We start from the raw sequence: 53,668 nt of genomic DNA, 5'->3' as shown, positions 1-53,668 counted from the left end.
GCACAGCAAGATCAAGTCGCACATCGCAGAGATCCTCAAGCAGGAGGGTTTCATCACCGGCTGGAAGGTCGAGGACGCCGAGGTCGGCAAGAACCTCGTCCTCGAGCTGAAGTTCGGGCCGAACCGTGAGCGCTCCATCGCGGGCATCAAGCGGATCTCGAAGCCCGGTCTGCGCGTGTACGCGAAGTCCACCAACCTGCCGAAGGTGCTCGGCGGCCTGGGCGTGGCGATCATCTCCACGTCGCACGGTCTGCTCACCGGCCAGCAGGCAGGCAAGAAGGGCGTAGGTGGGGAAGTCCTCGCCTACGTCTGGTAGTCGGGAACGGAGGAAAAGCAATGTCGCGAATCGGCAAGCTCCCCATCCAGGTTCCCGCCGGTGTGGACGTCACCATCGATGGCAGCACGGTCGCGGTGAAGGGCCCCAAGGGTTCCCTTTCCCACACCGTCAAGGCTCCCATCGCCGTTGTTAAGGGCGAGGACGGCGTTCTGAACGTCACCCGTCCGAACGACGAGCGTCAGAACAAGGCCCTGCACGGCCTGTCCCGCACGCTGGTGGCGAACATGATCACCGGTGTGACCACGGGATACGTCAAGGCTCTCGAGATCAGCGGTGTCGGTTACCGTGTCCTGGCGAAGGGCTCCAACCTGGAGTTCCAGCTGGGTTACAGCCACCCGATCCTGGTGGAGGCGCCCGAGGGCATCTCCTTCAAGGTCGAGTCGCCGACCAAGTTCTCGGTCGAGGGCATCGACAAGCAGAAGGTCGGCGAGGTCGCCGCCAACATCCGCAAGCTGCGGAAGCCCGACCCGTACAAGGCCAAGGGTGTCAAGTACGCCGGCGAAGTCATCCGCCGCAAGGTCGGAAAGGCTGGTAAGTAGCCATGGCATACGGTGTGAAGATCGCCAAGGGCGACGCGTACAAGCGCGCTGCCAAGGCACGCCGCCACATCCGCATCCGCAAGAACGTCTCGGGTACGGCGGAGCGTCCGCGCCTCGTCGTGACGCGTTCCAACCGCAACATCGTTGCTCAGGTCATCGACGACCTCCAGGGTCACACCCTGGCGTCGGCGTCGACCCTGGACGCTTCGATCCGCGGTGTGGACGGCGACAAGAGTGCCCACGCCCAGGCTGTCGGCGCGCTCGTCGCCGAGCGCGCCAAGGCTGCGGGTGTCGAGACCGTCGTGTTCGACCGCGGTGGCAACCGATACGCCGGGCGCATTGCCGCTCTGGCTGACGCCGCCCGCGAAGCCGGGCTGAAGTTCTAAGCCCCGGTTCCGGGACTCACGGACGTAACAGAGAGAGGTAATCCAATGGCTGGACCCCAGCGCCGCGGAAGCGGTGCCGGTGGCGGCGAGCGGCGGGACCGGAAGGGTCGCGACGGTGGCCCTGCCGCCGAGAAGACCGCTTACGTTGAGCGCGTTGTCGCGATCAACCGCGTCGCCAAGGTTGTCAAGGGTGGTCGCCGCTTCAGCTTCACCGCGCTGGTCGTGGTGGGCGACGGTGACGGCACTGTAGGTGTCGGATACGGCAAGGCCAAGGAAGTTCCCGCGGCCATCGCCAAGGGTGTCGAGGAAGCCAAGAAGAGCTTCTTCAAGGTTCCGCGCATCCAGGGCACCATCCCTCACCCGATCACGGGCGAGCGTGCCGCGGGCGTCGTGCTCCTGAAGCCGGCTTCCCCCGGTACCGGTGTTATCGCCGGTGGCCCGGTGCGCGCCGTTCTGGAGTGCGCCGGCGTTCACGACATCCTGTCGAAGTCGCTCGGCTCGTCGAACGCGATCAACATCGTGCACGCGACCGTGGCAGCGCTCAAGGGCCTGCAGCGTCCCGAGGAGATCGCGGCTCGCCGTGGTCTGCCCCTCGAGGACGTCGCCCCCGCGGCTCTGCTTCGTGCACGTGCCGGGGCGGGTGCGTAATGGCTCGCCTCAAGATCACGCAGACGAAGTCGTACATCGGCAGCAAGCAGAACCACCGCGACACTCTGCGTTCGCTCGGGCTCAAGCGCCTGAACGACGTGGTCGTCAAGGAGGACCGCCCCGAGTTCCGCGGAATGGTGCACACCGTCCGCCACCTCGTGACGGTTGAGGAGGTTGACTAACATGGCTGAGAACAGCCCGCTGAAGGCCCACAACCTCCGTCCCGCCCCCGGCGCCAAGACCGCGAAGACCCGTGTCGGTCGTGGTGAGGCGTCGAAGGGTAAGACGGCCGGTCGTGGTACGAAGGGCCAGAAGGCCCGCTACCAGATCCCGCAGCGCTTCGAGGGCGGGCAGATGCCCCTCCACATGCGCCTGCCGAAGCTCAAGGGCTTCAAGAACCCGTTCCGCACCGAGTTCCAGGTTGTCAACCTGGACAAGCTCGGCGCTCTCTACCCCGAGGGTGGAGAAGTCACGGTGGCCGACCTGGTCGCCAAGGGCGCGGTTCGCAAGAACAGCCTCGTCAAGGTCCTGGGCCAGGGCGAGATCTCCGTGGCGCTGCAGGTTTCGGTTGACGCCGTCTCCGCCTCCGCCAAGGAGAAGATTGCCGCTGCCGGCGGCACCGTCACCGAGCTCGTCTAAGACGATTTCAGTGGCTGAATAGCTCGAAACCCGACCGGGGATGCCTCACATATGGGGCATCCCCGGTCGGTCGTTCCACGGAAGGCACACTCGCCGGTAAGGTGGCGTGCACCTTTGCTTTGTCGTATTCGTCGATCCCTCAGACCGTCACCTCTGACGCAGTAGCGCGGGGGTCGCAGGAGGCACCGTGCTCACCGCGTTCGCCCGGGCGTTCAAGACGCCCGACCTGCGCAAGAAGCTGCTCTTCACGCTCGGCATCATCGTGCTGTTCCGGCTGGGGTCCCACGTCCCGGTACCCGGCGTGAGCTACAAGAACGTTCAGATCTGTGTGGAGCAGGCAGGCAGCAGCAATGGGCTGTTCGGCCTGGTCAACATGTTCAGCGGCGGTGCGCTGCTGCAGATCACGATCTTCGCGCTCGGCATCATGCCCTACATCACGGCGAGCATCATTCTGCAGCTGCTGACCGTGGTCATCCCGAAGCTGGAGACCCTCAAAAAAGAGGGACAGTCCGGCACGGCGAAGATCACTCAGTACACGCGCTATCTGACGGTCGCGCTCGCGATCCTGCAGGGCACGGGCCTCGTCGCCACGGCCCGCACCGGTGCCCTGTTCCAGGGCTGCCAGGCCGCCAGCGAGATCGTTCCCGACCGCTCGATCTTCACCACGGTCGTCATGGTCATCACCATGACCGCCGGTACCTGCGTCGTCATGTGGCTCGGTGAGCTCATCACCGACCGCGGCATCGGCAACGGTATGTCGATCCTCATGTTCATCTCGATCGCCGCCGGCTTCATCGGCGCCCTCTGGCAGATCAAGCTCCAGGGCAAGATCGCGGACGGCTGGGTCGAGTTCGGCGTCGTCATCCTGGTCGGCCTCGCGATGGTGTGCCTGGTGGTCTTCGTCGAGCAGGCGCAGCGCCGGATCCCGGTCCAGTACGCGAAGCGCATGATCGGCCGCCGTGCGTACGGCGGTACCTCGACCTACATCCCGCTCAAGGTGAACCAGGCGGGCATCATCCCCGTCATCTTCGCCTCGTCGCTGCTGTACATCCCGGCGCTGGTCGTGCAGTTCAGCGGGTCCCAGGCAGGCTGGGCCACCTGGATCCAGAAGCACTTCGTCAAGGGCGACCACCCGTACTACATCGCGACCTACTTCCTCCTGATCGTTTTCTTCGCGTTCTTCTACGTGGCGATCTCGTTCAACCCCGAGGAAGTTGCAGACAACATGAAGAAGTATGGTGGGTTCATCCCGGGCATCCGCGCCGGTCGGCCCACCGCCGAGTACCTCAGCTACGTACTCAACCGGATCACCTGGCCGGGGTCGCTGTACCTGGGTCTCATCGCTCTTGTGCCGACGATGGCGTTGGCCGGCTTCGGAGCGAACCAGAACTTCCCGTTCGGCGGGACGAGCATCCTGATCATCGTGGGTGTGGGTCTGGAAACCGTGAAGCAGATCGAGAGCCAGCTCCAGCAGCGTAATTACGAAGGGTTCCTCCGCTGATGCGAATCGTCCTCGTTGGACCGCCCGGTGCGGGCAAGGGAACGCAGGCCGCGTTCCTTGCCAAGAACCTGTCGATTCCGCACATCTCCACGGGCGACCTGTTCCGGGCCAACATCAGCCAGGGCACCGAGCTGGGCAAGCAGGCGAAGGCGTACATGGACGCCGGCGACCTGGTTCCCGACGAGGTGACCATCGGCATGGCGAAGGACCGTATGGAGCAGCCGGACGCCGTGAACGGCTTCCTGCTCGACGGATTCCCGCGCAACGTCTCGCAGGCCGAGGCGCTCGACGTGATGCTCCAGGCCGAGGGCATGAAGCTCGACGCCGTCCTCGACCTGGAGGTCGAGGAGGACGAGGTCGTCAAGCGGATCGCCGGCCGGCGGATCTGCCGCAACGACTCCTCGCACGTCTTCCACGTGACGTACGCCGCGGCGAAGACCGAGGGTGTCTGTGACACCTGCGGCGGCGAGCTGTACCAGCGCGGCGACGACTCCGAGGCCACGGTCCGTAACCGGCTGGAGGTCTACCACACGCAGACCGAGCCGATCATCGACTACTACAAGGCCCAGGGCCTGCTGGTGACGATCCCGGCCCTCGGTGAGGTCGCGGACGTCACGAAGCGCGCGATGGACGCCCTCAAGAAGTAGTAACCCTTTGTGCGCAGGTACGGCCGCGGTGTCCCCAGGACATCGCGGCCGTACTGTTGAGAAGACCTGAACAACGCAGATCCGAAGGTGGAAGGCATTTCCCATGGTCCAGATCAAGACCCCCGAGCAGATCGCGAAGATGCGCGAGGCAGGGCTGGTCGTCGCGGCGATCCACGCTGCGACCCGTGAGGCGGCCGTACCGGGCGCCACGACGCGGGATCTGGACATGGTGGCCCGCAAGGTCATCGAGGACGCCGGGGCCAAGTCGAACTTCCTCGGCTACGGCGGCTTCCCCGCGACCATCTGCACCTCGGTGAACGAGGTCGTCGTCCACGGCATCCCGGACGACAAGACCGTCCTCAAGGACGGCGACATCATCTCGATCGACGCGGGCGCGATCGTGGACGGTTGGCACGGCGACGCCGCGTACACCGCCTTCGTGGGCACCGGGCACGCCCCTGAGCTCCTGGAACTGTCCCGGGTGACCGAGGAGTCCATGTGGGCCGGCATCGCCGCCATGAAGCTCGGCAACCGCCTCGTGGACATCTCCAAGGCGATCGAGACCTACATCAAGCGCCAGCCCCGCCCCTCCACCGGTGAGCACAGCCTCGGCAAGTTCGGGATCATCGAGGACTACGGCGGCCACGGCATCGGGTCCGAGATGCACATGGACCCCCACCTGCTGAACTACGTCTCGCGCAAGCGGGGCAAGGGGATCAAGCTGGTTCCGGGCCTCTGCCTGGCGATCGAGCCCATGGTCTCCCTGGGCACCGCCCAGACGGAGGTCCTTTCGGACGACTGGACGGTCATCACGACGGACGGCACCTGGTCCTCGCACTGGGAGCACTCCATCGCGCTGACGGAGGCCGGCCCCATCGTCCTGACCAGCCCGGACTGTGGTAAGGCGAAGCTGGCGGAGTACGGAGTCACCACGGCTCCGGACCCTCTCGGTTAATGATCTAGACTCTGGGGCAAACTTTCCGGATTCGTCTTTCTGGGTGCCCTGACGTAGACTGACTCGTCGGCTCTCGTGCACTTCCATGCCTGCATGGCGCACGGAGCTGATCAAGGTAGCCGATTCGAAAGGCGAAGCGTGGCCAAGAAGCAAGGTGCCATCGAAATCGAGGGCACCGTGATCGAGTCCCTCCCGAACGCGATGTTCAAGGTGGAACTCCAGAACGGTCACAAGGTCCTCGCGCACATCAGCGGCAAGATGCGCATGCACTACATCCGCATCCTCCCCGATGACCGGGTCGTTGTGGAGCTGTCTCCGTACGACCTGACGCGTGGCCGGATCGTCTACCGATACAAGTAGATCTTGCTCTCACTCCTGCCTGGGCATCCGTCCCGGTGCGGGTGGTGGCACTGACCCGGAGAACCTCACCAACATGAAGGTCAAGCCGAGCGTCAAGAAGATCTGCGACAAGTGCAAGGTGATCCGCCGTCACGGCCGGGTCATGGTCATCTGCGACAACCTGCGCCACAAGCAGCGCCAGGGCTGACGCACGCCGACCGACCTGCCTTCCGCAGTTCTTCGCGCGACGTAAGAAAACGTACATACGCAGAACCCGCCCAGCCCTGCACGGGCCGGCGGCACCTCCGGCGGGGGCCGGGGACCCGGGCGTACCATCACTCCACTTCGGAGTGGTCGGCGGTCGGGGTCGGTTCTGCTGAAGACCCCCGAACACACAGGAGCCATTGAATGGCACGCGTTTCCGGTGTTGACATCCCGCGCGAAAAGCGCGTGGAGATCGCACTCACCTACGTCTTCGGTATCGGGCGCACCCGGTCCAAGGAGATCCTCGCCTCCACCGGCGTGAACCCGAACACCCGCGTTCGTGACCTGGCCGAAGAGGACCTCGTCAAGATCCGCGAGTACGTGGACGCCAACCTCCGTACCGAGGGTGACCTCCGCCGCGAGATCCAGGGCGACATCCGCCGCAAGATCGAGATCCAGTGCTACCAGGGTATCCGCCACCGTCGCGGCCTCCCGGTGCACGGTCAGCGCACCAGCACCAACGCGCGTACCCGCAAGGGCCCGCGTCGCGCGATCGCCGGTAAGAAGAAGCCGGGCAAGAAGTAGTCCTGTTCAGCGGTCTTGCGCTGTAGGACCGACCACCTCCCGTAGGAGATTTAGATGCCCCCCAAGGGTCGTCAGGGCGCTGCCAAGAAGGTGCGCCGCAAGGAAAAGAAGAACGTCGCTCACGGGCACGCCCACATCAAGAGCACGTTCAACAACACCATCGTTTCGATCACCGACCCCTCGGGCAACGTGATCTCCTGGGCCTCCGCCGGCCACGTCGGCTTCAAGGGCTCGCGCAAGTCCACCCCCTTCGCCGCGCAGATGGCCGCCGAGTCGGCCGCCCGCCGCGCGCAGGAGCACGGCATGCGCAAGGTTGACGTCTTCGTCAAGGGTCCGGGCTCCGGCCGCGAGACCGCGATCCGCTCCCTCCAGGCCACCGGCCTCGAGGTCGGCTCGATCCAGGACGTCACCCCCACCCCGCACAACGGCTGCCGCCCGCCGAAGCGCCGCCGCGTCTGACGCAGCGGACGCACCTGTGCGTTCTTGAGTGTCCGGGCGGTACGACCCCTTCGGGGGACGTACCGCCCGTACCCTTGCAGTAGCCGTACCCCCGGTACGGCATCCCGTCGGGCGTCAAATAGTGGGCGTCCACGAATGAAGGAACACAGACATGCTTATCGCTCAGCGTCCTTCGCTGACCGAAGAGGTCGTCGACGAGTACCGCTCGCGGTTCGTGATCGAGCCGCTGGAGCCGGGCTTCGGCTACACCCTCGGCAACTCCCTGCGCCGTACCCTCCTGTCCTCCATCCCGGGTGCCGCTGTCACCAGCATCCGCGTGGACGGCGTCCTGCACGAGTTCACCACCGTGCCGGGCGTCAAGGAAGACGTCACCGACATCATCCTCAACATCAAGCAGCTGGTCGTCTCCTCGGAGCACGACGAGCCGGTCGTGATGTACCTGCGCAAGCAGGGTCCCGGCCTGGTCACCGCTGCTGACATCGCGCCCCCGGCCGGTGTCGAGGTGCACAACCCGGACCTGGTCCTCGCCACGCTCAACGGCAAGGGCAAGCTGGAGATGGAGCTGACCGTCGAGCGCGGTCGCGGCTACGTCTCCGCCGTCCAGAACAAGCAGCTGGGCCAGGAGATCGGCCGTATCCCGATCGACTCCATCTACAGCCCGGTCCTCAAGGTCACCTACAAGGTCGAGGCGACCCGAGTCGAGCAGCGCACCGACTTCGACAAGCTGATCGTCGACGTCGAGACCAAGCAGGCCATGCGCCCGCGCGACGCCATGGCGTCCGCCGGTAAGACCCTGGTCGAGCTGTTCGGTCTGGCGCGCGAGCTCAACATCGACGCCGAGGGCATCGACATGGGCCCCTCGCCGACGGACGCGGCCCTGGCCGCCGACCTGGCGCTGCCGATCGAGGAGCTCGAGCTCACGGTCCGCTCGTACAACTGCCTCAAGCGCGAGGGCATCCACTCCGTGGGTGAGCTCGTCGCCCGCTCCGAGGCCGACCTGCTCGACATCCGCAACTTCGGTGCGAAGTCGATCGACGAGGTCAAGGCGAAGCTGGCCGGCATGGGCCTGGCCCTCAAGGACAGCCCGCCCGGATTCGACCCGACCGCCGCCGCCGACGCCTTCGGCGCCGACGACGACGCGGACGCCGGTTTCGTCGAGACCGAGCAGTACTGATTCATCCCGCCGCCGGCGGCTGAGGCCTTTGGCCTGGGTCGTCGGCCGGGCTTGAACCGAAAACTTTCCCGCGGCATCCGCCTCGGGGGAACTGACACCGGTACCTGACACGGCCGGTGCAGATATGAAGGAGTAACACCATGCCGCGTCCCGCAAAGGGTGCCCGTCTGGGCGGTTCCGCCGCGCACGAGAAGCACCTCCTCGCGAACCTCGCGAAGGCGCTCTTCGAGCACGGCCGCATCACCACCACCGAGGCCAAGGCCCGCCGCCTGCGTCCCTACGCCGAGCGTCTGGTCACCAAGGCCAAGAAGGGCGACATCCACAACCGTCGCCTGGTGCTGCAGACGATCACGGACAAGAGCATCGTGCACACGCTGTTCACCGAGATCGCCCCGCGCTACGAGAACCGCCCCGGTGGTTACACGCGCATCACCAAGATCGGCAACCGTCGTGGCGACAACGCCCCGATGGCCGTGATCGAGCTGGTCGAGGCCCTTACGGTCGCCCAGCAGGCCACCGGTGAGGCCGAGGCCGCCACCAAGCGCGCGGTCAAGGAGGCGGAGGCTGTCGAGACCCCCGCCGAGGAGACCAAGGAGGCCTGATCCCCCGGGATCACGCTTGCTTGAACGGCTCTGAACGGGCCCGCCCCCTTCCGGGGCGGGCCCGTTCTGCTTTTGTCTGGCGGTATCGGCTTTCTGAGAGGATCGGTCACGTGAGTGACGAGGTGGAGCCCGGGCATGTCCGGGTGCGGCTGGACCTGAGCTACGACGGCAAGGACTTCTCCGGCTGGGCGAAGCAGCGCGTGCTGCGGACCGTCCAGGGCGAGCTGGAGTCGGCCCTGCAGACCGTGATGCGGCTGTCCGAGCCGGTCGAGCTGACCGTGGCCGGGCGGACCGACGCGGGCGTGCACGCCCGCGGGCAGGTCGCCCAGTTCGACCTCGCCGCGGAGGTGTGGGCCGAGCACCACGACAAGCTGCTGCGCCGCCTCGCGGGCCGGCTGCCGCACGACGTACGGGTGTGGAAGGCCGCCGAGGCCCCCGAGGGCTTCAACGCGCGTTTCTCGGCCATCTGGCGCCGCTACGCCTACCGCGTCGGCGACCACCAGGGCGGCGTCGACCCGCTGCGCCGCGGGCACGTGCTCTGGCACCAGTGGCCGCTCGACGTGGACGCCATGAACGAGGCCGCCGCCCCGCTGCTCGGCGAGCACGACTTCGCCGCGTACTGCAAGAAGCGCGAGGGCGCCACGACCATCCGCACCCTCCAGCAGCTCAGCTGGGAGCGCGCCGAGGACGGGATCATCACCGCGACCGTCCGCGCCGACGCCTTCTGCCACAACATGGTCCGCTCGCTGGTGGGAGCCCTGCTGCACGTCGGCGACGGGCACCGGCCCACCGACTGGCCCGGCAAGGTGCTGGCGGCCGCCGTACGGGACTCCTCGGTGCACGTGGTCAAGCCGCACGGCCTGACCCTGGAGGAGGTCGGCTACCCGGCGGACGAGCTGCTGGCCGCCCGGAGCAAGGAAGCGCGCAACATGCGGACCCTGCCGGGCGCCGGCTGCTGCTGAAGGCCCCCGCGCGCGTCCGGCTAATCCGTTTGGGCGGATCGGCGCCGGACCTGGACAATGCCCGGCATGGGACATCTCGAAGCCAGCCACCTGGAGTACTACCTTCCCGACGGGCGGGTACTGCTCCCTGACGTCTCCTTCCGCGTGGGGGAGGGGTCGGTCGTCGCGCTCGTCGGGGCGAACGGGGCCGGCAAGACCACCCTGCTGAAGATGATCTCCGGCGAGCTCCAGCCGCACGGCGGCGGGATCACCGTCTCCGGCGGCCTCGGCGTGATGTCGCAGTTCGTGGGCTCGGTGCGGGACGAGACGACCGTACGGGACCTGCTGGTCTCGGTGGCCCAGCCGCGCATCCGGGAGGCCGCCAAGGCGGTGGACCGCGCCGAGCAGCTGATCCTGACGGTGGACGACGAGGCCGCCCAGATGGCCTACGCGCAGGCGCTGAGCGACTGGGCGGACGTCCAGGGGTACGAGGCGGAGACGCTGTGGGACGTCTGCACCATGGCCGCGCTGGCGATTCCGTACGACTCCGCGCAGTTCCGCGAGGTGCGCACGCTGTCGGGCGGTGAGCAGAAGCGCCTCGTGCTGGAGGCGCTGCTGCGCGGGCCCGACGAGGTGCTGCTGCTCGACGAGCCGGACAACTATCTGGACGTCCCCGGCAAGCGCTGGCTGGAGGAGCAGCTGAAGGCCACCCGCAAGACCGTGCTCTTCGTCTCCCACGACCGGGAGCTGCTGACGCAGGCCGCCGAGAAGATCATCAGCCTGGAGGCGAGCCCGACGGGCTCCGACGTCTGGGTGCACGGCGCCGGCTTCGCCACGTACCACGACGCCCGTAAGGAGCGCTTCGCGCGCTTCGAGGAGCTCAAGCGGCGCTGGGACGAGGAGCACGCGCGGCTGAAGGCGCTGGTGCTGCGGCTGCGCAACCAGGCCGCGAGCAGCCCCGACATGGCCTCCCGGTACCGGGCGATGCAGACCCGCTTCCAGAAGTTCGAGGAGGCCGGCCCGCCGCCGGAGCCGCCGCGGGAGCAGGACATCCGGATGCGGCTCAAGGGCGGGCGTACGGGCGTGCGCGCCCTGACCGTGGAGAACCTGGAGCTGACCGGCCTGATGAAGCCGTTCTCCCTGGAGGTCTTCTACGGGGAGCGGGTCGCGGTCCTCGGCTCGAACGGCTCGGGCAAGTCGCACTTCCTGCGCCTGATGGCGGGCGAGGACGTCAAGCACACGGGTACGTGGAAGCTGGGCGCGCGGGTGGTTCCCGGCCACTTCGCGCAGACCCACGCCCACCCGGAGCTCTTCGGCCGGACCCTCGTCGACATCCTGTGGACGGAGGCGGCGAAGCCCCTGGGGCAGGCGATGGGCGCCCTGCGCCGGTACGAGCTGGAGCGCCAGGGCGACCAGCCGTTCGAGAAGCTCTCGGGCGGGCAGCAGGCGCGTTTCCAGATCCTGCTGCTGGAGCTGGCGGGCACCACGGCGCTGCTGCTGGACGAGCCGACGGACAACCTGGACCTGGAGTCGGCCGAGGCCCTGCAGGACGGACTGGAGGCGTACGACGGCACTGTGCTGTGCGTCACGCACGACCGGTGGTTCGCGCGCACATTTGACCGTTACCTGGTCTTCGGTTCGGACGGTGTTGTGCGGGAGACTCAGGAACCCGTCTGGGACGAACGTAGAGTCGAACGCAAGCGCTAGGGGGAGACCGTGGCCCCCTCGGTCGAGTGAGGGGCAGGCGTCGTGGGGCTGCGGCCTAGCATCTGGCTGATGAAGTGGGAGAACCAGGGCGTCAGGAACCGGGGTTCCGGGGACGGGGGCTCCGGGGACGGGGGAACGGGGGGCGGGGGAGCCGGGAACAGGCTGATCGGCTGGCTGCTGCAGCCGGCCGCCCGGTCCTGGCAGGTGGTCTCCCTCGCGGTGCTCCTCGGGATCGCCGTCTCCACGAGCCTGCGGGCGAACTGGGGCTCCGACAACGCGTTCGTCGTCAAGGCAGCGGAGACGCTGCTGGCGGGCGGGTCCCCGTACGAGGACAAGCGCTTCCTCTACCTGCCCAGCGCCGTGATCATGGCGGTTCCCGAGGCGCTGCTGCCGCGTGACGTGCTGCGGTGGCTGCTGCCGGTCGGGATGTCGGGGCTGCTGGGCATCGGCTGGCTGGCCGCGCTGCGGATATTCGCGGTGCCGCTGCGCTCGCGCTTCGCGGTCGGCGGCTTCGCGGTGTTCGCCCTCGCCTACAAGCCGTACATCAACCTCGTGCTGATCGGCAACTGGACCGCCATCTCGGCGGCCGCCCTGCCGGTGGCGCTGCTGCTCGCGCAGCGGCGCTCGTGGGGGTCGGCCGGGCTGGTGGTGGGGCTCGCGATCGCGTGCAAGCCGATGCTCGTGCCCCTCGGGCTGCTGTTCCTGGTCGCCCGGCGGTGGCGGGGACTGGCCGCGGCCGTGCTGGTGCCGCTGGGGTTCTCGCTGGCCGGTGCGCTGGTGATGCCGAGCCCGTCGCTGTTCTTCACGAAGACCCTGCCCTTCCTGCTCCAGGGACAGGACTCGTACGCGCTGCCGTGGGACGCCTCGCCGATAGCCGTGCTGCCGCGGCTGGGGGTGCCCGTGCCGCTGGCGGTGCTGGTGGCCTTCGCGGGGGCCGGGGCGGGCCTGTGGGCGGCCTGGGTGCGATGGCGGCGGGAGGACACCGACGGGGGCGAGCTGCGCCTGGTGGAGACGGCCTGCATGGTGATGCTCGCCGCATTTCTGGTGTCGCGGCCGTCCTTCGACCACTACCTGCTGGTGGTCCTGCCGCTGCTGATGGCCTCGGTGGTGCGGCCGGGCGCGGCGGCGCGTTCGCCCTGGTTCTGGGCGGCACTGGGGCCTCAGGCGGCGGGCATTCCGTGGCCGTCCGAGCTGGAGGCCAAGCGGCGCGCCTTCAAGGACTGCGCCACCCTGTGCGGGCTCACGATCGTGATGGCGCGTCGTGCACTGCGCTCCGGGCGGGTTACTCTGGAGCCCGTAACAACTGCGGGGTCCCCACCCAGGACCGAACCGGAGTGCGCCGCGACGTCAGCAGAATCGGCATCGCGGACCGCGTTTTGACCCGTACGGGTCTGCTTGGGTATCCTGCTGGTTTGTTATGCGTATTGGCTTTCTCATTCTCACGTGAAAGGGCCTTGCGCCGGTCCACCGGACCGATGACCAGCAGTTCACACGGGTTGCGTCCCCGTTGTGAATGAGGGCTGTCGTGATCGTCCGTGGTGACCCTGTCAGGACCTTCCCGTGGGGCTTGCGCCCTTGGGATACCACCACTGAAGAAGCGAAGGCATACGCGTGCGTACGTTCAGCCCCAAGCCCGGCGACATCTCGCGCCAGTGGCTCGTCATCGACGCCCAGGACGTTGTCCTCGGCCGTCTGGCGACCCAGGCCGCTGCCCTCCTGCGGGGTAAGCACAAGCCGACCTACGCCCCCCACATGGACATGGGCGACTTCGTCATCATCGTCAACGCCGACAAGGTTCACCTGTCCGGCAACAAGGCGTCGCAGAAGATGGCCTACCGCCACTCCGGCTACCCGGGTGGTCTCCGCGCGGTGCGCTACGACGACCTCCTGGCGAACAACCCGGAGAAGGCCGTCGAGAAGGCCATCAAGGGCATGCTCCCCAAGAACACCCTGGGCCGTCAGATGCTCTCGAAGCTGAAGGTCTACTCGGGCGACCAGCACCCGCACGCTGCGCAGCAGCCGGTGCCGTTCGAGATCACCCAGGTCGCGCAGTAGTTCCGGCCACCCCCTAAGACGTAGAAAATTCTGAGGAGCATCGTGGCCGAGACCACCGCCGAGACGACCCCCGTCGACGAGTTCGAGGGCAACGTCGAGGAGTACACCAGCGAGTCTGAGGTCGTCGTCGAGGGCGACTACACCTCCGAGTCCCTTGCCGGTCGCTTCGGCGACCCCCAGCCGGCCGCCGGCCTGGGCCGTCGCAAGAACGCCATCGCCCGCGTCCGGATCGTTCCGGGCACCGGCAAGTGGAAGATCAACGGTCGCACCCTTGAGGACTACTTCCCCAACAAGGTGCACCAGCAGGAAGTCAACGAGCCCTTCAAGCTCCTCGAGCTTGACGGTCGCTACGACGTCATCGCCCGCATCGCGGGTGGCGGCGTGTCCGGCCAGGCCGGCGCCCTGCGCCTCGGTGTGGCCCGTGCGCTGAACGAGGCGGACGTGGACAACAACCGCCCGGCGCTGAAGAAGGCCGGCTTCCTCTCCCGCGACGACCGTGCGGTCGAGCGCAAGAAGGCCGGTCTCAAGAAGGCCCGTAAGGCTCCGCAGTACAGCAAGCGTTAATCTGCGCCTGCTGTTCTGCAACGAAACCGCCCCGGCAGCACTCTCTGTGCTGCCGGGGCGGTTCGTTTACCGCCACAAGCGGCAAATACCTGTCACAAGCGGTCATATGCGAAGCGGAAACTCGGGAGGACAACAGTGGGACGACTCTTCGGGACGGACGGTGTACGCGGCGTTGCCAACGCGGATCTGACGGCGGAGCTCGCGCTCGGCCTCTCCGTGGCGGCTGCCCACGTACTGGCCGAGGCGGGCACCTTCGCGGGCCACCGGGCGACCGCCGTGGTCGGCCGGGATCCCCGTGCCTCCGGCGAATTCCTCGAGGCGGCGGTCGTGGCCGGCCTCGCGAGCGCGGGCGTGGACGTCCTGCGCGTCGGTGTGCTGCCCACCCCGGCGGTGGCGTATCTCACCGGTGCGCTGGGCGCCGACCTCGGCGTGATGCTCTCCGCCAGCCACAACGCCATGCCGGACAACGGCATCAAGTTCTTCGCGCGCGGCGGCCACAAGCTCGCCGACGAGCTGGAGGACCGCATCGAGTCGACCTACGAGCAGCACCGCACCGGTGCTCCGTGGGACCGGCCCACCGGCTCCGGCGTCGGCCGCGTCTCCGACTACACCGAGGGCTTCGACCGGTACGTCGCCCACCTCATCGGTGTCCTCCCGAACCGCCTCGACGGCCTGAAGGTCGTCCTCGACGAGGCCCACGGCGCGGCCGCGTACGTCTCGCCCGAGGCGTTCACCCGGGCCGGCGCGGAGATCGTCACGATCGGCGCCGAGCCCAACGGCCTCAACATCAACGACGGCTGCGGCTCCACCCACCTCGGCCTGCTCAAGGCGGCCGTGGTCGAGCACGGCGCCGACTTCGGCATCGCGCACGACGGCGACGCCGACCGCTGCCTGGCCGTGGACGGCTCCGGCGAGGAGATCGACGGCGACCAGATCCTCGCCGTGCTGGCCCTGGCCATGCGCGAGGCCGGCCAGCTCCGCGAGAACACCGTGGTCGGCACCGTGATGTCCAACCTGGGCTTCAAGCTGGCCATGGAGGCCGAGGGCATCCAGGTCGTGCAGACCGGGGTCGGCGACCGCTACGTGCTGGAGTCGATGAAGGAGCACGGCTACGCGCTCGGCGGCGAGCAGTCCGGCCACGTGATCATCCTCGACCACGCGACGACCGGCGACGGCACGCTGACCGGCCTGCTGCTGGCGGCGCGCGTCGCGGCCACCGGCAAGTCCCTCGCCGAGCTGGTGGGCGTCATGCAGCGGCTGCCGCAGGTGCTCGTCAACGTTCCCGACGTGGACAAGTCCCGCGTCACCACCTCCGCCGAGCTGGCCGCCGCGGTCACCGACGCCGAGCGTGAGCTGGGCACCACCGGGCGGGTGCTGCTGCGTCCCTCCGGCACGGAGCCGCTCGTACGGGTGATGGTCGAGGCCGCCGACATCGAGCAGGCCCGCTCGGTCGCCGGCCGCCTCGCGGACGTCGTGAAGTCCGCGCTGGGCTAGACGGCCTAACGGGCTCCGCCCGGCCTGTGTGGCGCACCCGGCTTCCGGACCATCCGGCTCTGCTGGGTGCGCCACAGCAGTTTCCAGCAGATGAGGGTGAGCGTGCCCGAGAGGATGATGCCGCCCAGGTTGAGCGCCAGCTGGACGCCCGAGCCCCACATCTGGCCGAGATCGCCGTAGCTGAGTGCCACGGCGGCGTTGGCGCCCGCGGGGACGGTGGTGACCGAGATCGCGACGCCGACCAGCGCACCGGCCTTCGCCGAGGTCAGCGACAGCATGCCGGCCACGCCGGCGAGCAGCGCCACGACGAAGGAGAACGGATCGGGCTGCCAGATGAAGCTGGTGTTCGGCCGCGGGTTGTCGAGCATTCCCTCGTGGAACAGGCCGAGCGCGTTCATCACCAGACTGAAGACCGTCGTCGCCACGATCGCTGCCGTGAAGCCGACCACCAGCGCGAAGAACGAACGCCCGGCGAGCCTCGGACGGCGCTGCACCAGGCCCGTGCAGATGCCGGCGAGCGGGCCGAACTCCGGGCCGACCGCCATGGCGCCCACGATCAGGATCGCGTTGTCCAGGACCACACCACAGGCCGCGATCATCGTCGCCACGATCATGAAGACGCTGTAGGTGATCGTGAGGGTGGATTCCTCGTGCGTCGACTCGGCGAGCTGCTCCCAGACCACCGCGTCGGCCGCCTCGCCCGGCGCCTCCTCCTCCGCGTCGTCGGCGCGCGTGGAGATCGACAGGTCGATGTTCTCGACGGCGATCGAACCGGTCCGGTCGATGCCGAGGGAGCGCATCTCCTGGAGCAGTTCGTCGGCGGCCTCGCGGGCGACGTCGCACAGGACGAGATCGCCCTCGGGGTCGCGGGCGGCGCCGGTCAGCACGACCAGATGGGTGGTGCCGACCGTCCGGTCGATCAGCGCCACCACCCGCTCGGTGAGGTGATGTGGAGTGATCATCCGCAGATGCAGCATTTTCGCACCCTAGCGACTGCGCGCTAGAGCTTGCGGAGGCTCAGCTTCTGCACCTTGTGGTCCGGTCCCTTGCGGACGACGAGGGTGGCCCGGCCGCGGGTGGGCGCCACGTTCTCCAGCAGGTTGGGCCGGTTGATCGTCCGCCACATCGTCTGCGCGTACTCCATGGCCTCCTCCTCGGAGACCTGGGTGTACTTGCGGAAGTAGGAGAAAGGATTCTGGAACGCGGTCGCGCGCAGCTTCCGGAAGCGGTTCAGGTACCAGCGCTCGATGTCCTCGGGGCGCGCGTCCACGTACACACTGAAGTCGAAGTAGTCGGCGAGGGCGACGCGGGTACGGCCGTCCGTGCCGGGGAGGGCCGGCTGGAGCACGTTGAGGCCCTCGACGATGAGGATGTCCGGGCGGCGGACGACGAGTTCCTCGCCGGGGACGATGTCGTAGATCAGGTGCGAGTAGACCGGGGCCCGCACCTCGTCCTTCCCGGCCTTGATGTCGGCGACGAAGCGGGTGAGCGCGCGGCGGTCGTAGGACTCCGGGAACCCCTTGCGGGAGGTCAGCCCACGCCGCTGGAGCTCCTTCATCGGGTACAGGAAGCCGTCGGTGGTGACCAGCTCCACGCGCGGGTGCTCGGGCCAGCGGGCCAGCAGGGCCTGCAGCAGGCGTGCCACGGTGGACTTGCCGACGGCGACCGAACCGGCGACCCCTATGACGAAGGGGGTGCCCTGCTGGGCGCCGTGCCCGTTGCCCGCGTCGCCGAGGAAGGTGTTGAGGGTGCCGCGCAGGTTGCTGGTGGCGCCGACGTAGAGGTTGAGGAGCCGGGACAGCGGCAGGTAGACGTCGCGGACCTCGTCGAGGTCGATGACGTCACCGAGGCCGCGCAGCCGCTCCACCTCGTCGGCGGTCAGCGGCAGCGGGGTCCGCTCCCGCAGCGCGCTCCACTCGGCGCGGGTGAGGTCGACGTAGGGCGAGGCCTCGGGGCCCCGGCGGTGTGCGGGGCGGGTGGGGTGCCCGTCCCGGCCGGTGCGCTCCGTTGCGTTGTCCGGCGTGTTGCTTCGTGGCGGCGAAGTGATCACACCGCCATTGTCGGGTCTCCGGGGCGGTTGTGGGTGGTGTGGTCGGTCACGTGCGGAGCGGGAGGGCCCGCGACCGGACGGGTCCTGGCCGGTACGGCCCGGGTTGTACGCCGGGTGGTTTCGATTGGAAATTCTTGGGGTCTCGTCCGGGTCACGATCGGCCGCGAACGCGGCCCGGGGCGACGAGGTGATCCACCGACCCGTACATTGTTGATCACCGCAGTCATGCCCATGCCCCGCTTCGAGGGGCGCGGTTCGGGCTGCCCTGTCGCTGTCGTACTCCATGGGGGAGATCTTTCGTGCGTACCGCCCTTGTCCGTCGTACCGTCCTGACCGCGTCCGCGGTGTCCCTGGCCCTGCTGGCCACCGCCTGCGGCTCCGACAAGGCCGACAAGGCCGACTCGAAGGCGGACGCCAAGCCCTCCGCCCCCGCGAGCTCGGCCGCGCCCGCCACCAAGGGCAAGACGGACGCCGATCTGGCCAAGCTCATCGTGGCCCAGGCCGACCTCGCGGACCACACCTTCAAGGAGGCCACGCCCGCCGAGGCCACCGCCGGCGCCGCCGCCACCAGCGACAAGCCCGAGTGCAAGGTCCTGGTCCAGGTGCAGGGCTTCACCCCGGCCGGCACCCCCGCCGGGACCGCCCGCACCAAGGCCGTCGCCACCCCGAAGGCCCCCGCCGAGGGCGCCTCGGAGGAGGACAAGCTGAAGGCCATCATGGGTGCCATCGGCTCCACGGCCACCGCCGTGACCCTCGCCTCGTACGACGGCAAGGGCGCCGAGGAGGCGTTCGCCTCCGTGAAGACCGCGGGCGAGAAGTGCACCGGTGGCTACAGCGCCACCGTGGGCGCCGACACCGGCAAGGTCACCAAGGTCTCCCCGGGTACCGCCGTCACGGCGGGCGACCAGGCCCTCGCCCTCACCATCGAGGGTGACGCCGACGGCGAGAAGATGACGACGCAGCTGGTCGTCGTGCGCAAGGGCGACATCGTGGCGACCTTCTCGGCCGTGAGCCTGACCGGTACCGCCGACTCCCCGAAGGCCCTCGTCGACGCCCAGGTGAAGAAGCTCGGCTGACGCCTGCCCGACGACACGTCAACCCGCTCCGGCGCATGCGCCGGGGCGGGTTTTTCGTCTTGTTCGGCTACGGGGCAGACGGCCAACTACGGCGTACGCTGCGGCGTATGTGCGGAATTGTGGGTTACGTGGGAGCGCAGTCGGCGCTCGATGTGGTCATCGCCGGACTCAAGCGGCTGGAGTACCGCGGCTACGACTCGGCCGGGGTCGCCGTGCTCGCGGACGGCAGCCTGGCGGCCGTCAAGAAGGCCGGGAAGCTCGTCAATCTGGAGAAGGAGCTGGTCGGGCACCCGCTGCCGACCGGCTCCACGGGGCTCGGGCACACCCGGTGGGCGACCCACGGCGGGCCCACCGACGCCAACGCCCACCCGCACCTCGACAACTCGGGGCGCGTGGCCGTCGTGCACAACGGCATCATCGAGAACTTCGCCGCTCTCCGGGCCGAGCTGGCCGAGCGCGGACACCGGCTGGAGTCCGAGACGGACACCGAGGTCGTGGCGCACCTGCTGGCGGAGCAGTTCTCGGCCACCGGCGATCTCGCGGAAGCCATGCGGCAGGTGTGCCGGCGCCTGGAAGGCGCGTTCACCCTGGTCGCCGTGCACGCCGACGAGCCGGACGTGGTGGTCGGCGCCCGCCGGAACTCGCCCCTGGTGGTGGGCGTTGGAGAGGGTGAGAACTTCCTCGCCTCGGACGTGGCCGCGTTCATCGCCCACACGCGGTCCGCGATCGAGCTGGGGCAGGACCAGGTCGTCGAGCTCCGCCGCGAGGGCGTCTCGGTGACCAACTTCGACGGTTCGGCCGCGACCGTGCGGGCGTACCACGTGGACTGGGACGCCTCGGCGGCCGAGAAGGGGGGGTACGACTACTTCATGCTCAAGGAGATCGCCGAGCAGCCGAAGGCTGTCGCCGACACCCTCCTGGGCCGGATCGACGCGAGCGGCTCGCTGACCCTGGACGAGGTGCGCATCCCCGTCTCGGTGCTCAGGGAGGTCGACAAGGTCGTGATCGTGGCGTGCGGTACGGCGTACCACGCGGGCATGATCGCGAAGCTGGCCATCGAGCACTGGACCCGCATCCCGTGCGAGACGGAGCTGGCGAGCGAGTTCCGCTACCGCGACCCGATCCTGGACCAGCGGACGCTGGTGGTCGCGATCTCGCAGTCCGGCGAGACCATGGACACCCTGATGGCGCTGCGGCACGCGCGCGAGCAGGGGGCCAAGGTGCTGGCCGTCTGCAATACGAACGGGTCGACGATCCCGCGCGAATCGGATGCGGTCCTCTACACGCACGCCGGTCCCGAGGTGGCCGTCGCCTCGACCAAGGCCTTCCTGACGCAGTTGGTGGCCTGCTACCTGGTCGCGCTCTACCTCGGACAGGTCCGGGGCACGAAGTGGGGCGACGAGATCGAGGCCGTGATCCGGGAGCTGTCGGACATCGCCGCGGCGGTGGACACCGTCCTGGAGACCATGGAGCCGGTACGGGAGCTCGCGCGCTCGCTCGCCGACAAGAACACCGTGCTGTTCCTGGGACGGCACGTCGGGTACCCGGTGGCGCTGGAGGGCGCGCTCAAGCTCAAGGAGCTGGCGTACATGCACGCCGAGGGCTTCGCGGCGGGCGAGCTCAAGCACGGGCCGATCGCGCTGATCGAGAAGGACCTGCCCGTGGTGGTGGTCGTCCCGTCACCGCGCGGCCGGTCGGTGCTCCACGACAAGATCGTGTCGAACATCCAGGAGATCCGGGCGCGCGGGGCGCGGACCATCGTGATCGCGGAGGAGGGTGACGAGGCGGTCGTCCCGTACGCCGACCACCTGATCCGGATCCCCGCGACGCCGACGCTGCTCCAGCCGCTGGTGGCGACGGTCCCGCTGCAGGTGTTCGCGTGCGAGCTGGCGACGGCGCGCGGCAACGAGGTGGACCAGCCGCGTAACCTCGCCAAGTCGGTGACCGTGGAGTAGCAGTCGGCCAGGCCAGTGGAGTTGTCGTTGTGATTATCGGCGTCGGGATCGACGTAGCGGAGATCGAGCGGTTCGGCGCGGCGCTGGAGCGCACCCCGAACCTGGCCGGGCGGCTGTTCGTCGACGCCGAGTTGACGCTGCCGAGCGGCGAGCGGCGCGGGATCGCCTCGCTCGCCGCGCGGTTCGCCGCCAAGGAGGCCCTCGCCAAGGCCCTCGGCGCGCCCGCCGGGCTGCTGTGGACCGACGCCGAGGTGTACGTCGAGGACAGCGGACAGCCCCGGCTGCGCGTGTCCGGGACGGTGGAGGCGCGGGCGCTGGCGCTGGGCGTGAAGTCCTGGCACATCTCGCTCAGCCACGACGCCGGTGTCGCCTCCGCCGTGGTGATCGCAGAAGGGTAGGGGGCAGTCCGTGCGCACTGCTTACAGCGTGGAGACCGTACGGGCCGCGGAGCGGGAGCTGATGGCCCGGCTCCCCGAGGGCGCCCTGATGCAGCGGGCGGCGGCCGGCCTGGCCGCCGCGTGCGCCGGGCTGCTGCGACGCACCCGCGGCGGCGTCTACGGGGCCCGGGTCGTCCTGCTCGTCGGCCCCGGGGACAACGGCGGCGACGCGCTGTACGCGGGCGCCCGGCTGGCCCGGCGCGGGGCCGCGGTGACGGCCGTGCCGATGGACCCCGAGCGGATGCACCCGGGCGGCCTGGCCGCGCTGCGGGCCGCCGGGGGACACCTCGCGCGAGCGGTCCCGCAGCGGGCGGACCTCGTCCTGGACGGGCTGCTCGGGATCGGCGGGCGGGGCGGACTGCGCCCGGCTGCCGCGGACCTGGTGGAGCGGATCCCGCCGGGGGTCCCCGTGGTCGCGGTGGACCTGCCGAGCGGGGTGGACGCGGACACCGGGGAGGTGGCGGGTCCGGCCGTGACGGCCGAGGTGACGGTGACCTTCGGGGCGTACAAGCCCGGCCTGCTGATCGACCCCGGGGCCTCGCGGGCGGGCACGGTGCACCTCGTCGGCATCGGGCTGGAACTGCCGTCGCCCGAGGTGGAGGCCCTGCAGCACGCGGACGTGGCGGGGCTGCTGCCGGAGCCGACGGCCACGAGCGACAAGTACCGGCGGGGCGTGGTCGGGATCGCCGCCGGGTCCGCGCAGTACCCGGGCGCGGCGGTGCTGGCCGTGGCGGGAGCGCTGCGGGGCGGCGCGGGCGCGGTGCGGTACGTGGGGCCGGCGGCGGAGGCGGTGCTCGCCCGCTACCCCGAGACGCTGATCGGGCCCGGCCGGGTGCAGGCGTGGGTGGTCGGCCCGGGGCTGGGCGAGGGGCGCGCCGGGGAGGTCGCGGAACTGCTGGCGGGGGACACGGCGGTGCTGGTCGACGCGGACGGGCTGCGCGGACTGGACGCGCGGGCGCTGCGGGCCAGGACGGCCCCGACCCTGCTGACCCCGCACGCGGGGGAGGCGGCGGCACTGCTGGGGGTGTCGCGGGAGTCGGTGGAGGCGGGCCGGCTGGACGCCGTACGGATGCTGGCGCAGCGGTACGGGGCGGCGGTGCTGCTGAAGGGCTCGACGACGCTGGTCGCCTCGGGCGGCGGAGCCGTTCGGGTGAATCCGACGGGCACCCCGTGGCTGGCCACCGCCGGCAGCGGGGACGTGCTGTCCGGGCTGGCGGGCTCCCTGCTGGCGGGCGGGCTGTCCGGGGCGGACGCGGGAGCGGTGGGCGCGTACCTCCACGGCCTGGCGGCCCGCCGGGTCGGGGGCCCGCTCCTGGCCCACCAGGTGGCCGAGGCCCTCCCGGACGCCTGGCGGGACACCCGCCACCCCTGACGCCGCCCTGCGCCGCCGTTGCGGGGCTCCGCCCCCGAGCCCCCGCGCCTCACAGACCGGGGCTCCGCCCCCGAGCCCCCGCGCCTCACAGACCGGGGCTCCGCCCCGGACCCCGCGCCTCACATGCCGGCGGGGCTGAAATGCCCAGCCCCCGCAGGACCCGGCGGGGATTCTGAGAGACTGGGGGCGATGAACGAGACAGCGACGCGCGTGTACGCCGAGATCGATCTTGACGCCGTACGGGAGAACGTGCGCGCACTGCGCGAGCGGGCGCCCAGGGCCGAGCTGATGGCCGTGGTCAAGGCGAATGCCTACGGGCACGGCGCCCTGGAGTGCGCCAAGGCCGCCCAGGAGGCCGGTGCCACGTGGCTCGGCACGGCCACGCCCGACGAGGCCCTCGCGCTCCGCGCCGCCGGGATCCAGGGGCGCCTCATGTGCTGGCTCTGGACGCCGGGCGGGCCCTGGCGGGAGGCCGTCGAGGCCGATGTCGACGTCTCCGTCAGCGGCATGTGGGCCCTCGACGAGGTGCGCGAGGCCGCCCGCGCGGCGGGCCGCACCGCCCGCATCCAGCTCAAGGCCGACACCGGCCTCGGCCGCAACGGCTGCCAGCCCGCCGACTGGGAGGCCCTGGTCGGAGCGGCCGTCGCCGCCCAGGCCGAGGGGACCGTCCAGGTCACCGGCGTCTGGTCGCACTTCGCCTGCGCCGACGAGCCCGGGCACCCCTCGATCCAGCTCCAGCTGGCCGCCTTCCGCGACATGCTCGCGTACGCCGAGAAGGAGGGCGTCGAGCCCGAGGTCCGGCACATCGCCAATTCGCCGGCCACCCTGACCCTGCCCGAGTCCCACTTCGACCTGGTGCGCTGCGGGCTGGCCGTCTACGGGGTCTCGCCCGCCCCCGAGCTCGGCACCCCGGCCCAGCTGGGCCTGCGGCCCGCGATGACCCTCAAGGCCTCCCTCGCGCTGGTTAAGACGGTCCCCGCCGGGCACGGGGTGAGCTACGGCCACCACTACGTCACCGACGCCGAGACGACCCTCGCGCTGGTCCCGGCCGGTTACGCCGACGGCATCCCCCGGCAGGCCTCGGACCTCGGCCCGGTGCTCGTCGCCGGCAGGGTCCGCCGGGTCGCCGGGCGCGTCGCGATGGACCAGTTCGTGGTCGACTTGGAAGGAGACCACGCCCGCGCGGGTGACGAGGCCGTCATCTTCGGGGACGCGGAGCGCGGTGAACCGACCGCCGAGGACTGGGCACAAGCGGCGCACACGATCGCGTATGAGATCGTCACCCGTATCGGTGCACGTGTGCCCCGGGTGTACCTGGGCGGCTGAGCGGAGTGAGGGCGGCGGCGTGAGCGAGAACTGGCGCAAGGCCGGCTGGGCCGGCGCCGCCATCGGCGTGATAGCCGCGGGTGCGGCGGCCGGTGTCGCGGTCGAACGGATCACTGTCGGGCGCGGCATGCGGATGAAGGCACGCCTCGCACTCGACGCGGCCGGGGACTACGGGTCCCTGCGCGGCGCCGAGGGGATCTGCCGGGCCGAGGACGCCACCGAGCTCTACTACGAGGTCGACGAGCTCCCCGACGACGGCAAGCGGCGACGGCTGCGGCGCAAGGCCGAGCCCCAGGCCACCGTGGTCTTCTGCCACGGCTACTGCCTCGGCCAGGACTCCTGGCACTTCCAGCGCGCCGCCCTGCGCGGTGTGGTCCGCGCGGTCTACTGGGACCAGCGCAGCCACGGCCGCAGCGCCCGCGGCCTCGCCCAGGCGGACGGCGAGCCGGTGAGCATCGACCAGCTCGGCCGGGACCTGAAGGCCGTCATCGACGCGACCGCCCCCGAGGGCCCGCTGATCCTGGTGGGTCACTCGATGGGCGGAATGACCATCATGGGATTTGCCGAGCAGTACCCCGAGACCGTCCGCGACCGCGTCGTCGGCGTGGCCCTGGTCGGTACCTCCAGCGGCCGCCTCGACGAGGTGACGTACGGGCTTCCGGCCGCCGGCATGGGAGCCGTGCGCCGTCTCCTGCCGGGCGTGCTCAAGGCGCTCGGCTCGCAGGTGGAGCTGGTGGAGAAGGGCCGCCGGGCCACCGCGGACCTCTTCGCCGGAATGATCAAGATGTACTCGTTCGGCTCCCGGGACGTGGATCCGGGTGTCGCGCGGTTCGCGGAGCGGCTGATCGAGGCCACGCCCATCGACGTGGTCGCCGAGTTCTACCCGGCCTTCCAGACGCACGACAAGACCTCCGCGCTCCAGCTGTTCGCGGACCTGCCGGTCACGGTCATAGCCGGGGACAAGGACATGATCACCCCGCCCGCGCACAGCGTCGCCATCAAGGAGGCGCTCCCCGGCGCCGACCTCGTGGTCCTGGAGTCCACCGGGCACCTCATGATGCTGGAACGCCCGGAGACCGTGACGCGGCTGCTCACCGAGCTGCTGGCGCGCACCGGGGCGCCGGCCGTCCCCGCAGCGACTAACGTTGGCGGGCATGGAAGAAGTACCGCTGGAAGCACAGCGCAGCCAGGCGCCGGCACCTGAGGCCGCGGCCGTCGCGGAGACCCGGATCACCATCGACTCCCCGGACGCGATGCAGGAATTGGGCCGCAGGATCGCCGCCCTGCTGCGCCCCGGCGACCTCGTCCTGCTGACCGGCGAGCTGGGCGCGGGCAAGACCACGCTCACCCGGGGCCTCGGCGAGGGCCTGGGCGTGCGCGGGGCCGTGACCTCGCCGACCTTCGTGATCGCCCGGGTGCACCCCTCGCTGACCGGCGGACCGGCGCTGGTGCACGTGGACGCGTACCGCCTGGGCGGCGGGCTGGACGAGATGGAGGACCTGGACCTCGACGTCTCGCTGCCCGAGTCCGTGGTCGTCGTGGAGTGGGGCGACGGCAAGGTGGAGGAGCTCTCCGACGACCGGCTGCACGTGGTGATCGCGCGGGCGGTCGGCCACGAGGAGGTCCTGGACGACGTACGGGAGGTCCTCGTGCGCGGGGTCGGGGCGCGCTGGAATGCCGGGGCCGGGCTGGACGCCCTGGCCGGCGCGCTCTCGGAGTAAACGTACCGACAACTCGTCGGCAAGATATTGCGCTGTCGGCGGCCCTCGTGGTGACATGGTACCGAGAGTTTCTTAGGTATGCCTAAGTACGGTGTCCCGGGTCCAGGAGGCAGCCATGTCGGCACCAGCAGGAGCACATCGCGAACCCCGCCCGTCCACCGTCTCCATGTGGACGCTCCTCGCCGCCGGCGTGGCCGCCACCGCCGTCTCGACACCGCCCGCGCGCGAGCCAGCCACCCGCCCGGGCGCGCCGGTCGACAGCGCACACGAAGAGGCCGCTCCGGAATCCGAAGCGGCCTAGGTTCTGTCGTCGAAGCGGCGTCGGCCCGACGGCACTTCGACGACAGGGCCCAGGGGCGGTGCGAGCGGTGCCCCGTCACCCGGTCGGGTGAAGCGCGGGCGATCCGTCAGGGAACGACGACGACCTTCGACGCGATCGTCGCGAAGGCCCACATCGCGTCGCCGTCGGCGCGGCTCATCCGGATGCCGCCGGTCTTCTTGTTCGGGTCGGGCTCCGGCAGCGCGCCGTCCGTGCGGGCGCTGAATCCGACCGCCACACCCTCCGTGCTGGCGAACCGCACGACGTGCTCGATCGGCACGCCGTCCGAGCCGGTGACCGAACCCGAGCGCGACCCGACCGTGTAGGCGCCCGGCTTCGGGTGCACCGTGCTCGGCATCACCGTGAACGACTTCGGCGGCTGCGCGGGGTCGCCGACCAGCCACACCCGCTTCTGGCCCACCGAGTACACGACGCGCACCCCGGTGCCGGAACCCTCGGGCACTGCCGCCGGCTTCGCCGGGTCCTGCTTGGCGGCCGGGCTCGCGGCGGGGGCCGGTTCGGCCGCGACGGCCTTCGGGGGGCGCGCGGGCGCCGTGGCGGAAGCCTGGTAGCCGAGGAAGCCGACGACGGCCACTGCCGCGGCGGTGAGCCCGGCCACGATTCCCGAGCTGCTGCGTGCCACCTTGCTCCACCTCTCCGCGCCGACCGATACCACGTCCGGTACCCCGTCGAAAGGTAGCAGCCGCCCTGCTCCGCGACCGGCCGCAAGGGGTGCGGCCGCCGGAGTCGTAGGCTGTTCGCGTGCTCTTGCTCGCCGTAGATACCGCCACGCCCGCCGTCACCGTCGCCCTGCACGACGGTGAGTCCGTCGTCGCCGAGTCGAACCAGGTCGACGCCCGCCGCCACGGGGAGCTCCTGCTGCCCTCCGTGGACAAGGTCCTCGCCGAGGCCGGGGTCACGCTCGAAGCCGTCACCGGCGTCGTCGTCGGTGTCGGCCCCGGCCCCTACACCGGGCTGCGCGTCGGCCTCGTCACCGCCTCCACCTTCGCCGCCGTGCTGGGTGTGCCCGTGTACGGCCTGTGCACGCTCGACGGCCTCGCGTACGCCGCCGGGATCGCCGGCATCGAGGGCCCCTTCACCGTCGCCACCGACGCGCGGCGCAAGGAGGTCTACTGGGCCCGGTACGAGGACCCGCGCACGCGCGTCGGCGAGCCCGCCGTGGACCGCCCGGCCGACATCGCCGAGCAGGTCGCGGGCCTGCCCGCGGTCGGCCAGGGCGCTCTCCTGTACCCCGAGGTGTTCCAGGACGCCCGAGGCCCCGAGCACCAGTCGGCCGCCGCGCTGGCCTCGCTGGCCGCGGAACGACTGGCCGCGGGCCTTGAGTTCCTGCCTCCGACCCCGCTCTACCTGCGCCGGCCCGACGCCCAGGTGCCCAAGAACTACAAGGTGGTCACGCCGCAGTGACCCCCCACACGCTGCGCGAGATGCGCTGGTGGGACATCGGGCCCGTACTGGAACTGGAGCACGAGCTGTTCCCCGAGGACGCCTGGTCCGCCGGGATGTTCTGGTCCGAACTCGCCCACGCCCGCGGCCCGCAGGCCACGCGCCGCTACGTCGTCGCCGAGGACGCGGCGGGCCGGCTGGTCGGCTACGCCGGACTGGCCGCCGCCGGCGACCTGGCCGACGTACAGACCATCGCGGCCGCGCGCGACCAGTGGGGGACCGGGCTCGGCGCGCGGCTCCTGACCGACCTGCTGCGCGCCGCCACCGCGTTCGAGTGCGCCGAGGTGCTGCTGGAGGTACGGGTGGACAACACCCGCGCCCAGAAGCTCTACGAGCGCTTCGGCTTCGAGCCCATCGGCTTCCGGCGCGGCTACTACCAGCCCGGCAACGTCGACGCGCTCGTGATGCGACTGACCGACCCCGCACAAGCACGAACTGAGAGCAGTGAGAGCAATGGCTGACGAACCGCTCGTCCTCGGCATCGAGACCTCCTGCGACGAGACCGGCGTCGGCGTCGTCCGCGGCACCACCCTGCTCGCGGACGCGATCGCGTCGAGCGTCGACGAGCACGCCCGCTTCGGCGGCGTCGTGCCCGAGGTGGCCTCGCGGGCCCACCTGGAGGCGATGGTGCCCACCATCGAGCGCGCCCTGAAGGAGGCCGGGGTCAGCGCCCGCGACCTCGACGGCATCGCCGTCACCGCGGGACCCGGCCTCGCCGGCGCGCTGCTCGTGGGCGTCTCGGCGGCCAAGGCGTACGCGTACGCGCTCGGCAAGCCGCTGTACGGCGTGAACCACCTGGCCTCCCACATCTGCGTGGACCAGCTGGAGCACGGGCCGCTGCCGGAGCCGACGATGGCGCTGCTGGTGTCCGGCGGGCACTCCTCGCTGCTGCTGGCCCCGGACATCACCTCGGACGTACGGCCGCTCGGCGCGACCATCGACGACGCGGCGGGCGAGGCCTTCGACAAGATCGCGCGCGTGCTCCAGCTGGGCTTCCCCGGGGGCCCGGTCATCGACCGGCTCGCACGCGAGGGCGACCCGAAGGCGATCAACTTCCCGCGCGGGCTGACGGGACCGCGCGACGCCGCGTACGACTTCTCCTTCTCCGGGCTCAAGACGGCCGTCGCCCGCTGGATCGAGGCGAAGCGGAACGCGGGCGAGGACGTACCGGTGCGCGATGTGGCGGCGTCCTTCCAGGAGGCCGTGGTGGACGTGCTGACGCGCAAGGCGATCCGGGCGTGCAAGGACGAGGGCGTCGACCACCTGATGATCGGCGGCGGCGTCGCGGCCAATTCCCGGCTGCGCTCGCTGGCGCAGGAGCGGTGCGACGCCGCGGGGATCGTGCTGCGCGTGCCGCGGCCGAAGCTCTGCACGGACAACGGCGCGATGGTCGCGGCGCTGGGCGCGGAGATGGTCAAGCGGAACCGGCCCGCATCGGACTGGGACCTGTCGGCGGACTCCTCGCTGCCGGTGACGGACCCGCACGTGCCGGGTACCGCGCACACGCACACGCACACGGACACGCATGGGCACTCGCACTCGCACGACCACGTGCACGAACTGAGCAAGGACAACCTGTACTCGTGAGCACCGTCGCGCTGATGTGGGAGGCCCGGGCCGCCGACGGCCGGGGCAACGAGCTGCTGGAGTGGGCCCGCGCCCAGGTCCTCGCCCGGGAGCCGGTGCGCCGCGAGGTGTTCCGCGCCCCGCAGGACCGGGTCCTCGTGATCACCTGGTGGGAGGCTGCCGAAGGCGTGGCGGCCGACCTCCCCGAGCTGCCCGAACCCGCGGCCGACCTGATCACGCGGGCGGTGCACCGCTGGCGGTTCGAGTCGGTGGGGGTCGACGGGGGCTGACCGGGCCGGGCGGGCTCCCCGCCGGAGCCGGAGCCGCCGCAGTTCGACCCGCGCCGCCGGTACCTCACCGCCCGGCGGCCCGCTGCCGGACCCGCGCAGCCCGACCCGCGCAGCCCGACCCGTGCCGCCGGCACCGGCACGTCACCGGCCGGGCGTCGCCGCAGGCGGTACGGCAGGGGCGCCGATGAGCATCGAGGGAGCTCCCGCCACCCGGGTCAGGAAGACGGTCGCGGAGTTCGGACCCTGCGGCTTGACCTTCCTGCGCAGCTCCTCGGGCTCGATCGCCGAGCCGCGCTTCTTCACGGTCAGGATCCCCACCCCGCGCTCGCGCAGCAGCGCCTTCAGCTTCTTCAGGCCGAAGGGCAGCACGTCGGTGATCTCGTACGCCGTCGCGTACGGCGTCGCGCGCAGCTCGTCGGCGGTGATGTAGGCGATGGTCGGGTCGATCAGCCGGCCGTCCAGCTGCCCGGCGACCTCGGCGACGAGGTGGGCGCGGATGACGGCCCCGTCGGGCTCGTAGAGCCAGCGGCCGACGGGCCCGGCCGCCGGATCGGGCAGCGGATCGGCCGTGTGCAGCCGGCGCGGTCCGGGGAGCAGGGTGGCGCGCACGGTTCCCGGCGCGGTCCCGAACCAGAGCACGGCCTCCTTGACGTCCCCCTGGTCGGAGATCCACTCGGCCTCGGCCTCCGCGGGCACGGCCTCGTGCGGGATCCCGGGGGCGATCTTGATGGCGGCGTACTTCGCCGCACGGGCCGTCTCCACCGCCCACGACAGCGGCGGCGAGTACGACTCCGGGTCGAAGATCCGGCCGCGCCCCCCGCGCCGGGCCGGGTCGATGAAGACGGCGTCGTAGCCGGCGGTGTCCACCTCCGTCACATCCGCCTCCCGGACCTCGATCAGGTCCGCCAGCCCCAGCGCCTCGGCGTTGGCCCGCGCGACGGCGACCGTGAGCGGGTCGTGGTCCACCGCGAGCACCCGGATGCCGAGCCTGGCCAGGGCCAGGGCGTCGCCGCCGATGCCGCAGCACAGGTCCGCCAGGCTGCGTACGCCGAGGGCGGCGAGGCGCTCGGCCCGGTACGAGGCCACGGACGCGCGGGTGGCCATCTCACCGCCGCCGGGCGTGAAGTACATCCGGAAGGCGTCCTCGGCGCCGAACTTCGCCACCGCGCGCTGCCGCAGCCGGGCCTGCCCGAGCGCGGCGGAGACCAGGGCGGCGGGGTGCTCGCGGCGCAGCCGGGTGGCGACGGCCAGCTCCTGGGCGGGGTCGTAGTCGCGGAGCGAGTCCAGGAGGGCGCGGCCCTCGGGGGTGAGGAGGGCGGCGAAGTCTTCGGGGGTCACGGGTCCATTGTCGGCGACGGGCCGGACGCGGGGCGGCGCGGGCGGGCGTCCCCGGACCGGGCGGTGTGGGCCAGTCGAAGGAAGGTGGGACCGCGTTCGCGGTGTCTTCCGGGGGGTCCGTGTGTCGGGTGCCAGGATGCGCTGCTATGCAGCTAGTACGACAAAAGGGAAATAAGTCGCAACAAGGTCACCGGTACGCGGCAGGTCCGCGCGGCCGGTTCGGGGTGGCCGTCGCAGCCCTGCTCGTCGCCGCCCTCGGGACGGCGTGCGGCTCCGGGGACTCCGGTCCGGACAAGACCGCGAAGGCGAAGGCCGCGGAGGCGGGCGCCGCGGGCGCGCTCAGCGCCGCCGAGAAGGCCAAGGCGGCCCAGCAGGCACGCGTCGTCGCGGCGAAGAAGTGGGGCCTGCGCAAGACCCCGCTCGCCGCCCCGCCGGCGCCGAAGGAGAAGCCCGAGATCACCACGCGCGAGGGCTTCGAGGTCGAGGACCAGGAGGAGTACCCGAACGTCTTCACCACGGTCCCGACCGAGGACAAGGTCGTCTTCCTGACGATCGACGACGGCTCGGAGAAGGACCCCGAGTTCCTGAAGATGATGCAGGAGCTCAAGATCCCGTACACGGCCTTCCTCAGCGACTACGTCGTACGGGACAACTACCCGTACTTCAAGCAGATGCAGGCCGCGGGCGTCACCCTGAACAACCACACGCTCAACCACCGCTACATGCCGGGCCTGTCGTACGAGCAGCAGCGCGAGGAGATCTGCGGCCAGCAGGACACGATCCAGAAGCAGTTCGGCAAGCGGCCGACCCTCTTCCGCCCGCCGTACGGCAACTACAACCAGGACACGCTGCGCGCGGCGAAGTCCTGCGGCATCAAGGCGGTCCCGCTGTGGAACGCGGAGGCGTTCACCAACCGGATGGACTACCGGGAATGGGACCGCGACCTGCACCCCGGTGACATCATCCTCACTCACTTCCGGGGCAAGGAGGACTGGAAGGGCGCGATGCCTGACATGATCCGTCATGTCATGAAGACCGTCACGGACAAGGGGTACGCCGTGGCTCGCCTGGAGGACTATCTGTGAAGCACGCGCGCCGGTTGGTAGCCGGAACGCTGGCGGCCGGCGCGCTCGCGCTGTCCCTGACGGGGTGCGGGGACAGCGCGGCCCCCACCGAACGACTGGCCGGCAAGACGGCGCAGCCGACACCGGAGGCCGGCAGCGCCACGCCGCCGACGGCGTCCCCGGCACCGGTGCCGGGGGGCGCCTCCGACGAGGCGTACAAGAAGTGGGGCCTGACGGCCCCCCTCCAGTACGCGCCCAAGCCCGCCCAGAAGCCGCAGATCCCGAAGCCGGGCGCGGGCAAGGTCCCGGTGATAGACCGAATACCCGTCCCGGCGGACGACAAGGTCGTCTTCCTGACCTTCGACGACGGCGCGGAGAAGGACCCCGAATTCCTGAAGATGGCGGCCGACCTCAAGCTGCCGATCAGCATGTTCCTCACGGACAGCGTGGCTTCGTCGGACTACGGGCACTTCGAGGAGATCCGCGACAACGGCTCGGCGAGCACGATAAACAACCACACGCTGACGCACCCGAATCTGCGGACCCTCTCCTTCGAGGCGCAGAAGAAGGAGATATGCGGCCAGCAGGAACGCCTGGAGAAGCGCTTCGGCAAGCGCCCGCCGCTCTTCCGCCCGCCCTTCGGCAACTACAACGACGACACCCTCCGGGCGGCCTCGGAGTGCGGAGTCTCGTCCCTGGTGCTGTGGCGGGTCTCGATGCAGATCAACAACTTCCAGTACGCCGAGGGCTCCGCCCTCAAGCCGGGCGACATCGTCCTCGCCCACTTCCGCGGCCCGGGTGAGCTCAAGGGCACGACGGAAACCCAGATGACGACGCGCATGCTCCAGCGCATCCAGGAACAGGGCTACCGCATAGGCCGCCTGGAGGACTACCTGTAGGGCGGGCGGCGGCCGGGACCTGTGGCGGGAGCCGCTCTGGCGGCATCAGGGACGCGTATGGGGGTTTCCCGTCAGTCTCATCGTCTCTCCGGTTCGGGCCGGCCCCTCAAGGGCGCTCCGCTCCCTTCGGTCGCGTCGCGTCGCTTCGCGATGTCGCTGCGCTCCACCCTTGACCGACCGTCCCGCCCCGGACATACGAAGACTGCCGGGAAACCCCCAAAGGAACGGGCCGGTCCATGCTTTCAGGAACGGGGCGGCCAGAGACGCGCTGCCCGGTCGGGCGTGGAGGCACGTTCCCGGGACGGGGCCCATCCGGACTGGTAGCCGGGTCGGGCGGAGCGCGTCCGATCGCTACGCGCTCCTCACGTCTCAGCGTCTGCAGCCCGTCCTGGGCCACCGGCAGGACCTAGGCGGAGGCGACGACCTTGCCGGCCGTGACCTGCGGAGGGTTGGGCAGGAACTGGGCCAGGTTGTCGCGGACGAAGTCCGCAGCCCTCTCGACCGACTCGTCGGCGCCCGCACGGTCACGGAACACGCTGGTGGACACCATCACCCCGCCTCCGGCATCGACCCAGAAGTACGCCACGAATCCGGGGACCTGGCGCATGATCGGCACGAACCCCTCGTCGACGATGCGTCCGGCCTCGGCCGGGTCGGTCACGCCTGCATAGCGCCGGACTGCTGCGTACATGGTCGATCTCCTCAAGGATGCTCGTCGTCGTTGCGAAGAGGCGTACCCGGACCGGCCGCACTCGGCTCGCGCGGCGCCCGGCAATCACCGGAAGAGACCTCGCCCGGCCCTGCGAACGGGCGCCATCCCAGCATCGGATGAGCGCCCGTTAGGGTGCGGCCATGGACGCCGACGTACTCGACCGCAGGACCGGCATGCACGACGAGTGCGTGCCACCGGAACTCGTCGACCGTCTCCTCGTTCTGGGGCACGCCGACGTGGTGCGCGAGCAGGCCCTGGCGGAGGACGGCGACTGGTTCTGCGCCCGCGCCTGGGGGCGTCTGCTGGCCGGCCGGGGCGCGCTGGACGAAGCCCTTGACGTACTGGCCCCCTACGTCGGCACCGGCTGGTGGACGGCGGCCGCGGAGGCCGCGCGGCTGCTGGACGCCGGGGGCCGGGGCGAGGAGGCCATCACCCTCGTCCGCCCCTTCGCCTCGGAGGGGGAGCGGTCGGCTCTGTACGACCTGGCTCTGCTGCTGGCGCGGCACGGACAGGGCGAAGAGGCGTACGAACTGCTCGTGCCGCACGTCACCGACTGGCTCATCGCCGAGGCCCTGGTCGAAGTCGGCGCCGGGCTGGGACACGGCGAGGAGGTCGCTGCGCTGCTGGAGGCCCGCCTGGCCCCCGGGAACTCGTGCCCCCGGTGCGGCAGTCCGGAATGCGGTCAGCCGTACAGGGAGCCCTTCAACGCGGTGAACCTGCTGGCGTCCGTGCGCGAGAAGCAGGGGCGTACGGACGAAGCGATCGCGGTGCTGCACGCGTACGGCCCCACCGTCGTCAACAACCGGGACCCGCTGGCCGAGCTGCTGGTCCGCCACGACCGGATCGACGAGCTGCGCGCCTACGCGGGCACGCCGGAAGCCGTCCGGCAGCTCGCGGAGCTGCTGGAGGAGCGCGGCGACGTGGCCGGTGCGGTCGACGCGTACCGGAAACACGTGGACGAGGACCGCTGGAACACGTCGATCCTGCTCGCGGAACTCCTGGCCCGGCACGGGCGGGGCGCCGAGGCCATCGAGATCGTGCGCGCACTGGACAGTGCCGACGACTGGATCGTGGACCAGCTGTGCAAGCTGTTCGCCGCCGAGGGTCGCGCGGAGGAGGGCCTCGCCCACCTCGATGCGCTCAAGGCCCGGCGGGGCAGGGAGGAGTGGGAGCTGTCCCGGCTGCGCGGGCCCCTCATGGCCGCGTGCGGCCGACTCGGCGAAGTGGTGGCGCAGGCCCTCGCACACCCTGAGGGCCCAAGCCCGTACGCGATGGAGGACCTGGCCCACCTGCTGATCGACGCCGGACGCCCGGAAGAGGCCGTCGCCCTGCTGGACACGGACCGCCTGGACCACCGCCGGACCCTCGGCCCGCTCCTGGTGGCACTGGGCCGTGTCGAGGAGGCGGTGACGCTCCTGAGGACCCCCCGCCCCCAGACCCCGCCACCCGAGCCGATGGAATACAGCGACTGTCCGCCCTTCTAGGCGTCGAAGTCGTACTCCAGCACGTACGAAGCGGAGTCCAGCGTCATCTCGTTGACCTCGACGACCCGCCCACCCTCGGCGAATGCGGTACGCACGATCTGGACGACAGGTGTGCCCATGGAGAGCGACAGCCGCTCGGCCTCACCGGCCGAGGGCATCCGGGAGCGGATCTCCTCCCGGAAATGAACGGGCGCATGCCCCAGCTCGGCCAGCCGCGCGTACGTCCCGCCGGGACCGGTGTCGGCCTGGGTGACGGCAGAGTCCCCGACGATGTCCGACGGCAGGTACGACAACGCAAACAGCACGGGCTTTCCATCGAGCACGAAGCGACGGCTGCGGGCCCACACCTGAGCCCCTGCCGGAACGCCCAGCGCCTCAGAGACGCGGTCGTCCGCCTCTTCTTCACGTACGTCGATCTGGTCGACGACCAGCTCTCGATCCTCGGAATCGGCGGACCAGACGGACCGCCCGGAGCCCCACTGCTCCTGCGCCAGCCGCTGGATACCGCGCCGCCGCAGAGGCTTGAACGCTCGGACGAAGACGCCGGCACTTTCGCTGTCCTGGCTGGTCATGAAACTGATCACCCCTTCCGCGTTCCACCACCCTAGGCCGTAGGCAGGTGCCCATCAGCGAGATGGAAGACGTCTCCGCCGTGAGGGTGGCGGCCACAGGAAGGCTCAGAGGTGCAGTCGGGTCTGCAACCCGGGGCGGGTCGCAGTCGCTGTGATCGAGGAGCGCGTAGCGATGTGGTGCGCTCCCAGACCCGGGCCCCGGTCTGGATGGACCCCGTCTCCTGGTCCTGGCCCACCCCGCCCACCGACCTCCGCCCCGCCCCTACACCCGCACCGCCGGCGTGATCGTCGTTTCCGCCGGGCCGTGGGTGTCCGCCTCGCGTTGGCGTTCCGCGCTGTCGCTGATGCGCAGGAGCAGCGCGATCATGATCCAGTTGGCCAGGAGGGACGAGCCGCCCTTGGCCAGGAAGGGCAGGGCCTTGCCCGTCAGGGGGATCAGGCCCGTCACGCCGCCCGCGACCACGAAGACCTGCAGGGCCAGCGCCGCCGCCAGGCCCACCGCGAGCAGCTTGCCGAAGGGGTCGCGCGCGCCGAGTGCCATCCGCAGCCCCCGCTGCACGAGGAGCGCGTAGAGGATCAGTACGGCCATGACCCCGGCGAGGCCCAGCTCCTCGGCCACCGTGGTCAGGATGAAGTCGCTGCGCCCGGCGAACGCGATCAGCTCGGGGTGGCCCATGCCGAGGCCCGTGCCGGAGACGCCGCCCGTGCCGAAGCTGAACAGTGCCTGCGCCGACTGGTCCGAGGTGATTCCGGCCGGCGGGTTCTCCCAGTAGAACGACAGCGGGTTGAGCCACGCGGCCACGCGTGCCTTGACGTGCGGCTCCGTCGAACCGACCACGAAGGCGCCCGCCGAGGCCATGACCAGGCCGCAGACGATCCAGCTGGTGCGTTCGGTGGCGACGTACAGCATCACCACGAACACCCCGAAGAAGATCAGTGAGGTGCCGAGGTCGCGTTCGAAGACCAGGACCAGCATCGAGACGATCCACACCGTGACGATCGGGCCGAGTTGGCGCATCGGGGGCAGCCGCATGCCCAGGAACCTGCGGCCCGTCAGGGCCAGCGAGTCCCGGTGGATGACCAGGTAGCCGGCGAAGAAGATCGCGATCATGATCTTCACGAACTCGCCGGGCTGTAGCGAGAAGCCGAAGAGTTTGATCCAGCGCTTCGCGCCGTAGGTGTCCGCGCCGAAGAACGCGGGCGCGATCAGCAGCACCAGCGCGACGGCCATCGTGATGTAGATGAAGCGTTGCAGCAGCCGGTGGTCGCGCAGCAGCGCCAGCACCAGCAGGCAGGCGGCGACCCCGACCACCGTCCACATCAGCTGGCCGGGGGCGTTCGCGTCCGAGTTGAACCGCTCGATGTAGCCCTGGTCGAGGCGGTGCAGCAGCACCAGTCCGAGGCCGGTCAGCAGCATGGCGAGCGGGAAGATCAGCGGGTCGGCGTAGGCCGCGAAACGGCGTATGCCCAGATGCCCCACCAGGGACAGCAGGGTCATGCTGATGGTGAAGTCGACGAATTTGGGCGGCAGCTCGCCGTTCATGGCGAGGCCTGCGGCGGCGTGGCCGAAGACGGCGATGGCGATGACGAAGACCAGGAGCAGCGCCTCGGTGCGGCGGCGGGCGACCGCCGACGTCAGGGGTTTCAGCCCACGCACGGGATGCCGCCACCGTCCTCGGGGGCGGACGGGGAGGGCGGTGGGGGTGCCGCCTCGGGTGAGGACGTGGCGCCCGCTGCGCCGGGGTCAGCGGAATCTTTGGGTCCGATCTGCTCGGCAATGAGGCGCTTTATCTTCATATCATCTACGACGTTGACGCCGTCCCCATGGTTCCTTTGGCCCCTGCCGGCTGCCCTGCCCGCTGCTCTGCGGGCGGCTTGGCGGTGTGCGGCTCGGGCCGTATTCCGGGCGGAGCCCGGCGTGGATCCGGACCCGCCGTGCACTGCCGAGCCGCCCGCAGGGCACCCCGCAGGGGCACGTCACGCGGACGGGAGGGGGCCCCACGAGTTGGGGTCGACGTCAGGCTGCGGAGGGCGGTTCCGCTGGCGTCTGCGGCGGTCGAGGGCGTCGCGGGTGGCCGCGGTCAGCGCCCAGGCGGGGAACGCGAAGGCGGTCAGTCCCACGCCTATCGGCCCGAGCGAGGTGCCGAGGTCCGTCTGCACGGCATGGTCGGCCGACGGCCCGCTGACACGGGCGGCCACCGGCGCCTTCGGCCGGTCGTCGAACATGCCGTCGATCCCGATCCCCGAGAGGGCGAACGATCCGTCGGAGGCGGTGAAGTCCCCCGCGCACGACATCCTCCGGTCCCCTTCGGCGTCGAAGTCGCCCCACGTGCAGATCTCCGCGCTGAACGTGCCTTCCACCCCCGTCAGCTGGGTGATCAGCCGCGGTACGGCCGCGTAGTACATGAAGATCCCGGCGGCGATGCCGACCGAGATCGGGACGGCATGGATCCATCGCACGCCGGAGTTCGTCCTGGTCATACCGGGGACAGTAGTGAGGTCGAACGGACGTGCGTGCGGTTTTTCGGCCCGCGGTCGCCGACGGCCGCGGGCGCCGCCACCGCCGCCACCGCTCCGCGTGAACGTCGCCTTCCGGCCGACGAGAACGCGAAGATCCTGATCGTCAGGCCCGCGGCCATCGGGACGGTGTCGCGCCGGCGCCGCTCTGCGTTTGTCCTGGCCAGGCGGTGGAGAGGGGTGGTCCCCGACGCCTGTGCGGCCCGGTGGGCGACGTTCCGGTTCCCCTTCGCGCAACGCCCGGCGGTCGGGAATTGGCACTCCGCTTGACCGAGTGCTAATCGCCGGAATAGTCTCGCACCTGGCACTCGCCCCTGGTGAGTGCCAACACAGCGACAGGCAGATCCGGCACCCGCGACGACGGATCGACCTGGTCGCCACCTCAGACAGTTAACCCCGGATCTCCGAAGGGGGAGGTCGGATCGTGACGACCACCAGCTCCAAGGTTGCCATCAAGCCGCTTGAGGACCGCATTGTGGTCCAGCCGCTGGACGCCGAGCAGACCACGGCTTCCGGCCTGGTCATCCCGGACACCGCGAAGGAGAAGCCCCAGGAGGGCGTCGTCCTCGCGGTGGGCCCGGGCCGCTTCGAGGACGGCCAGCGTCTCCCGCTGGACGTCACCGTCGGCGACATCGTGCTCTACAGCAAGTACGGCGGCACCGAAGTGAAGTACAGCGGCGAGGAGTACCTCGTCCTCTCGGCTCGCGACGTGCTCGCGATCGTCGAGAAGTAATTCTCTTCATCAGTACTGCTTTGAGCTGCGCCCCTGGTCACCCCGCTGATTGCCGGGCGGCGAGGGGCGCAGCTCGTTAAACCCGAGTTTTCGAGAGGGCTGAACCGCTCCCATGGCGAAGATCCTGAAGTTCGACGAGGACGCCCGTCGCGCCCTCGAGCGCGGCGTCAACAAGCTTGCCGACACGGTCAAGGTGACGATCGGCCCCAAGGGCCGCAACGTCGTCATCGACAAGAAGTTCGGCGCCCCCACCATCACCAACGACGGTGTCACCATCGCTCGCGAGGTCGAGCTGGACGACCCGTACGAGAACCTGGGCGCGCAGCTCGTGAAGGAGGTGGCGACCAAGACCAACGACATCGCGGGTGACGGCACCACCACCGCCACCGTGCTGGCCCAGGCGCTGGTCCGCGAGGGTCTGCGCAACGTCGCCGCGGGTGCTTCCCCGGCCGCCCTGAAGAAGGGCATCGACGCCGCGGTCAAGGCCGTGTCCGAGGAGCTCCTCGCGACCGCCCGCCCGATCGAGGACAAGTCCGACATCGCCGCCGTGGCCGCGCTCTCCGCGCAGGACCAGCAGGTCGGCGAGCTCATCGCCGAGGCGATGGACAAGGTCGGCAAGGACGGTGTCATCACCGTCGAGGAGTCCAACACCTTCGGCCTGGAGCTGGAGTTCACCGAGGGCATGGCCTTCGACAAGGGCTACCTCTCGCCGTACATGGTCTCCGACCAGGAGCGTATGGAGGCCGTCCTCGACGACCCGTACATCCTGATCAACCAGGGCAAGATCTCCTCGATCCAGGACCTCCTGCCGCTGCTGGAGAAGGTCATCCAGGCCGGCGCCTCGAAGCCGCTGCTGATCATCGCCGAGGACGTCGAGGGCGAGGCGCTCTCCACCCTCGTCGTCAACAAGATCCGCGGCACCTTCAACGCGGTGGCCGTCAAGGCTCCCGGCTTCGGTGACCGCCGCAAGGCGATGCTCCAGGACATGGCCACCCTCACCGGTGCCACCGTCATCGCCGAGGAGGTCGGCCTCAAGCTCGACCAGGCCGGTCTGGACGTACTGGGCTCGGCCCGCCGCGTGACCATCTCCAAGGACGACACCACCATCGTCGATGGTGGCGGCAGCCACGAAGAGGTCCTCGGCCGCGTCAACCAGATCAAGGCCGAGATCGAGTCCACCGACTCGGACTGGGACCGCGAGAAGCTGCAGGAGCGCCTGGCGAAGCTCGCCGGCGGCGTCTGCGTCATCAAGGTCGGCGCCGCCACCGAGGTGGAGCTCAAGGAGAAGAAGCACCGTCTCGAGGACGCCATCTCGGCGACCCGCGCCGCGGTCGAGGAGGGCATCGTCTCCGGCGGTGGCTCCGCGCTCGTCCACGCCGTGAAGGTCCTCGAAGGCAACCTCGGCCTGTCGGGCGACGAGGCCACCGGTGTCGCGGTCGTGCGCCGCGCCGCCGTCGAGCCGCTGCGCTGGATCGCCGAGAACGCCGGCCTCGAGGGTTACGTCATCACCTCGAAGGTCGCCGAGCTCGACAAGGGCCAGGGCTTCAACGCCGCCACCGGCGAGTACGGCGACCTGGTCAAGGCCGGCGTCATCGACCCGGTGAAGGTCACCCGTTCCGCGCTGGAGAACGCCGCCTCCATCGCCTCCCTGCTGCTCACGACCGAGACCCTGGTCGTCGAGAAGCCGGCGGACGACGAGGGCGACGCCGGTCACGGCCACGGTCACGGCCACAGCCACTGATCGCGCGCACCACGCCGCGAAGGCCCCGTTCCGCAGCTGCGGAACGGGGCCTTCCCGTTGTCTTCCCCGTGGTTCGGCCTCAGGTTCCGTAGGGGGAACCCGTTCCGCCCATCTGCTGCTGCAGGGCTCCGGGGTTGTAGTGCCACCAACCCTCGATGATCTCTCCCTCCAGGCACCGGAACGTGGTGCTCCCGGACATGTAGTACGTCTTCCCGGTCGGTGCGACTCCCATGAACGGGCCCTTGTGGATGCCGGTCCAGTTCCACACCGTCGTGACCATGTCGCCCTCGGCCAGCTGGGCCGTCGGCTCGAAGGTCATGTCGAAGGCCGCGCGCCACGTCTCCATGTCCGACCGCATGGAGCCGCGTCCGATGACGGTGGACTCCGCCTTGCTGGCGTCGTGGTCGATGTAGTTCGTCGCGAAGCACTCGTCGAGGACGCTCATGTTCCCGGCCATGGCCGCTTCCTCGAACACCCGGTTGGCGAGCTGCTTGTTGAGGTGCTCGTCGCGGACCACGTCCAGGTTCATGAACTTCGGCATGCCTTCGCAGAGAGCCACCATCTCCTGGAACATGCGGTCCGTCTCGGGGAGGTGGGAGTTCTTCATGGCCTCCTCGTACGAGGCGAACTCCACCATGTCCACGTAGTGGTTCCGGGCCTCGCGGTCCTGGCCGATCATCGTGTGCGTGGCGGTGCGCCTGCCGCTGCTCTGCTCCGCCCAGCGGTCGATGAGTGCGTTCATCTCGTCGAACCGCGTCGTCTCGTAATCGATCACTTGTACGAATGTCATCGCGTCGCCTCCCGCGCTGGATGGGACAGGTCCAGTTTAGGGAGATTTCACCCGGTCGGCTGCTTGTGGCGGGGCTGCTCGGGGCACCCTCCGGGGCTACTGGGGGCCGTACTTGCGGCCCGTACGCGAAGACACCCCGCCCAGCAGCCCGCGCGGCGTCAGCTTCACCACGCCCATCAGCGCCTTGTACCGCGGGTCCGGGATCGACACCGTCTTCCCGCGGGCCAGGTCGGCCAGGGCCGCGGCCACCAGCTTGTCGGCGTCCAGCCACATCCACCCGGGGATGTTGTCCGTGCCCATGCCCGCCCGCTCGTGGAACTCCGTCCGGACGAAGCCGGGGCACAGTGCCATCAGCCGCACCCCGGACCCGCCCAGGTCCCGCGCCGCGCCCTGGGTGAACTGCACGACCCAGGCCTTGCTCGCCCCGTAGGTGCCGCGCGGTACGAAGGCGGCCACCGAGGCCACGTTGATCACGCCGCCGCGGCCGCGCGAGCGCATCGATTCCGTGGCCGCCGAGGTCAGCCGCAGGACCGCCTCGATGTGCACCTTCAGCATGGTCAGCTCGTCGGCCATGGAGACTTCGAGGTAGCGGCCCTTGTTGCCGAAGCCCGCGTTGTTGACCAGCAGGTCCACCGGGTGGGTGCGGTCGTCCAGGCGCTGCTCGACCGCCGCGATGCCCTCCTCCGTGGAGAGGTCGGCGGCCAGCACGTCGGCCTCGATGCCGTGCCGGTCGTGCAGCTCGGTGGCCTGCTCGCCGAGCCGCTTCGCGTCCCGTGCCACCAGCACCAGATTGTGTCCCTGGGCGGCCAGCCGCCGGGCGAAGGCGGCGCCGATGCCCGCCGTGGATCCCGTAATCAACGCAGTCGTCATAGGCGCAACCTAGCTTCCCGGGGTGACGGCGTTACCTCGCCCCGGCCCCTGCCCCGTACTTCTCCACGTACAGGCGAACCCGCTCGCGGGCCTCCGGCGCCATCGCCTCGCCCGCGGCCAGGGTGCGCGGCAGCAGCTCCCGCTCGGTGGTGAAGGCGCGGAACCACAGCTGCACCGTCACGTCGTGGTCCGGCCGGTGGATGATCCGGATCGGGTCGCCGGGGGAGACCGAACCCTCCTCGATCACCCGTAGATAAGCACCCGGCCGGGCCTCCTCGGTGAACCGCTTGACCCAGCCGGGCTCGCCCATGGCCCCCTGGAAGGTCCGGCACGGGATACGGGCCGAGGCCGCTTCGAGGACGACGTCGGCGCCGACCCGCCAGCGGTCGCCGATCCGTGCGGTGTTCAGGTCGATGCCGGAGGTGGTGAGGTTCTCGCCGAAGAGACCGCCGGGCAGCTCGCGGCCCAGCAGGCGCTCCCACCGGTCCAGGTCCTCGCGGGCGTACGCGTAGACGGCCTGGTGGTCGCCGCCGTGGTGGCGCCGGTCGCAGATGGCGTCACCCTCCAGGCCGCTGCCGAGGCCGGTGGCCCTGGGGCCCGGGGCGGCGACGTGGACCGGTCCGGGGACGGGGCGCTTGCCGATGCCCGTCACCCCGCCCTCCGCGTCCGTGTAGTCGGCGGCCGTGGCGCGGCCGAGGTTCACAGAGATCAATTGCATGGAGCCCATGGGACCACGCTAACCGAGCCGGCCTCAAAGCGGCGTCGGGGTATTCACTCGTAAATCAAAGTAGGGCTTATGCTCGAAGGGTGATCGAAGCACGCCATCTCCGGGTTCTGCGCGCCGTCGCCGGGACCGGGTCCTTCTCCGCCGCCGCCCGCGAGCTCGGCTGCACCCAGCCCGCCGTCTCCCAGCAGATGAAGGCGCTGGAACAGTCGGCCGGCACCCCGCTGCTCATCCGCACCGGCCGCGAAATGCGGCTCACCCAGGCGGGCGAGGCCCTGGTCCGCCATGCCGTGGGGATCCTGGCCGGGCTGACCGCCGCCGAGGAGGAGGTCGCGGCCATCGCGGGGCTGCGCGCGGGCCGGGTCCGGCTCGTGTCCTTCCCCAGCGGCAGCTCCACGCTGGTGCCGACCGCGCTCGCGGCGATGCGCGCCGAGCACCCCGGGACCCGTATCTCGCTGGTCGAGGCGGAGCCGCCGCGTTCGGTGGAGATGCTGCGCGAGGGGGACTGCGACCTGGCGCTGGCCTTCCGCTACGGCGGGGCGGCCCATTCCGCCGCGGAGTGGGACGACCTCGTGGTGCGGCCGCTGCTGACCGACCGGCTCGTGGGGCTGGTCCCGGAGGGGCACCGGCTGGCCGGGGCGGAGCGCGTGGGCATGGCGGATCTGGCGGACGAGCCCTGGATCGCGGGCTGTCCGCGCTGCCGCCGCCATCTGGTGGACGTGTGCGAGGGCGCGGGGTTCACCCCGCGCATCGACTTCGCCACCGACGACTACCCGGCGGTGGTCGGTCTGGTCGGCGCGGGGCTGGGTGTGGCGGTGCTGCCCGAGCTCGCGGTGGAGTCCGTACGGGCCAAGGGCGTGAGCACGGTGGCGGTGGAGCCGGCCGTCGAGCGGGAGGTCGTGGCGCTGACCCTCCCCGACCTGGCCCGGGTGCCGGCCGTGGCCGCGACCCTGGCCGAGCTGGAGCGGGCGGCCGCGCGCTGACCCGCGTCCGCCCCCGGCGGCGGCCGGGGGCGCGCACCTCGCGAGGCCGGGTACGGCCGAACGGGTGAAACGCGGGCCGGGCGGCGACACGCCCGGGCGTGCTGGTGATTCGAGGAAACGTTCCTTCGGACGTTTCGTCGGCTCTCAGTTCGGCGCGATCGGTCCGATCGCACTCGATGCGGGGATCAGGCGATGCCGGGCGCGGCCCATCAGTTCCTCGCGCTCGTCCTCGGTGAGGCCGCCCCACACCCCGTAGGGCTCTCGGACGGCGAGTGCGTGCGCGGCGCATTCCGAACGCACCGGGCATCTCATGCAGACCTCTTTAGCCGAGGCCTCGCGCGCGCTCCTGGCCGCGCCCCGCTCGCCTTCCGGGTGGAAGAAGAGGGAGCTGTCGACCCCGCGGCAGGCGGCTAGCAGCTGCCAGTCCCAGAGGTCGGCGTTCGGTCCGGGGAGGCGGGAGAAATCTGCCATTGGTAGTCCCTCTTGGTGCCGGTACTGAGGCGGATACGGTCCATGTCTCCACACCTACTGTCGGAGTAGATGTAAATATGACTCATTGGGAATCTAGCCTCAGACACGTGCCAAACGGAAGGAAAGCCGCCAAATAGGGCATAGCTCCAGATGGAGGACAAGCAGCTCGTGGCTCCTGCACCGTGATCGCTTCCTCACGTAGAGTGCTGAAGGTGTCCGTCCGACCCGTAACTCTTTCGAGTGACCATCGTTGAGAGTGCGAAGGCGGTTGAACCAATAAGTTCTCGGACAGGTGTCCGGGGGCATCGACCGCACAGGTGACGATACGTACCAGCCTGGAGGCTCAAGGTGACGCGCATCAGCAGCTGCGGAGGGCGGTCATGACATCCGTCCTCGTCTGCGACGACTCCCCGCTTGCCCGAGAGGCGCTCCGCCGCGCGGTTGCCACCGTGCCCGGCGTCGAGCGTGTGACGACGGCTGCCAACGGCGAGGAAGTCCTCCGCCGCTGGGGCGCCGACCGCTCCGACCTGATTCTGATGGATGTACGGATGCCCGGGCTGGGCGGTGTGGAGACGGTCCGCCGACTGCTCTCGGCCGACCCCGGCGCCCGCATCATCATGCTGACGGTCGCCGAGGACCTGGACGGCGTGGCCCTCGCGGTCGCCGCCGGCGCCCGTGGGTACCTGCACAAGGACGCCTCGCGCGCCGAACTGCGGGCCACGGTCACCCAGGCCCTCGCCGACCCGACCTGGCGACTGGCCCCGCGCCGGCTCCGCTCGGCCGAGATGGGCGCCGCGCCCACGCTCACCGCGCGCGAGATCCAGGTGCTGGAGGGCATGAGCCACGGCCGGTCCAACGCGGAGATCGGGCGCGAGCTCTTCCTCTCCGAGGACACGGTCAAGACGCACGCCCGCCGGCTGTTCAAGAAGCTCGGCGCCTCGGACCGGGCGCACGCCGTGGCACTCGGTTTCCGCTGGGGTCTGGTCCGCTGACCTCCCGGTCGTGGCCGGGCCCGGCCCGGTCCGCCGCAGGCCGCTGATCGTCGAGAGCGGTCCCGTCCGCCACCCGCGGACGGGGCGGCGCGCCGCCCTCGACGGCCCTTGTCGTCGAGGGCATCCCTGCCCCCGCCGTACCCGGTGCGCACCTGGGGATTGGCGGGGCACAATCCGGGGGACGTCTCGCTTCGTGCGCGATGCCGCATCCTTGAGGGTGTGGAGTCTCTCGGGGACTATTCGGCCGAGCGGGAGGGGAGGGCGCAGATGATGAGTTCCGGCGCACCTGCTCATAACGCTTCGATGCACAACAAGGGCCATGGCGGCGCGGATGCTCCGGCGCCAAGGCACCATGGATTGATGCGCGACGACGAGGCCCTGGGGTCACCCGCGGCCACTGGCCCGACCGGCGCCGCCAAAGGCGGCAGTGCCGGGGGCGTCAGCGCGCTCGTACGCAGGGCGGTGGAGGGTGACGAGCAGGCCACGCACGACCTGCTCGCCTTCGTGCACCCCCTCGCGATCCGCTACTGCCGCACCCGGCTCTCGCGATTGCCGGGTGACGCTCGTCACTTCGTGGAAGACCTGGCGCAGGAGGTCTGTGTCGCCGTCCTGATGGCGCTGCCGCGCTACCGGGACACCGGGCGCCCCTTCGAGGCGTTCGTCTTCGCGATCGCCGCACACAAGGTCGCCGACCTGCAGCGGGCCGCCATGCGGCACCCGGGCAGCACGGCCGTGCCCTCCGACGAGATGCCGGAGCGGCCCGACGACTCGCTGGGTCCGGAGGAGCGCGCGCTGCTCAGCAGCGACGCGGCCTGGGCCAAGAAGCTGCTGGCCAACCTTCCGGAGAACCAGCGCGAGCTCCTCGTACTGCGGGTGGCCGTCGGGCTGACCGCGGAGGAGACCGGGCAGATGCTCGGAATGTCCCCGGGGGCCGTGCGCGTGGCCCAGCACCGCGCGCTCAGCCGGCTGCGGGCACTCGCCGAGCAGTAGGCGGAGATGCGGCGCCTCGCGGTCCGTGCGGTCTCGCCGCCGTCCGCGTGCAGGTCCGTACGCGCCCGAACCGGTGCGTGAGGGTCCGTGCACGTCCGTACAGGTCCGTACAGGTCCGCGCCGGTAGCTCGGTGTGGGCCTCGGTCGCGGTCTGCAGTCGTAGGAAACGACGAAACTTCTGCTTGACCTTGGTCGTGGAATGAGACGCGTCGGGATCCCGTTAGCATGGACATCCGCGCTGAGCAAGACCATTTGGGAAGGTGTCATGACCGCCGACGGAGTGCCCGACAAATTCGCCACGCTCGGACTGACCTACGACGACGTGCTGCTGCTGCCGGGCGCGTCGGACATGGCGCCTGATGCGATCGACACCTCTTCCCTCATCTCGCGCAACGTGCGCGTGAACGTTCCGCTGCTGTCCGCCGCCATGGACAAGGTCACCGAGGCCCGCATGGCCATCGCCATGGCCCGTCAGGGCGGCGTCGGCGTGCTGCACCGCAACCTCTCCATCGCCGACCAGGCCAACCAGGTCGACCTGGTCAAGCGCTCCGAGTCCGGCATGGTCACCGACCCGATCACGGTGCACCCGGACGCGACGCTGGGCGAGGCCGACCAGCTCTGCGCGAAGTTCCGCATCTCCGGCGTCCCGGTCACCGACCCCGCCGGCAAGCTCCTCGGCATCGTCACCAACCGCGACATGGCCTTCGAGTCGGACCGCAGCCGCCAGGTGCGCGAGGTCATGACCCCGATGCCGCTGGTCACGGGCAAGGTCGGCATCTCGGGCGTGGACGCCATGGAGCTGCTGCGCCGCCACAAGATCGAGAAGCTTCCGCTGGTCGACGACGCGGGCATCCTCAAGGGCCTCATCACGGTCAAGGACTTCGTCAAGGCCGAGAAGTACCCGAACGCCGCCAAGGACAAGGGCGGCCGGCTCCTCGTCGGCGCGGCCGTCGGCGTGGCCGGCGACGCGTACGAGCGCGCCCAGGCCCTGATCGAGGCGGGCGCCGACTTCATCGTCGTCGACACCGCCCACGGTCACTCCCGCCTGGTCGGCGACATGGTCGCCAAGATCAAGTCGAACTCCACCGTCGACGTCATCGGCGGCAACGTCGCCACGCGTGACGGCGCCCAGGCGCTGATCGACGCCGGCTGCGACGGCATCAAGGTCGGCGTCGGCCCCGGCTCCATCTGCACCACCCGCGTCGTCGCCGGCATCGGTGTCCCGCAGGTCACCGCGATCTACGAGGCCTCGCTCGCCGCCAAGGCGGCCGGTGTCCCGGTCATCGGCGACGGCGGCCTCCAGTACTCCGGCGACATCGCCAAGGCCCTCGTCGCGGGCGCCGACACGGTGATGCTCGGCTCGCTGCTCGCGGGCTGCGAGGAGTCCCCGGGCGAGCTGCTCTTCATCAACGGCAAGCAGTTCAAGTCGTACCGCGGCATGGGTTCGCTCGGCGCGATGCAGTCCCGTGGCGAGCAGAAGTCCTTCTCCAAGGACCGCTACTTCCAGGAGGGCGTGGGCGGCGACGACAAGCTCATCCCCGAGGGCATCGAGGGCCAGGTCCCCTACCGCGGCCCGCTCTCGGCGGTCGTGCACCAGCTCGTCGGCGGCCTGCGCCAGTCGATGTTCTACGTCGGCGGCCGCACGGTCCCCGAGCTGCAGGACCGCGGCCGGTTCGTCCGGATCACCTCGGCGGGCCTCAAGGAGAGCCACCCGCACGACATCCAGATGACGGTCGAAGCACCGAACTACTCCCGCCAGGGCTGAACGGTATGAGCTGAGGGGGCGGGTCCATCGGGCCCGCCCCCTTCGCCGTGCCCGCGCCGGCGTCCGTACAGCGGTCACCGGAACGCGGGCCCCCGGGGTTCGGGGATACTGGACGGGCAGACCCAGAGGAAAGGCCACCACACGTGACTGAGATCGAGATCGGGCGCGGCAAGCGCGGCCGCAGGGCGTACGCGTTCGACGACATCGCCATCGTCCCGAGCCGGCGTACCCGGGACCCGAAGGAGGTCTCGATCGCCTGGCAGATCGACGCGTACCGCTTCGAGCTCCCCTTCCTGGCCGCCCCCATGGACTCGGTCGTCTCCCCGAAGACCGCCATCCGCATCGGCGAGCTCGGCGGCCTCGGCGTGCTGAACCTCGAAGGCCTGTGGACCCGGTACGAGGACCCGCAGCCGCTGCTCGACGAGATCACGGAGCTGGACGAGGACGCGGCCACCCGCCGCCTCCAGGAGATCTACTCCGCGCCGATCCAGGCGGACCTGATCCGGCAGCGCATCAAGGAGGTGCGCGACTCCGGTGTCGTCACCGCCGCCGCGCTCTCCCCGCAGCGCACGGCCGAGTTCTCCAAGGCCGTCGTCGACGCGGGCGTGGACATCTTCGTGATCCGCGGCACCACCGTGTCCGCCGAGCACGTGTCGGGCGCCGCCGAGCCGCTGAACCTCAAGCAGTTCATCTACGAGCTCGACGTCCCGGTCATCGTCGGCGGCTGTGCCACCTACACGGCGGCCCTGCACCTGATGCGCACCGGCGCGGCCGGTGTCCTCGTCGGCTTCGGCGGCGGCGCCGCGCACACCACGCGCAACGTGCTCGGCATCCAGGTCCCGATGGCGACCGCCGTCGCGGACGTGGCCGCGGCCCGCCGCGACTACATGGACGAGTCCGGCGGCCGCTACGTGCACGTCATCGCCGACGGCGGCGTGGGCTGGTCCGGCGACATCCCGAAGGCCGTCGCCTGTGGCGCGGACGCCGTGATGATGGGCTCCCCGCTGGCCCGTGCCACCGACGCGCCCGGCAAGGGCAACCACTGGGGCATGGAGGCCGTCCACGAGGACGTGCCGCGCGGCAAGAAGGTCGACCTCGGCACCGTGGGTACCACCGAGGAGATCCTCACCGGCCCCTCGCACACCCCGGACGGCTCGATGAACATCTTCGGCGCGCTGCGCCGCTCGATGGCCACCACCGGCTACAGCGAGCTCAAGGAGTTCCAGCGGGTCGAGGTCACGATCGCGGACTCGCAGCACAGCCGCTGACCGCTTCGCCGTACGCCGGAGGGCCGGCACCCCGCTCGGGGTGCCGGCCCTCCGGCGTGTGCGGGGCGCCGGTCAGGCGGCGGCCTTGCGGGCCGTCTGGAACGCCGCGTAGGCGCCGATCGCGAAGAAGAGGACCGAAATCGGTTCGAACGTGTCCACGTAGGACTGGTGGACCTGGGCGATCTCGCTCGTGAGCAGCTCGGGCACCGAGACCGGGTAGTCCTTGGAGATGGCGATCGCCTCGGCCAGGACGTAGCCCGCGTAGACGCCGGCCAGCGTCAGGAGGGCGCTCACCGTCGGGAGGGCGGGGTTGTTGCCGCCGAGGCGGACGGCGGCAAGGGCGACCAGGAATCCGACACCGGCCGCCGCGTAGCCGATCTGGTACTCGATCGCGCCCATGAGGCCGCCGTAGGCGGCGCCCGCGGCCAGGGCGGTGACGACCGCCCCGAGGATCGCCAGGGCGAGGTTGCCGCTGCGGGCCGGGGCCGGGGCGGGAGCCGCCGTGTAGGAGTCGGGCGCGGGCGGCGTGAAGTTCTGGCTCATGGAAAATCCCCCCAGGGATACGCACGCACAGTTGTCCAGGGGGACGTATGTGCGAGATAAGTGACGCCGCAGGCTAGCAGCAGCCCCGGACATCTGCTGGGGAGATTTTCCCGGGCTCAGAGGCGGTGGGCGGCACCCACCGGGCTGGCGCCGCGGGTGTCCAGGAGCAGCTGGGCCTTCACGGCGAGTCCCTGCAGGTCGTAGGTGCGGTGGTGCTGGAGCAGGATGGTCAGGTCCGCGTTCGCGGCGGCCTCGTAGAGCGACTCGGCGCGGGGGACCGGCTGGTCCCTGACCCGCCAGCCCGTGATGTACGGGTCGTGGTAGCTGATCAGCGCGCCCAGGTCGAGGAGGCGGCTGGCGATCTCGCGGGCCGGGGAGCCTTCCTGGTCGGCCAGGTCGGGCTTGTAGGTGACGCCGAGGAGCAGGACGCGGGCCCCGCGGGCGGATTTGCCGTGCTCGTTCAGCAGGGTGGCCGAGCGCTGGATGACGTACTGCGGCATCCGGTCGTTGATCTCCTGCGCCAGTCCGACCATGCGCAGCGGGTGGCCGGGGGTGCGGGTGGTGTGGGGGAGGTAGTTCGGGTCGAGGGGGACGCCGTGGCCGCCGACTCCGGGGCCGGGGCGGAAGGCCTGGAATCCGTACGGCTTGGTCTCGGCGCAGCGGATGACGTCCCACAGGTCGACGCCGAGGTCGTGGCAGAGCACCGCCATCTCGTTCATGAGGGCGATGTTGACGTGGCGGTAGTTCGTTTCGAGGAGCTGTACGGTCTCCGCCTCGCGCAGGCCGCGGGCGCGGACCACCTTCTCGGTGAGGCGAGCGTAGAAGGCGTGCGCGGACTCCGTGCAGGCGGGGGTGAGGCCGCCGATCACCTTGGGGGTGTTGGAGATGCCGTGGGTGCGGTTGCCCGGGTCGAGGCGGCTGGGGGAGTAGGCCAGGTGGAAGTCCCGGCCCGCCCGCAGCCCGGAGCCGGCTTCGAGGATCGGGCGGAGGTAGTCCTCGGTGACGCCCGGGTGGGCGGCGGATTCGAGGATCACGGTGGTGTGGGGGCGCAGCCGGGCGGCGAGCGCGCGGCCGGCCTCGCCGACGGCGGAGAGGTCCAGTGCGCGATCGGCGCCGAGCTGGGTGGGGGCACAGATGACGGCCGTGCGGACCCGGCCGAGCTCGGCGGGGTTGGTGGTGACCCGGAAGCCGGCCGCCGACATGCGGCGGATCTCGGCGGCGGAGAGGGTGGAGTCCGTGACCGGACCGCTGTCGTAGCCGACCGTCTCGATTCCGGCGGCGACGGCCGCCTGGGCGAGTGGGAGGCCGAGATGGCCGAGTCCGATGACGGCGAGATCTGCGGGCATGGGGGTGCCGTCCCTTCCCTGACATGAGGGGGCTGCCGCGCAAGTTCTCCGGGGGACAGGGAAGCTGGCGCAATGTCAGACTAGGCTTATATATGACAGATATGTCGCATTCCGGAGCGAACGCCACCGTTGTGTTGTCCACAGGCGGTGGCTGATGTGGGTGCGGGCGGTCAGAATCGTGGAACGGGGCATGTGAGCGGGATCTCATCCGCACCAACGGGAGGCAGCCGTGAGGACAGCGACACTGGGGCCGGTGCAGCGGGCCGAGGCCCTCACCCGGATGGCCGAGCGGGAACTGGACGTGCTGGTGGTGGGCGCGGGCGTGGTGGGCGCCGGCACCGCGCTCGACGCCGTGACGCGCGGCCTGTCGACCGGCCTGGTGGAGGCGCGGGACTGGGCCTCGGGCACCTCCAGCCGCTCCAGCAAGCTGATCCACGGCGGCCTGCGGTACCTGGAGATGCTCGACTTCGCCCTCGTGCGCGAGGCGCTGAAGGAGCGCGGGCTGCTGCTGGAGCGCCTCGCCCCGCACCTGGTGAAGCCGGTGCCCTTCCTGTACCCGCTGCAGCACAAGGGCTGGGAGCGGCTCTACGCCGGCGCGGGCGTCGCGCTGTACGACGCGATGTCGGTCTCCAGCGGCCACGGGCGCGGCCTGCCCGTGCACCGGCACCTGTCGCGGGGGCGCGCGCTACGGGTGGCACCGGCGCTCCGCAAGGACGCGCTGGTGGGGGCCCTGCAGTACTACGACGCCCAGATGGACGACGCGCGCTACGTCGCCACGCTCGTGCGGACGGCCGCCGCGTACGGGGCGCACTGCGCCAATCGGGCGAGGGTCATCGGCTTCCTGCGTGAGGGCGAACGGGTCGTCGGCGCGCGGGTGCGGGACGTGGAGGGCGGAGGTGAGTACGAGATCCGCGCGAAGCAGGTCGTGAACGCGACGGGGGTGTGGACGGACGACACCCAGGCGCTGATCGCGGAACGCGGCCAGTTCCACGTACGGGCCTCGAAGGGCATCCATCTGGTCGTACCGAAGGACCGGATCCATTCGAGCACCGGACTGATCCTGCGGACCGAGAAGTCGGTGCTGTTCGTCATCCCGTGGGGCCGCCACTGGATCGTGGGAACCACGGACACCGACTGGGACCTGGACAAGGCGCACCCGGCGGCGTCGAGCGCGGACATCGACTACCTGCTGGAGCACGTGAACTCGGTGCTGGCGGTGCCGCTCACGCGCGACGACGTCCAGGGCGTGTACGCGGGCCTGCGGCCGCTGCTGGCCGGGGAGTCGGACGCGACGAGCAAGCTGTCGCGCGAGCACACGGTGGCACACCCGGTGCCGGGGCTGGTGGTGGTCGCCGGGGGCAAGTACACGACGTACCGGGTCATGGCGAAGGACGCGGTCGACGAGGCCGTGCACGGCCTGGACCAGCGGGTGGCGGAATGCGTGACGGAGGACGTGCCGCTGGTGGGGGCGGAGGGATACCGGGCGCTGTGGAACGGGCGGGCGCGGATCGCGGCCCGGACGGGGCTTCATGTGGTGCGGGTGGAGCACCTGTTGAACCGCTTCGGATCGCTGACGGAGGAACTGCTGGACCTGATGGCCGCCGATCCGGGACTGCGTGAGCCGGTGTCCGGGGCGGACGACTACCTGCGGGCGGAGATCGTGTACGCGGCCTCGCACGAGGGGGCCCGGCACCTGGACGACGTACTGACGCGGCGGACACGGATCTCGATCGAGACCTTCGACCGGGGGACGCGGTCGGCCCGGGAGTGCGCGGAGTTGATGGCGCCGGTGCTGGGGTGGGACAAGCAGCAGATCGAGAAGGAAGTGGAGCACTACGAGAAGCGGGTCCAGGCGGAACGGGAATCGCAGCGCCAGCCGGACGACCAGACCGCGGACGCGGCGCGGCTGGGCGCGCCCGACATCGTTCCGTTGTAACTCCGGGATGTGGAGGGGGGAACCGTAGACCCGGGGCGCCCGTCCGTTGCGGAGTGAGGAAGAATGAGGGTTCTGCCGGGGCGGGTTACCGCGGGCCCCGGCCGCCGGGTCGCTCAGCCGCTGGGGCAGGCGGAGCAGCGGCACGATTGCAGAGGGGACGCATGTCGAAGCCGGAGCACACCGAGTCGCCTGCGGCGAAGCCCAGCAGCGCGAAGTCTGCGGCTGGTGCCGTGCCTTCGGACGCACCTGCCGGAGCGCCTGCCGGGTCGCCGGTGGCGAAGTCCGAGGGTGCGAAGCCTGTGGCCGATGCTGCGCCTGTGGCGGAGCCCGAGAACGTGAAGCCTGCGGCTGCCAAGCCGGGGCTGCGCAAGGACGTGCCCGCGCCCAAGGCGAAGCCCGAGGCGAAGAAGCCTGCGGCGGAGCCCGGGGCCGAGAAGCCCGTGGCTGACGCTGCGCCTGCCGGGTCGCCTGCGGCGGAGTCTGAGGGTGCGAAGCCTGTGGCCGATGCTGCGCCTGTGGCGGAGCCCGAGAACGTGAAGCCTGCGGCTGCCAAGCCGGGGCTGCGCAAGGACGTGCCC

General features: G+C 70.5%; 57 protein-coding genes and 2 pseudogenes (1 of these 59 running past the window's edge). 45 read left to right on the top strand and 14 right to left on the bottom strand.

Annotated features, from left to right (window positions below):
• From rpsH to glmM, 21 genes are all read left to right on the top strand, one after another.
• Positions 1-316, top strand: partial view of a 30S ribosomal protein S8 gene (gene rpsH / locus ACFY04_RS24975; protein WP_007265911.1) — the 3' portion only. It extends 83 nt beyond the left edge of the window; 316 of the gene's 399 nt are visible here — the last part of the coding sequence; its start codon lies off the left edge, out of view; it ends in the stop codon at positions 314-316.
• Positions 317-336: 20 nt separating this feature from the next.
• A complete protein-coding gene (gene rplF, locus ACFY04_RS24970) occupies positions 337-876 on the top strand; it encodes a 50S ribosomal protein L6 (protein ID WP_030388858.1) in 540 nt (179 codons plus the stop codon).
• A gap of 2 nt (positions 877-878) precedes the next feature.
• Positions 879-1,262, top strand: coding sequence for a 50S ribosomal protein L18 (gene rplR / locus ACFY04_RS24965; RefSeq protein ID WP_389119729.1), 384 nt, complete (start codon positions 879-881; stop codon positions 1,260-1,262).
• A gap of 45 nt (positions 1,263-1,307) precedes the next feature.
• The gene (gene rpsE, locus ACFY04_RS24960) at positions 1,308-1,910 is read left to right on the top strand and encodes a 30S ribosomal protein S5 (protein WP_073912880.1); all 603 of its coding nucleotides are present in this window, start codon (positions 1,308-1,310) and stop codon (positions 1,908-1,910) included.
• The gene (rpmD, locus tag ACFY04_RS24955) at positions 1,910-2,092 is read left to right on the top strand and encodes a 50S ribosomal protein L30 (RefSeq protein WP_005313525.1); all 183 of its coding nucleotides are present in this window, start codon (positions 1,910-1,912) and stop codon (positions 2,090-2,092) included. The genes rpsE and rpmD overlap by 1 nt, the downstream gene beginning before the upstream one ends.
• A 1-nt stretch (position 2,093) precedes the next feature.
• Complete coding sequence (rplO, locus tag ACFY04_RS24950; protein ID WP_030008473.1) at positions 2,094-2,549, top strand: 50S ribosomal protein L15; 456 nt, start codon at positions 2,094-2,096, stop codon at positions 2,547-2,549.
• A gap of 187 nt (positions 2,550-2,736) precedes the next feature.
• Entirely contained in the window at positions 2,737-4,050 is a 1,314-nt protein-coding gene (secY, locus tag ACFY04_RS24945) for a preprotein translocase subunit SecY (RefSeq protein ID WP_389119726.1), read from the top strand.
• Entirely contained in the window at positions 4,050-4,697 is a 648-nt protein-coding gene (locus tag ACFY04_RS24940; protein WP_389119723.1) for an adenylate kinase, read from the top strand. The genes secY and ACFY04_RS24940 overlap by 1 nt, the downstream gene beginning before the upstream one ends.
• Positions 4,698-4,800: 103 nt before the next feature.
• A complete protein-coding gene (gene map / locus ACFY04_RS24935) occupies positions 4,801-5,652 on the top strand; it encodes a type I methionyl aminopeptidase (protein ID WP_301367802.1) in 852 nt (283 codons plus the stop codon).
• Between the two features lie 138 nt (positions 5,653-5,790).
• Positions 5,791-6,012, top strand: coding sequence for a translation initiation factor IF-1 (gene infA, locus ACFY04_RS24930; protein WP_003956442.1), 222 nt, complete (start codon positions 5,791-5,793; stop codon positions 6,010-6,012).
• A 73-nt stretch (positions 6,013-6,085) separates the two neighbouring features.
• On the top strand, positions 6,086-6,199 hold the full coding sequence (gene rpmJ / locus ACFY04_RS24925; RefSeq protein ID WP_003956441.1) for a 50S ribosomal protein L36: 114 nt from the start codon (positions 6,086-6,088) through the stop codon (positions 6,197-6,199).
• Between the two features lie 200 nt (positions 6,200-6,399).
• A complete protein-coding gene (gene rpsM / locus ACFY04_RS24920) occupies positions 6,400-6,780 on the top strand; it encodes a 30S ribosomal protein S13 (RefSeq protein WP_007265919.1) in 381 nt (126 codons plus the stop codon).
• 54 nt (positions 6,781-6,834) lie between these two features.
• Positions 6,835-7,239: a 30S ribosomal protein S11 gene (gene rpsK / locus ACFY04_RS24915; protein WP_003956432.1), complete on the top strand. Its 405-nt coding sequence runs from the start codon at positions 6,835-6,837 to the stop codon at positions 7,237-7,239.
• Between the two features lie 151 nt (positions 7,240-7,390).
• On the top strand, positions 7,391-8,413 hold the full coding sequence (locus ACFY04_RS24910; RefSeq protein ID WP_008739666.1) for a DNA-directed RNA polymerase subunit alpha: 1,023 nt from the start codon (positions 7,391-7,393) through the stop codon (positions 8,411-8,413).
• Between the two features lie 140 nt (positions 8,414-8,553).
• The gene (gene rplQ, locus ACFY04_RS24905) at positions 8,554-9,015 is read left to right on the top strand and encodes a 50S ribosomal protein L17 (protein ID WP_030154710.1); all 462 of its coding nucleotides are present in this window, start codon (positions 8,554-8,556) and stop codon (positions 9,013-9,015) included.
• Positions 9,016-9,125: 110 nt separating this feature from the next.
• Complete coding sequence (truA, locus tag ACFY04_RS24900) at positions 9,126-9,977, top strand: tRNA pseudouridine(38-40) synthase TruA (RefSeq protein ID WP_389119722.1); 852 nt, start codon at positions 9,126-9,128, stop codon at positions 9,975-9,977.
• A gap of 57 nt (positions 9,978-10,034) precedes the next feature.
• On the top strand, positions 10,035-11,663 hold the full coding sequence (locus ACFY04_RS24895; protein ID WP_389119719.1) for an ABC-F family ATP-binding cassette domain-containing protein: 1,629 nt from the start codon (positions 10,035-10,037) through the stop codon (positions 11,661-11,663).
• Positions 11,664-11,732: 69 nt separating this feature from the next.
• Positions 11,733-13,043, top strand: coding sequence for a glycosyltransferase family 87 protein (locus tag ACFY04_RS24890; RefSeq protein WP_389119717.1), 1,311 nt, complete (start codon positions 11,733-11,735; stop codon positions 13,041-13,043).
• A gap of 231 nt (positions 13,044-13,274) precedes the next feature.
• Positions 13,275-13,718, top strand: coding sequence for a 50S ribosomal protein L13 (rplM, locus tag ACFY04_RS24885; protein ID WP_351158445.1), 444 nt, complete (start codon positions 13,275-13,277; stop codon positions 13,716-13,718).
• Positions 13,719-13,760: 42 nt separating this feature from the next.
• A complete protein-coding gene (gene rpsI / locus ACFY04_RS24880; RefSeq protein WP_189733342.1) occupies positions 13,761-14,282 on the top strand; it encodes a 30S ribosomal protein S9 in 522 nt (173 codons plus the stop codon).
• A 135-nt stretch (positions 14,283-14,417) separates the two neighbouring features.
• Positions 14,418-15,776, top strand: coding sequence for a phosphoglucosamine mutase (glmM, locus tag ACFY04_RS24875; protein WP_389119715.1), 1,359 nt, complete (start codon positions 14,418-14,420; stop codon positions 15,774-15,776).
• A 5-nt stretch (positions 15,777-15,781) separates the two neighbouring features.
• On the opposite strand, the gene ACFY04_RS24870 is transcribed toward glmM, so the two are convergent.
• Complete coding sequence (locus ACFY04_RS24870) at positions 15,782-16,753, bottom strand: DUF389 domain-containing protein (RefSeq protein ID WP_389119714.1); 972 nt, start codon at positions 16,751-16,753, stop codon at positions 15,782-15,784.
• A gap of 23 nt (positions 16,754-16,776) precedes the next feature.
• On the bottom strand, positions 16,777-17,826 hold the full coding sequence (gene coaA, locus ACFY04_RS24865; RefSeq protein ID WP_301367595.1) for a type I pantothenate kinase: 1,050 nt from the start codon (positions 17,824-17,826) through the stop codon (positions 16,777-16,779).
• A 299-nt stretch (positions 17,827-18,125) separates the two neighbouring features.
• Between coaA and ACFY04_RS24860 the strand changes: the two genes are divergently transcribed.
• The 8 genes from ACFY04_RS24860 (at position 18,126) to ACFY04_RS24825 (ending at position 26,014) form a co-directional block, all read left to right on the top strand.
• Positions 18,126-18,902, top strand: coding sequence for a hypothetical protein (locus tag ACFY04_RS24860; RefSeq protein ID WP_389119712.1), 777 nt, complete (start codon positions 18,126-18,128; stop codon positions 18,900-18,902).
• Between the two features lie 107 nt (positions 18,903-19,009).
• Complete coding sequence (gene glmS, locus ACFY04_RS24855) at positions 19,010-20,857, top strand: glutamine--fructose-6-phosphate transaminase (isomerizing) (RefSeq protein WP_389119710.1); 1,848 nt, start codon at positions 19,010-19,012, stop codon at positions 20,855-20,857.
• A 29-nt stretch (positions 20,858-20,886) separates the two neighbouring features.
• The gene (locus ACFY04_RS24850; protein ID WP_189733332.1) at positions 20,887-21,255 is read left to right on the top strand and encodes a holo-ACP synthase; all 369 of its coding nucleotides are present in this window, start codon (positions 20,887-20,889) and stop codon (positions 21,253-21,255) included.
• A gap of 10 nt (positions 21,256-21,265) precedes the next feature.
• Positions 21,266-22,666 carry an NAD(P)H-hydrate epimerase gene (locus ACFY04_RS24845; protein ID WP_389119709.1) on the top strand — a complete coding sequence of 467 codons (1,401 nt, stop codon included), beginning with the start codon at positions 21,266-21,268 and terminating at the stop codon, positions 22,664-22,666.
• A gap of 189 nt (positions 22,667-22,855) precedes the next feature.
• Complete coding sequence (gene alr / locus ACFY04_RS24840) at positions 22,856-23,992, top strand: alanine racemase (protein ID WP_389119706.1); 1,137 nt, start codon at positions 22,856-22,858, stop codon at positions 23,990-23,992.
• The gene (locus ACFY04_RS24835; protein ID WP_389119705.1) at positions 23,937-25,196 is read left to right on the top strand and encodes an alpha/beta fold hydrolase; all 1,260 of its coding nucleotides are present in this window, start codon (positions 23,937-23,939) and stop codon (positions 25,194-25,196) included. The genes alr and ACFY04_RS24835 overlap by 56 nt, the downstream gene beginning before the upstream one ends.
• Positions 25,147-25,713, top strand: a complete 567-nt coding sequence (gene tsaE / locus ACFY04_RS24830) for a tRNA (adenosine(37)-N6)-threonylcarbamoyltransferase complex ATPase subunit type 1 TsaE (protein ID WP_389119704.1) — start codon at positions 25,147-25,149, stop codon at positions 25,711-25,713. Before ACFY04_RS24835 ends, tsaE begins: the two co-directional genes overlap by 50 nt.
• A 115-nt stretch (positions 25,714-25,828) precedes the next feature.
• Positions 25,829-26,014 (top strand): hypothetical protein, encoded by a 186-nt coding sequence (locus tag ACFY04_RS24825; protein ID WP_389119703.1) that lies wholly within the window; start codon positions 25,829-25,831, stop codon positions 26,012-26,014.
• Positions 26,015-26,120: 106 nt separating this feature from the next.
• Here ACFY04_RS24825 and ACFY04_RS24820 read toward each other — a convergent pair whose 3' ends face one another.
• The gene (locus tag ACFY04_RS24820; protein ID WP_389119700.1) at positions 26,121-26,675 is read right to left on the bottom strand and encodes a hypothetical protein; all 555 of its coding nucleotides are present in this window, start codon (positions 26,673-26,675) and stop codon (positions 26,121-26,123) included.
• A 119-nt stretch (positions 26,676-26,794) separates the two neighbouring features.
• Between ACFY04_RS24820 and tsaB the strand changes: the two genes are divergently transcribed.
• The 4 genes from tsaB to ACFY04_RS24800 are packed head-to-tail and all read left to right on the top strand — an operon-like array spanning position 26,795 to position 29,352.
• Positions 26,795-27,457, top strand: a complete 663-nt coding sequence (gene tsaB, locus ACFY04_RS24815; RefSeq protein WP_389119699.1) for a tRNA (adenosine(37)-N6)-threonylcarbamoyltransferase complex dimerization subunit type 1 TsaB — start codon at positions 26,795-26,797, stop codon at positions 27,455-27,457.
• A gap of 20 nt (positions 27,458-27,477) precedes the next feature.
• Positions 27,478-27,957, top strand: a complete 480-nt coding sequence (gene rimI, locus ACFY04_RS24810) for a ribosomal protein S18-alanine N-acetyltransferase (protein ID WP_202203724.1) — start codon at positions 27,478-27,480, stop codon at positions 27,955-27,957.
• The gene (tsaD, locus tag ACFY04_RS24805) at positions 27,950-29,083 is read left to right on the top strand and encodes a tRNA (adenosine(37)-N6)-threonylcarbamoyltransferase complex transferase subunit TsaD (RefSeq protein WP_389119697.1); all 1,134 of its coding nucleotides are present in this window, start codon (positions 27,950-27,952) and stop codon (positions 29,081-29,083) included. The genes rimI and tsaD overlap by 8 nt, the downstream gene beginning before the upstream one ends.
• Positions 29,080-29,352, top strand: a complete 273-nt coding sequence (locus tag ACFY04_RS24800) for a hypothetical protein (RefSeq protein WP_389119695.1) — start codon at positions 29,080-29,082, stop codon at positions 29,350-29,352. The genes tsaD and ACFY04_RS24800 overlap by 4 nt, the downstream gene beginning before the upstream one ends.
• Before the next feature lie 141 nt (positions 29,353-29,493).
• Here ACFY04_RS24800 and ACFY04_RS24795 read toward each other — a convergent pair whose 3' ends face one another.
• On the bottom strand, positions 29,494-30,690 hold the full coding sequence (locus tag ACFY04_RS24795; protein ID WP_389119694.1) for a methyltransferase domain-containing protein: 1,197 nt from the start codon (positions 30,688-30,690) through the stop codon (positions 29,494-29,496).
• Positions 30,691-30,914: 224 nt separating this feature from the next.
• Between ACFY04_RS24795 and ACFY04_RS24790 the strand changes: the two genes are divergently transcribed.
• Both ACFY04_RS24790 and ACFY04_RS24785 read left to right on the top strand, forming a co-directional pair.
• The gene (locus ACFY04_RS24790; protein WP_389119691.1) at positions 30,915-31,775 is read left to right on the top strand and encodes a polysaccharide deacetylase family protein; all 861 of its coding nucleotides are present in this window, start codon (positions 30,915-30,917) and stop codon (positions 31,773-31,775) included.
• On the top strand, positions 31,772-32,653 hold the full coding sequence (locus ACFY04_RS24785) for a polysaccharide deacetylase family protein (RefSeq protein ID WP_389119689.1): 882 nt from the start codon (positions 31,772-31,774) through the stop codon (positions 32,651-32,653). Before ACFY04_RS24790 ends, ACFY04_RS24785 begins: the two co-directional genes overlap by 4 nt.
• Positions 32,654-33,059: 406 nt before the next feature.
• Here the strand turns inward: ACFY04_RS24785 and ACFY04_RS24780 are convergent, their stop codons facing one another.
• The gene (locus ACFY04_RS24780) at positions 33,060-33,344 is read right to left on the bottom strand and encodes a hypothetical protein (RefSeq protein WP_389119686.1); all 285 of its coding nucleotides are present in this window, start codon (positions 33,342-33,344) and stop codon (positions 33,060-33,062) included.
• A 161-nt stretch (positions 33,345-33,505) separates the two neighbouring features.
• Between ACFY04_RS24780 and ACFY04_RS24775 the strand changes: the two genes are divergently transcribed.
• A complete protein-coding gene (locus ACFY04_RS24775; RefSeq protein ID WP_389119683.1) occupies positions 33,506-34,849 on the top strand; it encodes a hypothetical protein in 1,344 nt (447 codons plus the stop codon).
• Here ACFY04_RS24775 and ACFY04_RS24770 read toward each other — a convergent pair.
• The 3 genes and pseudogenes from ACFY04_RS24770 to ACFY04_RS24760 all read right to left on the bottom strand — a co-directional run.
• Positions 34,846-35,457, bottom strand: a pseudogene (locus ACFY04_RS24770) (UTRA domain-containing protein); the annotation flags it as partial. The gene ACFY04_RS24775 and the pseudogene ACFY04_RS24770 sit on opposite strands and share 4 nt — an antisense overlap.
• 226 nt (positions 35,458-35,683) lie before the next feature.
• Positions 35,684-37,078 (bottom strand): FtsW/RodA/SpoVE family cell cycle protein, encoded by a 1,395-nt coding sequence (locus tag ACFY04_RS24765; protein ID WP_389119680.1) that lies wholly within the window; start codon positions 37,076-37,078, stop codon positions 35,684-35,686.
• Positions 37,079-37,398: 320 nt separating this feature from the next.
• Positions 37,399-37,902 (bottom strand): hypothetical protein, encoded by a 504-nt coding sequence (locus ACFY04_RS24760; protein WP_389119678.1) that lies wholly within the window; start codon positions 37,900-37,902, stop codon positions 37,399-37,401.
• Positions 37,903-38,362: 460 nt separating this feature from the next.
• On the opposite strand from ACFY04_RS24760, the gene groES reads away from it, so the two are divergent.
• A complete protein-coding gene (groES, locus tag ACFY04_RS24755) occupies positions 38,363-38,671 on the top strand; it encodes a co-chaperone GroES (RefSeq protein ID WP_030389102.1) in 309 nt (102 codons plus the stop codon).
• A 112-nt stretch (positions 38,672-38,783) separates the two neighbouring features.
• On the top strand, positions 38,784-40,412 hold the full coding sequence (gene groL, locus ACFY04_RS24750) for a chaperonin GroEL (RefSeq protein WP_327264020.1): 1,629 nt from the start codon (positions 38,784-38,786) through the stop codon (positions 40,410-40,412).
• A 79-nt stretch (positions 40,413-40,491) separates the two neighbouring features.
• On the opposite strand, the gene ACFY04_RS24745 is transcribed toward groL, so the two are convergent.
• The 3 genes from ACFY04_RS24745 to ACFY04_RS24735 form a co-directional block, all read right to left on the bottom strand.
• Entirely contained in the window at positions 40,492-41,202 is a 711-nt protein-coding gene (locus tag ACFY04_RS24745) for an ester cyclase (RefSeq protein ID WP_389119674.1), read from the bottom strand.
• A gap of 96 nt (positions 41,203-41,298) precedes the next feature.
• The gene (locus ACFY04_RS24740) at positions 41,299-42,072 is read right to left on the bottom strand and encodes an SDR family NAD(P)-dependent oxidoreductase (protein ID WP_389119672.1); all 774 of its coding nucleotides are present in this window, start codon (positions 42,070-42,072) and stop codon (positions 41,299-41,301) included.
• A gap of 31 nt (positions 42,073-42,103) precedes the next feature.
• Positions 42,104-42,790, bottom strand: coding sequence for an MOSC domain-containing protein (locus tag ACFY04_RS24735; RefSeq protein WP_389119671.1), 687 nt, complete (start codon positions 42,788-42,790; stop codon positions 42,104-42,106).
• Positions 42,791-42,879: 89 nt separating this feature from the next.
• Here ACFY04_RS24735 and ACFY04_RS24730 point away from each other — a divergent pair, with 89 nt between their 5' ends.
• Positions 42,880-43,779, top strand: a complete 900-nt coding sequence (locus ACFY04_RS24730) for a LysR family transcriptional regulator (RefSeq protein ID WP_389119668.1) — start codon at positions 42,880-42,882, stop codon at positions 43,777-43,779.
• Positions 43,780-43,923: 144 nt separating this feature from the next.
• Here ACFY04_RS24730 and ACFY04_RS24725 read toward each other — a convergent pair whose 3' ends face one another.
• A complete protein-coding gene (locus tag ACFY04_RS24725) occupies positions 43,924-44,250 on the bottom strand; it encodes a WhiB family transcriptional regulator (RefSeq protein WP_030011164.1) in 327 nt (108 codons plus the stop codon).
• Between the two features lie 380 nt (positions 44,251-44,630).
• Between ACFY04_RS24725 and ACFY04_RS24720 the strand changes: the two genes are divergently transcribed.
• The 4 genes from ACFY04_RS24720 (at position 44,631) to ACFY04_RS24705 (ending at position 49,265) form a co-directional block, all read left to right on the top strand.
• Positions 44,631-45,242 carry a response regulator transcription factor gene (locus tag ACFY04_RS24720; protein ID WP_003948568.1) on the top strand — a complete coding sequence of 204 codons (612 nt, stop codon included), beginning with the start codon at positions 44,631-44,633 and terminating at the stop codon, positions 45,240-45,242.
• A 360-nt stretch (positions 45,243-45,602) separates the two neighbouring features.
• The gene (locus ACFY04_RS24715) at positions 45,603-46,232 is read left to right on the top strand and encodes a sigma-70 family RNA polymerase sigma factor (RefSeq protein ID WP_030389108.1); all 630 of its coding nucleotides are present in this window, start codon (positions 45,603-45,605) and stop codon (positions 46,230-46,232) included.
• Positions 46,233-46,497: 265 nt separating this feature from the next.
• The gene (gene guaB, locus ACFY04_RS24710; RefSeq protein ID WP_389119665.1) at positions 46,498-47,997 is read left to right on the top strand and encodes an IMP dehydrogenase; all 1,500 of its coding nucleotides are present in this window, start codon (positions 46,498-46,500) and stop codon (positions 47,995-47,997) included.
• A 143-nt stretch (positions 47,998-48,140) separates the two neighbouring features.
• Positions 48,141-49,265 (top strand): GuaB3 family IMP dehydrogenase-related protein, encoded by a 1,125-nt coding sequence (locus ACFY04_RS24705; RefSeq protein ID WP_389119663.1) that lies wholly within the window; start codon positions 48,141-48,143, stop codon positions 49,263-49,265.
• Between the two features lie 72 nt (positions 49,266-49,337).
• Here ACFY04_RS24705 and ACFY04_RS24700 read toward each other — a convergent pair whose 3' ends face one another.
• Entirely contained in the window at positions 49,338-49,808 is a 471-nt protein-coding gene (locus ACFY04_RS24700) for a hypothetical protein (protein WP_389119661.1), read from the bottom strand.
• A gap of 116 nt (positions 49,809-49,924) precedes the next feature.
• Positions 49,925-51,154 (bottom strand): nucleotide sugar dehydrogenase, encoded by a 1,230-nt coding sequence (locus ACFY04_RS24695; RefSeq protein WP_314248222.1) that lies wholly within the window; start codon positions 51,152-51,154, stop codon positions 49,925-49,927.
• A gap of 229 nt (positions 51,155-51,383) precedes the next feature.
• On the opposite strand from ACFY04_RS24695, the gene ACFY04_RS24690 reads away from it, so the two are divergent.
• Complete coding sequence (locus ACFY04_RS24690) at positions 51,384-53,090, top strand: glycerol-3-phosphate dehydrogenase/oxidase (RefSeq protein WP_389119658.1); 1,707 nt, start codon at positions 51,384-51,386, stop codon at positions 53,088-53,090.
• A gap of 161 nt (positions 53,091-53,251) precedes the next feature.
• Positions 53,252-53,668: pseudogene (locus ACFY04_RS24685) on the top strand (hypothetical protein); the annotation flags it as partial.

Origin of the sequence: Streptomyces sp. NPDC001549 (genome assembly GCF_042894025.1) — a bacterium.
In the GTDB taxonomy this organism is placed as follows: Bacteria; Actinomycetota; Actinomycetes; order Streptomycetales; family Streptomycetaceae; genus Streptomyces; species Streptomyces kutzneri.
The sequence above is the reverse complement of the archived record's forward strand: the minus strand, read 5'-3'. Positions and strand labels throughout refer to the sequence as shown.

What these genes read in the sequence shown, in the direction of transcription:
- rplF (WP_030388858.1), top strand. Translation starts at nt 337, where the DNA reads ATGTCGCGAATCGGCAAGCTCCCCATCCAGGTTCCCGCCGGTGTGGAC.
- rplR (WP_389119729.1), top strand. Translation starts at nt 879, where the DNA reads ATGGCATACGGTGTGAAGATCGCCAAGGGCGACGCGTACAAGCGCGCT.
- rpsE (WP_073912880.1), top strand. Translation starts at nt 1,308, where the DNA reads ATGGCTGGACCCCAGCGCCGCGGAAGCGGTGCCGGTGGCGGCGAGCGG.
- rpmD (WP_005313525.1), top strand. Translation starts at nt 1,910, where the DNA reads ATGGCTCGCCTCAAGATCACGCAGACGAAGTCGTACATCGGCAGCAAG.
- rplO (WP_030008473.1), top strand. Translation starts at nt 2,094, where the DNA reads ATGGCTGAGAACAGCCCGCTGAAGGCCCACAACCTCCGTCCCGCCCCC.
- ACFY04_RS24940 (WP_389119723.1), top strand. Translation starts at nt 4,050, where the DNA reads ATGCGAATCGTCCTCGTTGGACCGCCCGGTGCGGGCAAGGGAACGCAG.
- map (WP_301367802.1), top strand. Translation starts at nt 4,801, where the DNA reads ATGGTCCAGATCAAGACCCCCGAGCAGATCGCGAAGATGCGCGAGGCA.
- rpmJ (WP_003956441.1), top strand. Translation starts at nt 6,086, where the DNA reads ATGAAGGTCAAGCCGAGCGTCAAGAAGATCTGCGACAAGTGCAAGGTG.
- rpsM (WP_007265919.1), top strand. Translation starts at nt 6,400, where the DNA reads ATGGCACGCGTTTCCGGTGTTGACATCCCGCGCGAAAAGCGCGTGGAG.
- rpsK (WP_003956432.1), top strand. Translation starts at nt 6,835, where the DNA reads ATGCCCCCCAAGGGTCGTCAGGGCGCTGCCAAGAAGGTGCGCCGCAAG.
- ACFY04_RS24910 (WP_008739666.1), top strand. Translation starts at nt 7,391, where the DNA reads ATGCTTATCGCTCAGCGTCCTTCGCTGACCGAAGAGGTCGTCGACGAG.
- rplQ (WP_030154710.1), top strand. Translation starts at nt 8,554, where the DNA reads ATGCCGCGTCCCGCAAAGGGTGCCCGTCTGGGCGGTTCCGCCGCGCAC.
- ACFY04_RS24895 (WP_389119719.1), top strand. Translation starts at nt 10,035, where the DNA reads ATGCCCGGCATGGGACATCTCGAAGCCAGCCACCTGGAGTACTACCTT.
- ACFY04_RS24890 (WP_389119717.1), top strand. Translation starts at nt 11,733, where the DNA reads ATGAAGTGGGAGAACCAGGGCGTCAGGAACCGGGGTTCCGGGGACGGG.
- ACFY04_RS24870 (WP_389119714.1), bottom strand. Translation starts at nt 16,753, where the DNA reads ATGCTGCATCTGCGGATGATCACTCCACATCACCTCACCGAGCGGGTG.
- glmS (WP_389119710.1), top strand. Translation starts at nt 19,010, where the DNA reads ATGTGCGGAATTGTGGGTTACGTGGGAGCGCAGTCGGCGCTCGATGTG.
- alr (WP_389119706.1), top strand. Translation starts at nt 22,856, where the DNA reads ATGAACGAGACAGCGACGCGCGTGTACGCCGAGATCGATCTTGACGCC.
- ACFY04_RS24835 (WP_389119705.1), top strand. Translation starts at nt 23,937, where the DNA reads ATGAGATCGTCACCCGTATCGGTGCACGTGTGCCCCGGGTGTACCTGG.
- tsaE (WP_389119704.1), top strand. Translation starts at nt 25,147, where the DNA reads ATGGAAGAAGTACCGCTGGAAGCACAGCGCAGCCAGGCGCCGGCACCT.
- ACFY04_RS24825 (WP_389119703.1), top strand. Translation starts at nt 25,829, where the DNA reads ATGTCGGCACCAGCAGGAGCACATCGCGAACCCCGCCCGTCCACCGTC.
- rimI (WP_202203724.1), top strand. Translation starts at nt 27,478, where the DNA reads ATGCGCTGGTGGGACATCGGGCCCGTACTGGAACTGGAGCACGAGCTG.
- tsaD (WP_389119697.1), top strand. Translation starts at nt 27,950, where the DNA reads ATGGCTGACGAACCGCTCGTCCTCGGCATCGAGACCTCCTGCGACGAG.
- ACFY04_RS24780 (WP_389119686.1), bottom strand. Translation starts at nt 33,344, where the DNA reads ATGTACGCAGCAGTCCGGCGCTATGCAGGCGTGACCGACCCGGCCGAG.
- ACFY04_RS24775 (WP_389119683.1), top strand. Translation starts at nt 33,506, where the DNA reads ATGGACGCCGACGTACTCGACCGCAGGACCGGCATGCACGACGAGTGC.
- ACFY04_RS24760 (WP_389119678.1), bottom strand. Translation starts at nt 37,902, where the DNA reads ATGACCAGGACGAACTCCGGCGTGCGATGGATCCATGCCGTCCCGATC.
- groL (WP_327264020.1), top strand. Translation starts at nt 38,784, where the DNA reads ATGGCGAAGATCCTGAAGTTCGACGAGGACGCCCGTCGCGCCCTCGAG.
- ACFY04_RS24745 (WP_389119674.1), bottom strand. Translation starts at nt 41,202, where the DNA reads ATGACATTCGTACAAGTGATCGATTACGAGACGACGCGGTTCGACGAG.
- ACFY04_RS24740 (WP_389119672.1), bottom strand. Translation starts at nt 42,072, where the DNA reads ATGACGACTGCGTTGATTACGGGATCCACGGCGGGCATCGGCGCCGCC.
- ACFY04_RS24735 (WP_389119671.1), bottom strand. Translation starts at nt 42,790, where the DNA reads ATGCAATTGATCTCTGTGAACCTCGGCCGCGCCACGGCCGCCGACTAC.
- ACFY04_RS24725 (WP_030011164.1), bottom strand. Translation starts at nt 44,250, where the DNA reads ATGGCAGATTTCTCCCGCCTCCCCGGACCGAACGCCGACCTCTGGGAC.
- ACFY04_RS24720 (WP_003948568.1), top strand. Translation starts at nt 44,631, where the DNA reads ATGACATCCGTCCTCGTCTGCGACGACTCCCCGCTTGCCCGAGAGGCG.
- ACFY04_RS24715 (WP_030389108.1), top strand. Translation starts at nt 45,603, where the DNA reads ATGCGCGACGACGAGGCCCTGGGGTCACCCGCGGCCACTGGCCCGACC.
- guaB (WP_389119665.1), top strand. Translation starts at nt 46,498, where the DNA reads ATGACCGCCGACGGAGTGCCCGACAAATTCGCCACGCTCGGACTGACC.
- ACFY04_RS24700 (WP_389119661.1), bottom strand. Translation starts at nt 49,808, where the DNA reads ATGAGCCAGAACTTCACGCCGCCCGCGCCCGACTCCTACACGGCGGCT.
- ACFY04_RS24695 (WP_314248222.1), bottom strand. Translation starts at nt 51,154, where the DNA reads ATGCCCGCAGATCTCGCCGTCATCGGACTCGGCCATCTCGGCCTCCCA.